Source organism: Plantactinospora solaniradicis, assembly GCF_042658085.1.
GTDB classification, from domain to species: Bacteria; Actinomycetota; Actinomycetes; order Mycobacteriales; family Micromonosporaceae; genus Plantactinospora; species Plantactinospora solaniradicis.
The window spans coordinates 18,367-75,460 of the sequence record NZ_JBHSPR010000007.1 but is presented as its reverse complement, the minus strand read 5'-3'; the positions used below and the strand labels follow the sequence as shown (position 1 = coordinate 75,460).

Below are 57,094 nucleotides of genomic sequence, written 5' to 3'. Positions count from 1 at the left end.
CCCGTACCGGGGGAGCAGCCGTGGATAGCTGACGCCGACCCGTCGCGGGGTGCCGGTGTACGACGACCAGATCCCGGTCCGGTCCGCCCCGGCCGGGTTCGCCGCGCTCATCGCGCGGCCCTTGACGTCGGCCGGAGGACATCGCCCCGCCACAGCGCTGCCGATACCCCGGTGGTGGTGACCAGCGGCATTCCCGCCCGCCCTCTGCTCGGCCTCGCCGACCCGGTGTCGGCGGCGACCCTCAGCATGATCCACGTCGGCAAGCGGAAGATGGCCGCCAGGTGGACGGACTCCGTGGGACCGTAGGTCGCGGCCACCCGCGCACCGGACAGCAACGACGGCGGGAACTCAGACGAGCAGGCCGCCCGTCGCGCGGATGTTCTGGCCCGTGATCCATTGCGCGTCCGGTCCGGCGAGGAAGGCTACGACGGCGGCGATGTCGTCCGGCTGGCCGAGCCGGCGCAGGGCGGTGACGGCGGCGGTCTGGGTCAGGGCCTCGGCCGGGTTGACCGCCCGGAGCAGGTCGGTGTCGGTGGCGCCGGGCGAGACCGTGTTGACGGTGATGCCGCGACCGCCGAATTCCCGGGCGGCTACGGCGGTGAACTGTTCCAGCGCGGCCTTGCTGGCGGCGTACAGGGCGTGCCCGGCCGCCGGTAGCACGGTGCTGAGGGTGGAGAGGTTGATGATGCGGCCGCCGTCGCGCAGCACCGCGGCCGCCTCGCGCATCGCCAACAGCGGAAACTTGGTGTTGACGGTCATCACCCGGTCGAACTCTTCGGCGGTGATCTCGGTGATCGGCGTGCGCGGGTTGATGGCGGCGTTGTTGACGAGGATGTCGAGACCTCCGCGTACCGGCGCGAACATCGCCGTGAGGGTGGTCAGGTCCGCCTGGTCGGCGCGGACGGCGACCGTGCCGTCGAGCCGGCCGACGAGGTCGTCGGCCGCCGCCTGATTGCTGTGGTAGGTGAACACGACCCGGGCACCGGCCTCGGCGAACCGTTGCACGATGGCCCGGCCGATCCCCCGGGAACCGCCGGTCACGAGTGCCGTCCTGCCGGTGAGCGCCATGTGCCGGGACGCTACCCGGGGGCGGACCGGAGGTATTGAAGAAATGCGCACAGTTCGGTTGGCGTGACCCCGGCCATCGCCCGCACCTCGCGGTTGAAGTGCGGCTGGTCGGCGTACCCGCTCTCGACCGCCGTCCGCGGTAGGCCCGAGCCGTGCCCGAGCAGGTGCACGGCGCGCTGGAAGCGGGCGATGCGGGCGACGGTTGCCGGTGACAGCCCGATCTGGCGGCGGAATCCGAGTTCGAGGTAGCGGCGGCTGACGCCGAGTTCCTCGGCGAGGGCACCGATCCGGAGCCGGCGCCCGGGGTGCTGGAGTCGCCACCAGGCCGCGCCGACCGGCCCGTCCTGCCGCCGGTCCGTGGCGGACCAGGCGGCCAGTCGGTCGTCCAGCACCGCGAACCGACCGGCCCAGTCCGGTGCGTCGCCGAGCCGCTCGGTCAGTTCGGCGTCGCGGCGGCCGAGGAAGTCCGCCAACCGGCCGCTTCCCTCGGCCAGCTCCGGCATCGGTACGCCCAGCAGCGCGAGCACTCCGGCGGGGGTGAGACCGATGGAGACACCGTGTCCCCACCAGGTCCGCCCCGACACCGTCGACGTGCTGCGTGGCCCGCTCACCACACCGCCGGGACCGGCGAAGTCGACGATCAGGGTGGTGACGTTCAACGGCAGGACCCGATGCCGGACGGGCGCGCCCGTGGCCGAGCGGAAGCCGGCGTACCCGAGCACGTAGGGCCGGAGCCGTGGATGTGGCAGCCCGCTGATCGTTTCGCACGGCCCGGACTGTGACCGGACCGGTACCGAGTGGACCTGTGTCAGGCGCGCCATCATCCACCATCATCGGTGCGCCGGGCGTCGCCGGCAACGACAACGGGCCGGCACGGTCGGGGACAGTGATCGTGCCGCCTCCGGAGCGCCGGTCGGCGGCCTGCGGCGGTCAGCCCCGAAGGTTTCCCACCGAGTCGGCGTAGTAGACCGACCCGCCGAGGTGGAACGCGATCTGCCGGGGCGACCAGGCGTCGCCGTCGCGTCGGTCCAACTCTTCGTCGGTCAACACCCGCAGGCGTAGGTCGAAGATCTGGGCGAGGCGGGTCAGCCGACTACGTGCCTCGTCCAGATCCTCCGGGGTGAACGGGGCGAGGTCGGCAGGTGTGGTGGTCGCCGAGGCGTGCCAGTGGTCCGGGATCGGCGGTATCCCGGCGACCCGGGCCTCGATCTCGGCGAGATGGTCCACGAGGTGGTCCGCGAGGCGTCGGATCGCCTTGTGTGGTGTAGATCCGGTCGTCGGCCGGGATGGGCTTGCCGTCCCATTCGGTCCACGTCTCGGCCAGTTCGAGGGTGTGGTCGACCAGTCCGGTCACCACCTCGGCCGGATGGCGGTGGTCGGTCTGCGGTACGTCGGACATGTTTCCGTCTCCTGGGCTGTTGCTCCGGACGCGACGCGGTCGCGGCGTCCGGCGGAACGGTAGCCGGCACCCCCGACAGATCCTGCTACCCCGACGGTGGCCCGTACGCTGCGGGTTTGCGGCGGCGTGTTACCCGCGTCGGCCCTGGCGCGAGGGCGGGGTATCCGCCGCTGCCGGTTCGGTCCGCCGCCAGCGCCACGCCATCTCGCCGCCGGTCGGTGCCGGGCCCGGCAGTTCAGTGCCGCTGGTGTCGCGTAACCCGTCCACCAGCAGCGCCAGGTAGCGGCGGCGCAGCTCGTCGGTGCGGGTCGGGTCCGGGAGCCGGATGGCCGCGCACGCCTCGAGGATGAAGGCGACGTCGGCGACGACGACGTCGCGGCGCAGGCGTCCGCTCGCATGTGCCCGGTCCACCAGCGCGGTGGCACATTCGTTGGCCAGTACGGCGTCGGCGCTCATCTCCGCCGTCGGCGTGAACGTGCCGGCCAGCCGGACGGTCAGGGAATGGACGTCCGCCGCGACGACCTCGTCGAGGAAGGCGACCAGCGCCTGCCAGCCGTCGGGTTCTTCGGCCGCCTGCCGGGCCGCCGCCACGTAGCGGCGCAGGCCGTCGTGGCAGAGCTGGCGCAGCAGGTCCTCCTTGCCGGGGTACCGCCGGTAGAGGGCACTGATGCCGACCCCGGCCCGCTCCGCGACGGCGCCGATCGGGGCCTTCGGATCGGCGAGGAAGACCGCGCGGGCGGCCTCCAGGATGACCTGGTCGTTGCGGGCCGCCTGGGCCCGGCGCCCGGAGAGGGAGGGGCCGGACGGCTCGGTGGCGGGGGTGCTGCTTCCGGTGGACATGTGACGAGGATACCACCGGAACAGATCGTTCCGCTCTGCTATAGTAGAGCGGAACGAAGCGTTCCGATCCAAAGGAGTCGACATGTCGAACACCGAGATCCGCCCGTACCGGATCGACGTCCCGCAGGTGGAATTGGACGATCTGGCCGCCCGGCTCCGCCGGACCCTCTGGCCCGACGAACTGCCCGGCACCGACGGGGCGTACGGGATGAGCAACGCGCGCGTCCGCGCCCTCGCCGACTACTGGCTGGAGGAGTTCGACTGGCGGGCATTCGAGGCCCGGCTCAACGCATACCCGCAGTTCGTCACCGAGATCGACGGCGAGACGATCCACTTCCTGCACGTCCGTTCGGCGCGCGAGGACGCGGTCCCGCTGCTCCTCACCCACGGCTGGCCCGGCTCCGTCGTCGAGTTCCTCGACCTGATCGAGCCGCTCACCGCGCCCGGGGACACCGACGCTCCCGCCTTCCACCTGGTGGTGCCGTCACTTCCCGGGTACGGCTTCTCGGGGCCGACCCGGAGCGCGGGCTGGAACCGGAACCGCATCGCGGGGGCCTGGGTGGAGTTGATGCACCGACTCGGCTACCGGCGGTACGGCACGGCCGGCAACGACGCGGGATCGATGATCGCGCCCGAGATGGGCCGGCTCGACCCCGACGGCGTGATCGGCGTGCACGTCACGCAACTCTTCTCGTTCCCGTCCGGCGACCCCGCCGAGTTCGAGGGCTTCACCCCGACCGACTACGCGGCGCTGGAGCACCTGCAGTGGTTCTACGACAACATGTTCTCCTTCAACGCCCTGCACAGTCAGCAGCCGCAGACGCTGGCCTTCGCGCTCGCGGACTCCCCGGTCGGGCTGCTGGCCTGGAACGCCCAGCTCATGGGTGAGAGCCTCGATCCGGAGTTCGTCGTCGCCAACGTGGCGATCTACTGGCTGACCCGTACGGCCGGCTCGGCGATCCGGCTCTACTACGAGGACGCGCACACGGCACCGCAGGTGGCGCCGACGGGCCCCACGACCGCGCCGACCGCCCTGGCCATGTTCGCCGGCGACTTCCAGTCGATCCGGCCGCTCGCCGAGCGGGACCACGCCAACATCGTGAGTTGGCACGCCTACGATCCGCCGCGCCGGCAGGGCGGGTCGCGTGACGCGGGCGGTCACTACGCCGCACACGAGGCGCCGGATCTGCTCGTCGGCGACATGCGGCGGTTCTTCGCCAGCCTCCGTTGAGGCGGAGCGGGCCGAGGAGTCTCCGGGGGCCGTGACTGCCGGCCTCCCCGGCCGGCGGATTTCGAAAAGCGTTTCGGAGAGATCGGCGGACACAGCCCTAGCTCGTGTTACGGGACTAACTGGGTTGGTGACATCCCGGAAACCTTGCCGAAAAGGTTTTCGTAAGTCATCGTGACGGGGAGGCGGACGTCAACCGCGATCGATCGCTTCGGGTGCGGCGGTCCTCGCCGGGCCGGGAGCACCGCCGGGACAGTCTGGGCAACCCTGTTCCTCGTGTTCTCCGTGGATCGTTCCGTGGGGCGAGTCCAGCCGAGGATATTGATCTACATCGATCAATTCCCCAGGTGGCCGCCAACACTCCCGCCCGTGATGCCAGTTCCAACCGAGAGGAGTGGTTATGCGAGGACGATTGCTCGGCGCGGTCGTTGTCGCCGTCGTCGGGGCAGCGTCAGCCCTGGTGGCGGCGACGGGTCCGGCTTCGGCCGCGAACCCGATCATCACCAACATCTACACCGCCGACCCCGCACCGCTGGTCGTCGGCAACACGATGTACATCTACGCCGGCCGTGACGAGGCGGCGGTCGGGAACAACAACTTCCTCATGCGGGAATGGCGGGTGTTGTCGTCCACGAACGCCGCCAACTGGACCGACCAGGGCGCCAGAGCGAACATCGCGACCTTCCCGTGGGCCGGCGCCGACGCCTGGGCCAGCGAGGTCGAGCCCCGCAACGGCCGGTACTACTGGTACACCTCTGTCAACGGCAACGGCCCCGGCTGGATGAACATCGGCGTCGCCGTCGGCGACAGCCCGCTCGGCCCCTTCACCGACGCCAAGGGTGGCCCGCTGATCAGCGACAGCACCGCCAACTCGTCGGGCCTCAACATCGACCCCACGGTCTTCGTCGACGACGACGGTCAGGCGTACATGTACTGGGGCGGCTACTGGGGGGTTCGCGCCGTCCGGTTGGCCAGCAACATGATCGACACGGTCGGCGCGGTGGTGACCCCGCAGGGGTTGACCAACTACTGGGAGGCGCCGTTCATGTTCAAGCGCAACGGCCTCTACTACATGCTCTACGCGGCGAACGACACCCAGGGCTGCGTCACCTCGTCCAGCTACGCCTGCCAGCGGTACGCCACCGCCACCAACCCGATGGGCCCGTGGACCCACCGCGGCGTGGTCCTCGGTCAGGTCTCCTCCACGACCAACCACGCCGGCGCGGTGGAGTTCAACGGCCAGTGGTACATGGTCTACCACAACGCCAACGCGCCGAACGGCGGCAACTTCCGGCGCTCGGTGGCGGTGGACCGGATGTACTTCAACGCCGACGGCACGATCCAGCCGGTGGTGCAGACGACCACCGGTCCGCCGCCCAACCCCGGTGGCGGTGGCGGAGTCCAGCCGCCGGCCGGCACCAACCTCGCCCCCGCCGCCACCGGCTCGACGTCGTACGTCTCCCCGTGGGAGACGCTCACCGCGATCAACAACGGCGGGGTGCCGACCAGTTCGGCGGACCGGAGCAACCAGGCGTACGGCAACTGGCCCGAGCAGGGCACGCAGTGGATCGAGTACACCTGGCCGTCGGCCCGCAGCGTCAACCGGACCGCGGCCTACTGGTTCGACGACGACCAGGGCATCGACGTGCCCGCCTCCTGTCAGGTCCAGTACTGGAACGGCACGGCGTACGTGAACGTACCCGGCCAGTCGACGTGTGGCGTGGCGGCGAACACCTACAACGTGACGACGTTCAGCACGGTCAGCACGACCCGGCTGCGGCTGTCCATCACCGCCCGGCCCGGCCTCTCGACCGGTGTCCTCGAGTGGATGGCGTTCCAGCCGTGAGCGTCGCACCGACCCTGGTCGGTTCGTCCGCCTCCTGACGCCGGTCGTGGGGAGGGGCGACAACTCGCCCCTCCCCACGGGTCGTCGTCCGGGTCGGGGTGGACCGGTGACCCCACCCCCCGAGCATCGCCGGCCGTCCATCTTTACGTTTCGGTTCGGGGTCAGTAACGTTTCATCGACAAGCGGCGATCGGTCGGTGGCGGTGCCGCTCTCCGGATGTCGCGCCAGGTCCGGCGGCCCCGCGCGGGTCGGCGGGCCGTCGGCCGGCGGGGGCCCGACAGGAGGGACGCGCCATGCGCGGAAGACGGTCGCTGTTAGCCTTGGCCGCGGTGGGGATGCTTACGCTAGCGGTTGTCGTCGGCTCGTCCGGGCTCACGAACCTGAGGTACGGGGCCGACGGTTCCGCCCGGTCCGGCACGGTCCCGGTCGGATCGGGCGGGCGCTGGGTGGCGAGCTGGACGTCGATGCCGCAGTTGACCGAGCCGCACAACATGCCCCCGGCACCGTTCACCCAACAGAACCTGGTCCTGGCCGACAGCACGCTGCGGCAGACCGTCCGGGTCTCGGTGGGGGGCCAGCGGATCCGGCTGCGGCTGTCCAACGCCTTCGGCGGCGCGCCGCTGCCGGTCACCGCGGTCTCGGTGGCGCTGCCCGAGCAGGGCCGGGCCGGGGTCAGCGCGATCCGCCCCGGCACCTCCCGGCCGGTGACGTTCAGTGGCCGGTCCTCGGTGGCGATCCCGGTCGGGGCGCAGATGGTGTCCGACCCGATCACCTTTCCCGTGGCGGCGCGGTCCAACCTCACCGTGACCCTCTACCTGGCCCAAGGGCAGGCCTCGAACAACGTCACCTCGCATCCCGGCTCCCGGACCACCTCGCACCTGCTGGCCGGCAACCACCTCGCCGAGGCCACGTTGCCCGGTGCGACTCCGGTCGACCACTGGTACTTCCTCAGCGGCCTGGAGGTGTCGGCCAGCCACGCCGTCTCGGCGGTGGCCATGCTCGGTGACTCGCTGACCGACGGACGCGGTTCGACGACCAATGGCAACGACCGCTGGCCCGACCAGCTTCTCGACCGGTTGCAGACGCAGCGTCGCCCGAGCACCACCGTCGCGGTGCTCAACCAGGCTGCCGGGGGCAACCGGGTCCTCAACGACGGGTTGGGGCCGGGCGCGCTGGCCCGACTCGACCGGGACGTGCTGGCCCAGAGCGGGGTCCGCTGGCTGGTCGTGTTCGAGGGAGTCAACGACATCGGCACCGCCGAGGCCACCGAAGCCGGCCAGAAGGCCGTCACCGACGACCTGATCACCGCCTACGACCAGATCGTCACCCGCACGCACGCCCAGGGCATCAAGGTGTACGGCGCGACCCTGACCCCGTTCGGTGGCAACGGCTACGACGACCCGCAGGGCACCCGGGAGGCGAGCCGGCAGGCGGTCAACGAGTGGATCCGGACCAGTGGCCGGTTCGACGCCGTACTCGACTTCGACCGGGCCGTCCGGGATCCGGCGAACCCCCGCCAACTGCTGCCCGCCGCCGACACCGGCGATCACCTGCACCTCAACCCCGCCGGCTACCGACTGCTCGCCGACGCCGTTCCGGACCGCCTGTTCCGATCCTGACGCCGGTGGGCCGGAACTACGGTCCGAAGGTGGTCAGGAACCGGTCCCGGAAGGCGTCCATCGGCCAGACCGGGGTCTGCGGACCGGGTCGCAGGCCGTCCTGCCAGCCCCATCCGGAGATCCGGTCGAGCACCGCCCGATCGTGGGCGACGATCGTGATCGGCACGTCCCGGCTGGCGCCCTCGCCGGTGACGAGCGGGGTGGCCTGGTGGTCACCGAGGAAGACCAGCACCAGGTTGTCGTCGCCGTACGTCTCCACGTAGGACACCAGGGTGTTGAGGCTGTACTCGATGGAACGCCGGTACTCGGTGCGTACCCGGCCGGTGTCGCGCCACACGTCGTCCGGCGACTCGCCGGCGGCGGCGATGGGGCCGAAGACCGAACCGTCACCGACGTCCTTCCAGTCGACGAGCTGGGGGATGGGCGCCCAGGGCGCGTGGCTCGACACGAGGGGGATCGTCGCCATCACCGGGGGGCGGTTCGGCTTCGCGTGCTCGGCACGCTCGAACGCCGACAGGGTGTACTGGTCGGGCATGGGGGCGTAGCTGAACTTCGGGCCGCGGTACCCGAGTTCCGGGCCGGGGTAGATCTGGTCGTACCGGAAGAACGCCCCCTCCGGCCAGGCCTGGTTGATGGCCGGCATGACGCCGACGGTGCGCCATTGCGCGCGCTGGAAGGCGCCGTTGAGGGTCAGCCGGTCGCTCACGACGAGGTTGTTGTAGCGCTGCTGGTTGTCGATCCACAGCCCGGAGAGCAGCGTGGCGTGGGCCAGCCAACTGCCGCCGCCCGCCGTCGGTGAGGTGAGCCAACCACTCCGCGCGGTGTAGCCGGCCGCGTTCAGGCGGGCGTTACCGGCGTCGAGCACCGCACCCACCTGCGGTGCGAATTCCGGGTCCTCGACGGCGTCCCGCCCGTAGCTCTCGACGAAGGCGACGACGACGTCCTTGCCGCGCAGGGCGGTCAGCAGCTGGTCACCCGGGGTGTCGCGGAACGCGTCGACGTCGGCCTCCGTGGCGAACACCTTCTGGTCCTGGAAGCCGGCGCGGGCCTGGAGGACGCGGTCGTAGGCGAGGGTGCCGACCGGCACATCGGGGACGATCTGCACGCCGAACACGGCGCAGGCGATGCAGGCGGCCCCGAGGGCGGTGACGGTGTGTGCCGACGCGGACCGGTGCCGAAGCACGAGCCGGGTCAGGCGTAGGACCGACAGCGTCATGAGGATGGGTACGGCGATGGCGAGCAGGACGGCGCCGATCACGGCGGCGATCGCGCCGGCCCGGCCGACCGAGTCCGTGAGGAATCCCACGGCGGCCTCGATCGAGATCCAGTCGAGCACCGGGTTGAACGGTCGGGCGAGCGCCGCGTAGAAGCCCATGTCGACGATCTTCACGATGGTCAGCAGGCCGAGCAGCACGCCGACCGGCACCGCCACGATCCGGCGCGCCCGCTCTGGCAGGACGAGGACGAGAGCGACCCCGAGAAGTCCCTCCACCGGGATGCGCAGAAACTCTCCGGGCGTGAGCTGACCGATCCGGTTCGGCGCCAGCAGGGCGAACAGGACGAGCAGACAGGCCAGGGCGGTGGTCAGCCCCGCCGCGACGGCCCGTCCCCGTCGACGGCCGGTGACACCGTCGTCCGCTTCGCGGTCGCCCGCTTCGCCGTCGGCCGGTACCTCCTCGCCCGGCACGACCCCGTCCGGTGTCGGGCCCTCCTCCGCCGCTGCCCGTTCCTGGTCCGGCAACTGACGAGAGCGCGTGAAGAACGACAAACCAAAGGCCCTTCCGTACGAAGCCCGCCGGGGCTGGATCACCGCCGTGAACGCCGGCCGGTGCCGTCGTGCGGGATCGGCGGGGCCGAGCGTGTCCGGCCGACTACCAGCGGTTCGGCCTGGTGGACCGGGCTCAGTAAGTTAACGGGCCGACTCCCCATCTGACAAGCCGTGTTGCCGTGCATGCCCGACGTTTCCGACCTGGACGGGCGTGACGCAGCCGAAGTTCTCCATCGCGCCGGCCGGCAGGTCCGGTCGATGCTGGTAGGGACAGGGCCACCCTGCCGAGCGGACGGATGTGTACCGTTCGAACGGTGAGCGACAACGAGCTGGGTGTGTTCCTGCGTACCCGTCGTGAGGCCGTGACGCCCGCACAGGTCGGACTCCCCACCGGAGCCCGTCGCCGCACGTCCGGGCTGCGCCGGGCGGAGGTGGCGATGCTCGCCGGAGTCAGCGTGGAGTATCTGACCCGCCTGGAGCAGGGGCGGGACCGCCGGCCGTCCGCGCAGGTGCTCTCCGCCCTGGCCGACGCGCTGCGGATGACCGCGTCCGAACGGATCCACACGTACCGGCTCAGCAAGGGAGCCGAGGGCGGGTTCACCTGCGGCATCGGAGACACGACGCCCGGACGCGTCGTACGACCCACCGTGCGGGCACTGCTCGACGGTCTCGAGCCGGCCCCGGCCGTCCTGCTCAACCGGGTCAGCGACGTCGTCGCCCACACGGTCGGTTACGAGCGGTTGGCGGGGCCGATCGGGCTGCTGGACGGAACGCCGCCGAACCTCGCCTGGTTCGTCTTCACCGACAGTCGGGCGCGGATCGTCTACCCGGACTGGGACCAGGTCGCCGACGAGCAGGTGGCCGCGCTCAAGCAGGGGTCGTTCGGCACGGACCGGTATTCGGCGATGCTCGCGGACGAGTTGACCATCAGCGCCGGGAAGGCGTTCACGCGGCGGATCGAGACCCTGCCCGGACTGCCGAGGGCCAACGGGATCGTCCGGCTCGTCCACCCCGGGGCGGGCGAACTGCGGCTGGCGTACGAGACGCTCGACCTGCCCGCCGACGACGATCAACGTCTGGTCGTCTACCTTCCCGCCGACGGTGCGACGTCCGACGCGCTCGACGGCCTCGACCGTCGCCGGCAGCCCGTACTGCGGGTGGTGTCCGGCTGACCCGGCCGCCCGGCGAGGGCGGCCGGGGTCACACCGCCGGGCCGGAGATTTCCATGATCGGACGTACCTCCACGGCGCCGAACCGGGCGTCCGGGAACCGGGCCGCGATCTCGGTCGCTCGTTCCAGGCTCTCGCAGTCGAGGACGAAGAACCCGGCCAGCTGCTCCTTGGCCTCGACGTAAGGGCCGTCGGTCGTCGCCGGGACTCCGTTGCGTACCCGGACGGTCCTGGTGTTCACCGAATCGGCCAGGGCTGTGCCGCTCACCATCTCCCCGGACTCGGCGATCTCCTTGTACAGGTCATCGGCCTGTCTGACCAGTTCGGCGCGGTCGGCCGGCGACATCGCGAGGGCCTCCGAACTCCGCAGGAACATCGGGTGCTCCCAGTTCTCCGGGTTGCTGTAGATCAAGAGCAGGTACTTCACCTCGACCCCTCCCCACTCCGCGACGCGGTTGTCATCCGACCCGGCACCGTCGGCTAGGCGGGCGGCCCGGCGACGCCGACGAGGTTGCCCTCGGGGTCGGTGAAGTGCCCGACCGCGAGATCTCCACCGGATGTCGGCTCGGGGCCCATCCGACGCGTCCCGCCGAGGCTCTCGGCCTTCCGGAGTGCGGCTTCGACGTCCGGAACACCCACGTAGAACAGGACGCGGCGATCGTAGCCCGCGCCGCCGCCGATCCCACCGTTGATACCGGTACCGTCACCGGTCGGGCTTCCGGCCACGAATCCGTAGTTGCCCGGCTGGGAAACCGCCTCGGTCGCGGCGTCGCCGACCTGGAACTCCCAGCCGAACAGGTCTCCGTAGTAGCTACGGAGCCTCGCCGGATCGTTCCCGATGATCTCGAAGTGCACCACCGCTTGCTGTCCCATGACTGATCCTTCCCGCGCCGATCGATCGGCGTCGTGCCGTCGCGCGCCGAACTGGCGCCTCAGGACAGAGGTCGGAGCGGAGGCGGCGGTCTCGACATCCTTCCCGTGACAATCTGCCGCCGGACCGGAGCCGAGCATCCCCTGTGGAACACCTCGACCGGATCGGCGCGCGAATGTCTCACCGACCCTCTGCGGATCATCGGCGACCGATACCCCGCCTGCTGGACTCTCCCCGGGTGGGAGGGTTCAGGATGACTCCGTGACCAGGGATCTACTGCCGATCGGGACCTTCGCCCGGCTGTGCCGGCTCACCGTCAAGCAGCTTCGGCACTACGACGAGTCGGGACTGCTCCGTCCGGCCAGCGTCGACCCGGCCACCGGCTACCGGTACTACGCCCGGGACCAGGTGCGGGAAGCCACGGCGATCGCCCTGCTACGCCGGCTCGACGTACCGCTCGCGGCGATCGGACAGGTGCTCGGCGGCGACGACAGCGTTCGGACCGAGGTACTGCGGGCGGAGCAGGGCCGGTTGGAGGACCGGATCGCGGCACAGCGACGCAGTTGGCTGCTCCTGGACCGGCTGCTGACCGGTGGGCTGCTGGCCGACGGGCTGCTCCAGCAGGAGGTCAGCCTGAGCCGGGAGCCGGCCCGCCGGTTGCTGGTGCGCCGGACCACGTGCACGCCCGAGGAGATCGGCGTGGCCGTCACGCGCTGCGTCGGCGAGCTGATGGCCGCAGTGGCGGGGATCGGGTGGACGCCACCGCTGCGGGGACTGTTCCCGGTCGACCTCGGCGCGCAGGTACGGGTCGGGGTCGGCGTCGAGAGCGCCGAGCCGGCCTCGGGCGACGGGACGGTCCCGGGCACCGAGGTCGAGCAGCTGCCGGCGGGACCGGCCGCGGTGGCGGTGCACGTCGGCCCGTACGAGCACCTGGCACTGACGTACCAGGCGGTCTTCGCCTGGATCCACGAGCGCGGCCTACGACCGTGCGGAGGCGTGCTCGAGGCGTACCTGACCGACCCCGGTACGACCGACCCGACCCAGTTGGTGACCCGGATCGTCGTACCGGTCGATGACGAGGAGACGAGTTGACGAGCATCCCGAAGACCGACTTCAAGAAGGTCCTCAAGAACCTGTACGTGGCCAGCGCCGCGCCCGCACTGGTGGACGTACCCGAGTTGGCGTTTCTGGCCGTCGACGGTGTCGGCGATCCCGACGGACCCGGGTACCGGGAGGCGGTCGAGGCGCTCTTCGGCGTCTCGTACGGCGTGAAGTTCGGGCTGAAGAGGGCCGGCGTGCTGGACTACTCGGTGATGCCGCTGGAGGGACTGTGGTGGGGGGCGGGGGAGCGGCAGGACCTACCCGCCCTGGACCGGTCAACCTGGCACTGGACCATGCTCGTCATGCAGCCACCGCAGGTGGACGCCGACCTGGTCGCGGAGACCGTCGCGGCGAGGACCCGGAAGAAGCCGTCCGGATCGCTGGAGCGGATCGAACTGCGGAACGTCGTGGAGGGGCCGAGCGCGCAGGTGCTGCACGTCGGGCCGTACCGCGAGGAGCCGGCGACCCGCGACCGGCTGATGGCCTTCGTCGGCGAGTCCGGATACCAGATCTCGGGAAAACACCACGAGATCTACCTGTCGAGCCCGACACGTACGGCGCCCGAAAAGCTGAGGACGATTCTCCGGTATCCGGTCACCGCCGTTTCCGTCGCGGGTGGTGGCGGCTGAGCGGAGGCCAATTCCAGCGCCCGGACTGTGCCAGGTCATCGCGCCTGAGCGGGGTGTGTAAGGATCAATTTCCAGGGGATCGACCTGATCCGTCCGGACGATCGTGATGTAGAGCAGGGAACATGCGCCAGATCTCCACGCAGATAGACATCGACGCGACTCCCGTCGAGGTCTGGGCCGTCCTGGTCGACTTCTCGCGGTACCCGGACTGGAACCCGTTCATCCGGGAGGCGTCCGGGCGGGTCCAGGTCGGAGAGATACTGACGCTCCGGATGTTTCCCATCGACGGCCGTCCGATGACGTTCACCCCACAGGTGCTCGTCGCGGAGGCGGGCGTCGAACTGCGCTGGCTCGGTAAGTTCGCCATTCCGGGGGTCTTCAACGGCGAGCACCGCTTCGTGCTCACTCCGCACGAGGGAGGGACCCGGCTCGTCCACAGCGAGAAGTTCACCGGGCTGTTGGTGCCCTTCCTGGGCAAGATGATCGAGAGCACCGCCGAGAGCTTCCGGTTGCTCAACACCGCCCTGAAGAACCAGGTCGAGAGCGGGCGGTAGGGGTGCGGGGCGGGACGACCAGGAGCGCTCTGCTGCCGCCGAACCGTGCTGGCTGGTGCCACCGGTGCGGCTAACGTGCCTCGTGCAGCAGTCGGAGTTGACCGATCTCGGCGACGTTCTTCATCAGCTCGGCGTTGACCCAGCCGAGCAGGTGCGCGACGGTGTGTTCCGGATCGTTCTGCCACGGGAACGGCGCGATCGTGTCGAGGTCGGCGTCGGTCAGCCGGTCGAGCACCGCCAGCCACTCACTCCGCAGGTCACGTAACCAGGCGACCGTCGTACCGCCGTCGCCCGGCCACTCGATCTCGGTGCGTTCGCGCGGTGTCCGCCCGGCGAGGTGGTCGGTGGCCACGCTCCACCACCAGCCGACGTGCCAGGTGATCCAGCCGATGGTGGGGACCGGGATCGGGTCGGGCTCGGTGTCCGCCCAGTCCGGTACCCAGCTGCCGTCGTCGCCCGGCCGCATGGTCCAGCAGTGCGCGGCGGGCTCCCAGTGGAAGTGCTCCGGCGCCAGCCGTTCCAGGTGGTATTCGAACAGCGACCAGGTCAGGTCGAACTGCCAACGCAACAGCTGAGCACGGGACACCGTCATCGCGTGATCTTCGCATCGCCACGGGGACCGGGTCGAACAGGTTATCCGTCCTGACGCGCTGGCCAGGCACCTCCAAAATATATCAATCTTGTTTGATCGAACGATCCCATTTGATGTATCGTTCGGGAATGGGTCACACCATGTCCCCGGAGACACCGGTAACACCGCCCACTGTCCTGCGCCTGACCGGGCACCCCGTGCGGTGGCAGTTGCTGAGTGAGCTGGCGCGGAGCGACCGGCAGGTCCGCGAACTGGGAGAACTGATCGGCCAGCGGCAGAGCCTGACGTCCTACCATCTCGGCCAGTTGCGTGAAGGCGGACTGGTAACGATGCGGCGGAGTTCGGCCGACAAACGCGACACCTACTACAGCCTCGACCTGGCCGCGTTTCGCGGACAGCTTGCCGAGGCTGGCGCTGCCCTGCATCCGGGCCTGCGACTGGTCCCGGCGGCGCTGACGCCGTCGGCGGCAGGTCCCGGCCGGCGGTCGTCCCGGCCGCCCGTCCGGGTGCTGTTCCTGTGTACGGGCAACAGTTCCCGCTCGCAGATGGCCGAGTCCCTCTTGGTGCGGCTCGGCGGTGCACGGGTCGAAGCCGCCAGCGCCGGCAGTCAACCCAAACCCGTGCATCCGCACGCGGTGCGTGTCATGCGTGAAAGTGGCATCGACATCAGTGGTCGTCACCCCAAGCACGTGAGCGTGTTCGCCGAGCAACGGTTCGACCATGTGATCAGCCTCTGTGACCGGGTTCGGGAAGTGCGCCCCGAGTTCTCCGGGGCTCCCGCGATGGCGCACTGGAGCATGCCCGATCCGGCGGCCGAAGCCGAGGGCGGACCCGCCTACCCACGGTTCGTGCGTACCGCGAACGAACTGAAGACGCGTATCCATTTCCTGTTGGCGGCGATCGACAGTGCCGCGGCGGCCCCAGAGAGGATCTAGCGATGGCCGACGACCTCGCAGAGACGGTCAATGTTCGATACATGGTCGACGACGTCGACACTGCGGTCGAGTTCTACACCCGGCACCTCGGCTTCACCCTCAGGACGAGCGCGGCACCGGCGTTCGCCGACGTCCTGCGCGGCAGGCTTCGCCTCCTGCTGAGCGGGCCGACCAGTTCGGCGGGTCGGCCGATGCCGGACGGGACCAGGCCGTCGCCGGGTGGATGGAACCGCATCCATGTCGTCGTCAGCGACATTGCCGCCGAGGTGGAACGATTGCGGGCCGCGGGCCTCACGTTTCGCAACGACATCGTCAGTGGCCCCGGTGGCCAGCAGATCCTGCTGGAAGACCCGTCCGGCAACGTCGTCGAACTGTTCGAGCCCGCCCGCTGACAGCCGCCACTGCCGGATCAGCTCGTCCTCCGGATCGTCGACCGGAACCGCCTCCGCACAGCTCGCCTTCAGTCCGTCGCGAGCAGGTGGAACAGCACATGATCCTGCCAGCTGCCTGCGATCTTCAGATACGAAGGCGCCACACCGTACGGCCGGAACCCGTTGCGCAGCAGCACCCGCTGCGATGCCGTGTTGTGCAGCAGCGTCTCCGCCTGGAGCCGGTGCAGGTCGAGTTCGCCGAAGGCGATGGCGATGGCATCGGCAACGGCCGCCGTGCCGAGCCCCCGGCCCTGGTGCGACGGGCTGACCCAGTAGCCGATCGCCGCGGACTGCAGTGCGCCCCGGGTGATCCCGTTGATGTTCAGTCGGCCGACGACCTTGTCCCCGTCGAGAATGACGAGCGGAACCATCGTTCCCTGGGCATGAGCCTCCAGCGATGTCTCCAGGATCGTGCGCTGGTTGTCCAGCGTGAACCACGAGTCGTCGCGCATCGGTTCCCAGGGTGCAAAGGCTTCCCAGTTCGCGCGCAGCAGCGCGGTCACGGCGGGGGCATCGTCGACCGTGGCGACGCGGGTGACCGGCATGTCATGACTCCATCTTCACAGCGACCTGACCAGCGCAAACCATACAAGTAGGGGCTCGCGCACCAGATCGGTGCTCTGCACATTCGTGAAGGGCAAGCAACGCGGCGACACGCCGTAGTCGATCCGTCGCAGTCGGGCGTACTCCTCGCTCATTCCGGTCCGACGCGACGAGCGGTGACGATCCAGGCGCGAGAGTCGAACCAGACACCGTCGTCACCCAGGTGCTCGGCGAGCGCCTGGCGTAGACGCTCGTCCGCGCGGGTCGCGGCGGCGGGGTCCAGCCTCTTCAGGACCTCAAGGGTGCACGTGAAGCCGCGGACCCACTCGAGGGCGGCGGCCACGTCCGGACCGTAGTAGACCGGTTCGTGGACGTCGGCGAAGGCGATGTCGGTGAACCCCGCCGCCCGCAGGATCTCCCGCACGGTCGGCGGGTCGGCGAGCGAGAACGCATCCGGTCCCGCGGAAGCACCGGCCACCGGCCCCTCGGCTGCTTCGAGGGATCGGCGGACAGCAACGTCCCACTCGTTGCGCTCGTGGGCCTGCCAGACCATCATCACCAGGCGCCCGGCAGGGCGCAGCGCCCGCCCGATGTTGGCGAACGCCGCCACGGGGTCGTCGAAGAACATCGTGCCGAACCTGCTCATTGCCAGGTCGAAGCGCTCCGGTGGAAAGCGGTGGACCTGCGCGTCGGCGTGCTCGAAGGTGACGTTGCGGAGTCCTTCCGCCCTGGCCAGCTCGCGGGCGCGCGTGATCGCGGGCGCCGAGACGTCCACCCCGAACGCACTGCCCGCCCGGGCCGTACGCGCGGCCTGCCGGGTCGTCTGCCCGGTACCGCAGCCGATGTCGAGGACGTGGTCGTGCGACCGGACGCCGACCACCCGGCGCAGTACGCCGTCGTGCCTCCGTAGCTCGGCGTCGTAGCCGCTGGTGCCGGGCGGGTGCTCGCCCGCAGCGTGTCGCATCGCGGTCCCTTCACTGACGGCCCGGCGCCGCCTGTCGCCGGCCCTGCAGAGACATTCTGGACCGCTGGCTACGTCAACGTCATCGCCGGCAGTTTCTCCGTCGGGGAGGGGAGGGGAGGGGAGGGGACAGGTTAGGGGAGGGAGTTGAGGAACGGCCGGTGGGCGTTTCGGAACTCCCAGCCGTAGTAGCGGTCCCAGTTGATCGACCAGGTCATCAGGCCGCGGAAGTTCGGGTTGGTGCCGCTGCGCGGGGTGTAGCCGCCGCAGGAGGTGCTGCGTACCAGGCAGGTCACCGCCTGCTGGACGGCGGCCGGGGCCACGTATCCGTTGCCGGCGCTGGTGGCTGCCGGCGTACCGAATGCGACCTGGTCCTCGCGCAGCGGCGGGAAGACATTGGCGGCGTTTCCGGCGACGGGGAAGCCGGCCAGCAGCATGTCGGTCATGGCGATGTGGAAGTCCGCGCCGCCCATGGTGTGGTACTGGTTGTCCAGTCCCATGATCGGTCCGGAGTTGTAGTCCTGGACGTGCAGCACCGTGATGTCGTCGCGGAGCGCGTGGATCACCGGCAGGTACGACCCGGCGCGTGGATCCTGCCCGCCCCACGGGCCGGAGCCGTAGTACTGGTAGCCGAGCTGCACGAAGAAGGTCTCCGGTGCCATGGTGAGGACGAAACCGGCGCCGTAACGCTGCTTGAGGGCCCGGATGGCCGAGATCAGGTTCACGATCACCGGGGTGGTGGGATTCCGGAAGTCGGTGTCCCCGGTGTGCAGTGACAGGGAGTGGCCTTCGAAGTCGATGTCGAGCCCGTCGAGCCCGTACCGGTCGATGATGGCGCTGACCGAGCTGACGAACCGGTCCCGGGCGGCCGTGCTCGTCAACTGCACCTGGCCGTTCTGCCCGCCGATCGAGATGAGGACCTTCTTTCCCTGTTGCTGCTTGGCCCGGATCGCGGCGGTGAACGCCGCCTCGGTCTCCACGCCGGGGCATTCGCTGGCCGGGCAGAGCTGGAAGCGGATGTCGCCGGAGGTGACCGACGTCGGCTCCCCGAAGGCCAGGTTGATGATGTCCCAGTCGACGGGTACGTCCGCCATCCGCAGGTAGCCGGAGCCGTTGGCGAAGCTGGCGTGCAGGTATCCGATCAGTGCCCGCTTCGGCAGCCCTCCGGTGGGTGGCGGGGTGCTCGGTGGCGGGGAGGTGGGTGGCGCGGTGGTGGGTGGCGGGGTGCTCGGCGGTCGGGTCGTGGGTGGTGTGGTGGTGGGCGGCGTGCCGGTGCCCCCACAGGAGGCTCCGTTGAGGGTGCAGTTGGTCGGGGTGCCGGCGCCGGTCGCGACGAAGCCGAACGAGGCGGAGGCGCCCGGGGCGAGGGTGCCGTTCCAGGATCGGTTGGTGAAGGTGTACCGCTGGCCGGAGGAGGTCAGCAGGGCGTCCCAGTAGGTGCCGACGTTGGTTCCCGCCGGCAGGTCGAACGCGACGGACCATGAGGTCAGCGTGGTCGTGCCGTCATTGCTGACGGTGTACCTCCCCTCCCAGCCGGACCCCCAGTCAGCGGTCTTGACGAACGTGGCGGTGGGCCCGGCGGCGAACGCGGGCAGCGCGACGGCTACGGCGCCGCTGGTCGCCAGCACTGCGGCGACGGCGGTGAGCAGCAGTGATCTGGAACGTTTCATGGAGGTCCTCCGGAGGCGTTGCCGGGCATCCACGGCCATCGACAGGATGGTTAATTATTAAGTCTATTAACAATTCCTGTCCAGGCCCTGGACGACCCGACTGGCCCGGCCCACCACCGCGCGCCTTCCGGTCGTCAGCTCAGGTCTCCAGGTCGGTGGGTACGCCGATCCGGAGCCAGCGGACCCGGTCCCGTACGTCGTCCGGCGCCGCCGCGAACTCGCGTTCGATGACCGTCCGGGGCTCTTGAAAGTGCTTCCACCCCTCGTAGTGCACGGGTACGACCGTGCGTGGGCGCACGGCGCCGACCAGTTCGACGGCGTCCCGGGCGGTCATCGTGTAGCGCAGTGGGCCGGTGACCGGGAAGCGCACGCCGCCGAGGTGCAGCAGCGCGAGTCCGACCGGCAGTCGGCCCGCGACCTGCCGCACCCCGCCATAGAGGACGGTGTCGCCGGAAATCCACAAGGCACCGTGCTGCTGGCCGGTCCAGCGCAGGCCGAAGCCGACCACGTCGCCGACGATCGGCCGGGTCAGCGGCGGCCCGTGCCGGCACGGGGTGGCGGTGACCTCGACGGTCGGCCGCCCTTCGCCCTCCAGCGTGGTCGAGGCCCACGGTGCCAGGCCCCGCGCGCCGCCCCCGAGCCGAGCCGCCCCCGACACGGTGGTGACGACGGTGCCCGCCGACGGCAGCAGTTTCCGGCCGGCGTCGTCGAGGTTGTCGCCGTGGTGGTCGTGGGTCAGCAGCACCGCGTCGACGGCCCCGAGCGCGTCGGGGGAGATGGCCGGGTCGGCGAGCTTGCGGGACGAGGTGCCCCAGCCGAACGCGTACGTGCGTCCGGCCGGGTCGAACGTCGGATCGGTCAGCAGCCGCCAGCCCGCGAACTCGATGAGTGCCGTCGGCCCGCCGATGTGGGTGACGCGAACGATCGTCATGACTTGGCGTGCCGCAGTGCCCAGTCGAGGGCGTAGTCCGCGATCTCCTCCCAGCCCTTCTGCGCGGGGAGCAGGTGGGCGTACCCCTCGTACTCGCGGCGTTCGGTGATGGTGTTGGACTTGTAGTGCTTGGCGTTCGACTCCTGGATGGCCGGCGGCATGATGTGGTCCTCGCTGCCGGAGATGAACAGCAGCGGCGCCCGGTTGTCGTTGTGGTAGTCGACCCAGGTGTCCTGGTGGCCGGGTTGGAAGTTGGCCAGGACGCTGCCCCACAGGATGCCGCCGTTGGCCGGGATGTGGTAGCGCTCGTAGAGCGCGCGGGACTCCTCCGCGGTGAACGTGTTGGTGAACGCGTACGTCCACTCCTCCAGCGACAGGCCGACCGCCTTGTGCCGGTTGGCCGGGCTCTTGAGCACCGGAAACGTGGACTTCACCTGAGAGAGCGGCACGACCCGGACACCCTCGGTCGGCGCGGAGTTGAGCGCGACGCCGGCGGCGCCGAGGCCGTGGTCGAGCAGGATCTGCGTGAACGCGCCGCCGGCCGAGTGCCCCATGATGATGGGCGGGTGGTCGAGTTCCCGGATGATCCCTTCGATCTTCGCGATGATCGCGGGCACGGTGACGTCGACGATGATCTGCGGGTCGGCACGCAGGGCTTCGACCTCCACCTCGAAGCCCGGGTACCCGGGGGCGATCACCCGGTACCCCTTGGCCTCGTAGTGCGTGATCCAGTGCTCCCAGCTGCGCGGCGTCACCCAGAAGCCGTGGACGAGAACGATCGTGTCGGGCGTGGTCATGGCGGGGTCCCCCTAGAAGGTGCGAAGGAAGGCGAGTAGGTCCTCGGAGAGCTGCTGCTTGTGGGTGTCGGTGATGCCGTGTGGTGCGCCGGCGTACACGGTGAGGGTGGCGTTCTTTGATCCGTGCCGCCGACGCCTTGCCGCCCACCTCGAACGGGACGACCCGGTCGTCGTCGCCGTGGACGACGAGCGTGGGTATGTCGAACAGGTCCAGGTCGGCCCGGAAGTAGGTGGCCGAGAAGGCGGCGATCGACTCGTACGCGTTGCGGCGCCCGGCCCGGAGGCCCTGCCGCCAGAACGCGTCCCGCACGCCCTGGGACACGCTCGCCCCGGGGCGGCGTGCCATCGGCACTGGTGACGAACGGCCGCGTCGCGGATGTAGTCGAGGTCGCCGCCCGGCTCGGCGGCGGCCAGCAGCAGCCACAGCTGCGTCGGCTCGGGCATCTCGCGCACCTGCCGCAGGTAGTGCTCCTCCAGCCGGCTGCCGACCGGCATCGGTTCCGGCAGCGCGGCGAACACCAGGCCGACCCCGTCGGCGTGCAGCCGCCTGGCAACGAAGGCCAGCGCGCCGATCGACTCCTCGTCAACCCACTGGGCGTCGTCGACGCAGCAGAGCACCGGGCCCTGCACGGCGACCTCCGCCAGGAGCGTGAGCGCCGCCAGCCCGACGAGGAACCGGTCCGCCGGCGGCCCGTCGGCCAGCCCGCACGCGATGCGCAGCGCCCGATCCTGCGTCGGGGGCAGGGCGCAGCGCCTCTTCAGGTACGGGATCAGCAACCGGTGCAGCGTGGCGAACGGGAAGCCGGCCTCCGACTCGACTCCGGCGACCCGGATGACCCGCAGGTCGGCGGCCACACCGGCCGCGTAGTCGAGCAACGCCGTCTTGCCGATACCGGCGTCGCCCTGGAGCACGAGTACGCCACTCAGTCCGTCACGTACCGCCAGGACGAGCTCGTCCAGGCGTTCGCGTTCCTTGACCCGCCCCCTGAGCACGGCGCGCCCCCTCGCGTAACACTTCCGTGCCAACCTTATGAGCGGTGCGCGCCGCCGACGGGACTGTGCGTGCACCGTTGTCGGCTCACCGTGCACACCGGGCGGCGTACATGGGATTTGTTCTGGACACGGCGGACATACCGCGAGGCGATCGGATCGAGGCGGTCTATGCGGCGATGATGCAGGCGTCCGTCCCGTCCTACGTCATCCACGAGGACCCGGACGGCGAGGTCCGTACCCGCCTCGAAGTCTGGGACCTCGGCGACGTCAACGTCTTCACCGCCCGGTCCACCGGCCTCCAACTGGTCCGCACGGCCAGACAGGCCAGGCAGGACGCCGCGCCGGTCATCGCGCTCTCCGTCCAGTTGCTCGCCGACGGGCGCCACGAGCAGCTCGGACACCGCCAGATCGTCCGGCCCGGCTCGCTGATGATGGTCGACCTGTCCTCGGCGTACGACTTCTCCTGGTCCGGCGACGGCGCGGCCGGCTGCATCCAGATCCCGATCGACCAGGTCGGCCTCCCGATCGACGTCATCCGTCGCGCGGCGGCCAACCTCCGGACCAGCCCGCTGTACGACATGGTCACCAGCCACGTCGCCCACCTGGTGCGGGACGCCGGACGGCTCAACGCCGACCCGGCCGCGGCCACGCTGGGCCGCGCCAGCATCGAGCTGGCCCGTGCCCTCCTCGCCTCCGCCGCACACGTCGAGCCACACGCTCGTGCCGTGCTCGCCGAGACCCTGTTGACCCAGGTTCGCGCGTACGTCCGCCGGCACCTGGCCGACCCGGACCTGCGCCCGGCGACGATCGCGGCGGCGCACAACATCTCGCTGCGCCACCTGTACAAGATCTGCGCACAGGCCGACTTCAGTCTGGAGCAATGGATCATCGGCGAGCGGCTTCAGGGCGCGCGGGAGGAACTGCTGCGGCCGGAGAGCCGGCGACGGACGATCGCGGTGGTCGCCCGCCGCTGGGGCTTCAGCGACCCGACGCACTTCACCCGTCGCTTCCGCCGAATGTACGGCCTCAACCCGGGCGAATGGCGCCGCGCGTCAGCGCAGAACCGCACCGGGCCGGATGCGGAGCCGTAGATCTCCGGCCGGACACGGTACGGGCCCCGGTGCCGCAAGCCCGTACCGTCACGCGATTGTGCAGCTCACGACCGGCGCGGTGGCGGTGCCGTTCCCGGAGGCCAGGAAACCGAAGCTGGCCGAGCCGCCGACCGCCAGGCTGCCGTTCCAGCTCAGGTTCCGGGCGGTGACCGCCGATCCGCTCTGGGAGACGCTGGCGTTCCAGGCCTGTGAGATCTGCTGGCCGCCCGCGATGGTGAACGCTGCCGTCCACGCCGAGGACGTGGCGGTGGAACTGTTGGTCACGGTGACCTCACCCTGGAATCCGCCGCTCCACTGGGAAGCCACCCTGTAGGCCGCGGTGCACCGGCCGCCACCGGGCGCCGGGGACGCGGACGGCGTCGTCGAGGGGCTCGACGTCCGGGTCGGGCTCGCCGTCGGCAGCGGCGGGACGATCCCGTTGAGGACCTGGGCCAGCGCCGGGTACCAGCGGTCGGACATCTTCTGGAAGCCGGCGTTGTTCGGGTGCACCCCGTCGCCGGTGTCCGTGGCGGTGTTGAAGCCGCTCCACTGGTCCACGACGACGATCGGTGACCGGGTGGTGGTGAGGCCGGCGGCCCAGCCCGGTATCCGGTTGTTGAATGCCACGACGTCGGCCGGACAGGTGGCGCAGGCGTTCTGGCCCATCGGGATGATCTGCGCGGCGATGATCTTCACACTCGGATTGTTGGCCCGCATCTGGCCGACCAGTTTGGTGAGCGCGGACATCTTGGCGTCGGTGGGGAGGTGGCCGCCCCACATGTCGTTCGTGCCCAGGTGCATGAGCACGATGTCCGGGTTGGTGGCCGCGAGCCAGGGCGGGAGTTGGTTCTGGTCGGCGATGCCGGTCGCCGAGAAGCCGCCGTGCCCTTCGTGGTCGGTGTCGAGCGGCACCGAGCAGCCGCCGCCGCTCTGGGTGCCCACGAAGTCGATGTTGGTGTATCCGGTGCGTTGGAGCCGGTCCCAGAGCAGGGCGCGCCAGCAGCCGGGGCCGGCGGTGATGGAGTCGCCGAGCGGCATGATCCGCACCGGGGCGGCGGCCGAGAGCGCGGGTCCGGCCACGACGATCGCCAGCGCGGCCGTGAGCGTGGCGAGGAGGGCGTACCGGAGAGCCTTTCGGGGCATGGTCGCTTCCTTCCAGGTGGAGCGCGACAGCGCCCCACCTCGGCTCGGGTGTCAGGCGGTGCAGGGAGAGCCGTTCAGGGTCCACCCGGTGGGCGGCTGGTTGGTGCCGCCGTGGGTGCCCTGGAAGCCGAACGACGCGGTGCCGTTCGGGGCGATCGTGCTGTTGTGGCTTGCGTTCCGGGCGGTCACCGACGATCCGCTCTGCGTCACCGTGGCGTTCCAGCCGCTGGTCACCTGCTGGCCGTTCGTGAACGAGAAGGCCAGCGTCCAGCCGTTGACGGCGCTGGCGCCGGTGTTGGTCACGGTCACGTCGCCGGTGAACCCGGTGTTCCAGGAGTTGGCCGCGTACGCCACCCGGCAGGTGACGGTGCCGGCCGGCGGCGTCGTGGGTGGTGCCGTGGTGGGTGGGGCCGTGGTGGGTGGCGGCGTCGTCGGCGGCCCGGTGGTGGGCGGCGGTGTCGTGGGGCCGGTGCCGCCGGTGATGGCGAGCTCGTCGGAGGTGAACGTGCCGTGCGCCGGGTTGATGTCCGCCTCACCGCCGCCGCCGTCGCAGCTCCGGCTCGGGTTGAACATCAGGTACGTACCCGACGAGCAGCTTCCCCCGGTCGGCCCGGCCGGCGGCTCGGCGTCGCCGCCGATGATCGCGCTGCCGCCGATGGTGACCCCGCCGTGCACGATCGCGTTGCCCCTGACGACCGCGTTGCCGGTGACCGTACCGCCGTTGACCCAGGCGAGGTCCTCGATCCGGGCGTTGCCGCCGACCGTTCCACTGTAGACGGCGGCACGCGGCCCGACGTACGCCGTCGCGGCGACGTTCGCGTTACCGGCGACCCAGCCCCCGCCGTTGGCGTGCCAGCGTCCGCCGTTCGTGGCGGCCGGCTTCTGGTAACCGGGCTCGTGGCCGGACGGGATCGCACCGGAGATGCGGAACTCGTACGGGTAGCGGCGGTTCTTCGGCCAGCCGTCGAGGAAGGCGTACTTCGGCACCGAGCTGGCGGGTGTGCCGGTGACGACCAGGAACACGTCGCGTTCGCCGGGCTGGGTCTGGAAGCTGATCTGGCCGGAGGTGCCCTGGGTCAGTGGCCCGTACCGGGGTGTGCCGTTGCGTACCGCGACGAACCCGAAGGTCCAGCCGGTGGCACCGGTTTCCGCGTGCCCCTTCAGGTGCAGGCGAATCAGCGCACCGTCACTGTCCGGTACGAGCTGAACCTTGTTGTAGCCGTAGTCGGACGGTGCCATCGCGTCCGAGATGCGGTAGTGCCGGGCACCGGCGTTGACGGCTTCGACCGGCACACCCTTGTACGCGTTGAGGAAGCCGGCGCCGTACACGCTGTTGATGAACGGCATGAAGTCGGCGCGGTTCGTGTAGTCCCAGGTGACGTTGTGCTGGGCGTACTCGCCGATGCGCCGGTTGAGTTCGGCCTGGGTGATGCCGGTGATCCGCCGGTACACCTCCAGCGGATGTTCGGTGTTACGGGCCTCGTTCCAGATCCGGTTGAACATCGCGATGCCGTCGCGGTCCTTGATGTACTGCGGCAGCATCCAGGCGCCGTAGTGGTGCCGGGACGAGGAGTAGTACAGGTTCTCCGTGCGTAGCCAGCGGGTGAGGTCGCCGGCGGCCGTCCTGGGATAGACCTGCATCGCCATGAACTCGGCGCTGGCCTCCCAGAACGTGCCGGATGACGCGTGCGTGAAGCCCATCCCGGAGCGGCCGAGGAAGGTGTAGTTCTGGAAGACGTGCCCCAGTTCGTGCGCCAGACCCCAGGAACCGGGTTGTGCGGCGGCGGGTGCGATGTTGATGACGCCGACCCGACCGTCGGTCGAGCCGCCGGTCGCCCAGGCGTCGAGTGCGGTTCGGTTCCAGGTGCGCGTGACGATGACGATGATCTTGTGTTGAGCCAGCAGCCCGGTCTCCGTCGTGAACCTCATCGTGTTCACGTAGAAGGAGTACAGGGATTCGAGCTGACTGAGGATGTTGTCGGGGTCGAAGCGGAACTCGCTCGGCGCGCTCCTCGGGTCGGTACCCGACTTCTCGCCCCAGAGCAGGATGAAGTTGGCCGACTCCCTGGTGCGGTTCGTCGCCCAGGGCACCTCGCCGGTGCTCTGCCAGCGATCCGGAATCCAGACCGTCTTGGCGGCCGCTTCGGCGGGTGGGGTCAGTTGTGGTACGACCACCGGTGCCGTGCTGAGCACGACCAGCGCGAACACGGCCAGCCACCGGCGCCATCCGGATCGAGGTTTCATCGTCGCATCCCTACGTGTCTTCGGCAGGTACGGGGTATGGCCGCCGTGATCCCTGCCCGGATCAGGATGCGTAGTTGGGGCCAGCCACCACATTTTGAGCGGGGCGTACTGGCCTGTCAAGCGACGATTCTCGATGTAGCGGCCTGGCCTGCATCGATGAGACCGACCGGCCGCGCCGGCGGATCGTCGCCCGCCGTGTCGAAAGCCTTTCGAAAGCTTTCGGGGCCCAGTCCACATCATCTTCCATGGAACCCTTGACGCCACCGGAGTGGTACGCCTACATTCCGAAAAGGCTTTCGGCGGTCGTGGGCAAGCGACTGTCGTCGATGCCGAGGCTGCGGTGACACGCGCCCTACCTGGCAGTGGGGGCGGAAGGGCACCGCGCCCACCCACGGTCCCCGGCTGGTGGTTCCGACCTGCGCCCGGCTCGTCGGTCCACCAGCCGGTCCCTGGCCACGCGAGCCGACAGTGCAGCCGGTAAATAAGAATCATGCCTACCGGAATAGTAGGTGATGTGGTTCGGTTGGAGCAGGTGCGACGGTCGAGAGGAGACCTTCCCATGCCTGCCCACCGACCGGGGCGTGTGTTCCGGGCCGGGTTCGACGTGCCCGGATCCGATCGCCGCCTGACCACCATCGTCGGCGGGCCCGCGACGACCGAGGCACCTGCACGCATCCGCACCACCCGACGGCGATCCGCCTCGGAGCCGCGAGCCACAACCGGTCGGTGCACAGCGTTCCGCGACCACGTCAGAGCAGAAAGCTGAGCGGCGCCATGTCCGGTTCATCGCACCCGCTGCATCTCGCCGTCGCCCTGGACGGTGCGGGCTGGCATCCCGCGGCGTGGCGGGAACCGCGCGCCCGTCCGGCGGAACTGTTCACCGCCCGCTACTGATCCGAGCTGGTCGCCGAGGCGGAACGGGGCCTGCTGGACTTCGTCACGATCGACGACTCGCTCGGGCTGCAGTCGTCGCGCCACACGGAGCCGGACGGGCGTACCGACCAGGTGCGCGGGCGGCTCGACGCCGTACTGGTCGCCGCGCGGGTGGCCCCGCTGTCCCGGCACGTCGGCCTCGTACCCACGGCGGTGGTCACACACACCGAGCCGTTCCACATCTCCAAGGCCCCGCCCGCCGTGGGCGAGACCTCCGGGGTGAGCCGATGAGATTTCTGGTGCCGGCCGTCGGAGAAGGGTGACGCCATGACCGTTCCGCCACTTGCCGTACTCGACCTGGTCCCGATCTCCTCGGGGTCGACCGCCGCGGAGGCGTTACGCAACAGCATCGACCTCGCCCAGCAGACAGAACGCTTCGGTCCGGCGGCCGCCCCACCGGATCGAAGGCGGAACCGGCACTCGTCGGCGGCACGAGCGTGGTCGGCGGCCGGGCCCCGAACGGGTTGCTGATCCCGCCGAAGTTCTCCTTCGCCCACCTGCTCGCCTCGCCGCGCTTCGCCTTGCAGAGGGCCTTGCTGCAACTGCCCGGCGCCCAGTCGCGGAACTACACCGAACAGATCCGGGACATCCTCGACCTGCTCCAGGGCACGTACCGGTCGGCCGAGGGCGAGGAAGCCCACGTGGTGCCGGGCGAGGGGGCGCAGGTGCAGGTCTGGATCCTCGGCAGCAGCGGTGGCGAGAGCGCCAGTGTCGCCGGCGAGAACGGGCTTCGCTTCGCCGCCAACGACCACGTCAGTCCTGGCAGCGTCCTGGAAGCGGCCGAGGCGTACCGGGTGGCGTTCCGTCCGTCCGCGGAGCTGGACCGGCCCTACGTGAGCGTCTCGGCCGACGTGGTCGTCGCCGAGGACGCGGCGGTGGCCCGCGAGCTGGCGTCGGGCTACGGGCCGTGGGTACGCAGCATCCGGACCGCCGAGGGTGCCATTCCGTTTCCGACCCCGGCCGAGGCCCGGGCCCGTCACTGGAGCGACGCCGACCGCGAGTTGGTCGCCGACCGCGTCGACACCCAGTTCGTTGGTACGCCGGCCCGGGTCGCCGACCAGCTCGACCAACTGCGCGAGGCGACCGGCGCCGACGAGCTGATCATCACCACCGTCACCCATGACCACGCGGACCGGGTGAGGTCCTACCAGTTGCTCGCGCAGGAATGGCAGCGCCGGCACGGCTGACGAGCGGGCTCGCGGGCCCGACCCGGAGCGGACGCGAACGACGACCGGCAGGATGCTCGGCGTCCACCAGGAACAGGCGTGCCGGCAGTCCCGTCGACCAGTAGCAGCGACTCGTCGTGCTGGTCCAGGTTCCCCGGGATCTCGTACTCGCCGGTGGCCCGGTCCGCCGTCCCGCTGGTGGACGGCGGACCGGGCGGCGACCGGGAGCGAGGCGCCCGTCGTCGCCGGACAACCGCAGGGCACCGGGGTCGTTCAGGACAGGAAGGAGCCGTACCGACCGCTGAGGATCCGGTCCTTCTGCGCCTGGCTGAAGTGGGTGTTCGGGTAGTTGTAGAAGGATGCCGACATGGGCGTGCCGTCGGTGTAGGAAGAGTCCGGCAGGCCCAGGGCGTGGCCGAGTTCATGCACCATGCCGCCGTACCAGCGGTTCATGTTGCCGCCAAGGCCCGCCGCGCCATCGGCGTCGTGGCCGCTGAGGATGACCCAGCCGTTGCCGCCGCCACCCCCGGCGCCCTGGCCCTCCGCGCTGATCTCGCCGACGTTGATCCAGCGGCTGTCCGGCGCCCCCAACCCGAACTTGCGCCTGAGTTCGGCCTGCATGTTGCATACGGTCCACCAGTACTTGGCGCCGCAGGCCGGGGTGTTCTCGTACCATGCGCGTGCCTGGTCTCCGGTGACGACCTCGACGACCGGGTCGTTCAGCCGGAACGTCCTGCCGAGTTCCTGCCGGTAGTAGCGTTGCGCCTCACGCACCACGTTCGCGATGCCGTCCGGATACCGCTGGTCGTGCGGTACGTCGGCGGGCCTGAGCCAGAAGACCCGCACGGTCCCCGTCGGCGGAGCCGCGGACGCCGCTGGCGGAACGACGGTCGTTGCCGTGACGACGGTCGCCAGCACCACGCCCATCGCCATGCTGATGCGCCAGCCACGCCACCGTGCCCGGGATCGCTTCGGTTCGGTTGTTGTCATGCTCCTGTCCTCTCTGCTGCTGTGCCACGTCGGCCAAGCCGGAGCCAGCGGACGCGGAAGATGCGTCCTTTCGCGGTCCTGCGACATTCGGCGTCCCGGAGTCCGGCGACCGGCGCCGGCAGCGAGACGGGCCGACGGGGGCCACCCGACCGCATTGCTGGCCGGGAGACGAGAGCGCTGCCGGTACCCCGGCCGCAGGTCTCCGGTCTCATAACACACCATGATGGACGAAAACCTTTTCGGCAATACTTCGACAAAGATCGATGTCGAAAGCCTGATGGCGGCCGGGAAATACCATCCTGACAGCAACTGAATTCGTGTATATGGGCGTCGGGTTCCATCCGACGGACCTCTGCGGCGCGCCTCTACCTACCCTGATCTCGTCCGAAAGTTTTCGGTGACCGTACCCGGATGACGAAGCCACGGCTACCGGAACGCGGGCCCGATCCGGAAGTCGTCAGGCGGTCAGGCACGGTGCCTCGGCGGCGGCGGTTTGGCCGCAGGTGGCGAGGCTGCACCAGCGGCGCAGGCCCGCTTTGTCGAGGAACAGCCAGCCACACATCTCGTCGGGACAGACCCGGATGGTGAGGCGGCGCGGATCGGCCAGGAGTTCGGCGGCGCTCCACGCGGCCGCGTGGACGGGCAGTCGGATGCCGGCGGTGGGATTCGGCGACCATCGTCCGCAACCGTTGCTGTCGCGTCGAAACACCAAGGTCTTGGCGGCGGCCTCCGCGTGTCGCGCCACGGCGTCGAACGCCTGCTGGTCGTCCGGGCCGGTCAGGCAGGTGTACAGCCGGCTGCGCAGCGCGCGGGCCTCGTCGAGTACCGCCGTGGCCGTGTCCGGGTCGCACCGGGCGAGTTCGATGAGCAGGTCCACCGTGGCGTCCTCGACGAGTCCGACGTGGCCCGTCCACACGGCCAGGGTGCGGTACTCACGGAGCCACTCCGCGCCCGGCATCGGCGGTTCGTGCCCCCAACCGGCGAAGGTGTTGCAGAACTCCAGCGCCGGATGCCCGCCGACACTCCATGGCAGGCTTTCCGCGCGGACCCGCACCTCGTAGACGGGCCGGCTGGGGCGGTCGAGCGGGTGGTCGTCACGGAGGATCCGTTGGTGTACCTCGCGTAGCCGCATGCCCGGCTCGACCCCGAAATCTTCTCTCAGCGCCTGCCGGGTGCTCCGATAGAGTTGCAGCGCGTCGGCCTGCCGTCCGCCCCGGTACAGCCCGGTCATCAGGATGGCGACGAGCTGCTCCCGCGTGGGGTGCCGGGCGACCAGCGGAGGCAGCTCGTTGATCACCGAGGTGTGCCGCCCCAGAGCGAGCTGCGCCTCGGCCCGCAGTTCGATGCCGGTGAGCCGGAGTTCCTCGAGCGTGCCGTGCAACCGCTCCCGTAGTTCCCCGTCGGCGGTGTCGGCGAGGAACGGACCGCGCCAGAGGGCCAGCGCCTGGTCGACCAGGCGCACCCGCGCTGTCGGGTCGGTGGCGCGACTCGCCTGGTAGGCGAGCCGGCTGAACTCGTCGACGTCGACATGGTGCCCGTCTCGCTCCACCAGGTAGCCGTCGCCGCTGGTACGGATCCGTGCCCCGTACGGCGCCAGCGACGCGCGAAGCCGGCCGATGTAGGTGTGCACGGCGCTGCGCGCCGAGGTGGGTGGGCGACCGTTCCAGAGCAGCTCGATAAGGCGGCCGGTGCTGACCAGGCGACCCATGTCGAGCAGAAGGACAGCCAGGATGCACCGCTCTTGCCGTCGGCTGCCGAGCTCGACGAGCTGGCCGTGGTGGCGGGCCTCGAAGGGACCGAGTAGTCGAAATTCCACGTCAGGTGTAACTCCTCGGCGCCCGCCGTTGGTTGTCGGGGCTGGTGATGCACTGGTGAGCCCTGCGGGCCGGGATGTGGCCGCAGCCGCCCGTCGGACGACCCTGCCGGCCGCTCGACGGTGAGAACGTGGTCAGCGGCGTCGGTAATGCTCGTCGGGTTCGATGGTCTGACGATGCGGAGTAGGTATGAACTGGAAGAAGAAGGTTGGCGCCGTCCTGGCGGCGGTTGTTGCCGTCACGAGCCTGTCCGACGCGACCCCGGCCGCGGCCGACGGCAGAACGCACGGCGGTTGGATCCCCGCGCCCCAGGAGGCGTTCGAACAGCCAGCCGGGGCGCGGTGCGACTTTCCTGTCCGCGTCCAACCGGTCGTGGACGAGGTCCGTAAGCTGGTGCTGGCGGAGTACCCGGACGGTTCGCCCCGGCGCGAGCTGTACACCGGTGCCCTCGTCGACGAGGTGACGAACCTCGACACCGGTGCTGTCACGAGGGTCGACGCGAGCGGCACCTCGCTGGTGGAGTACGCCGCCGATGGTTCGATGACCTGGTACGCGACCGGACCCGTGCTGCTCGGCTTTCGGGAGAACGCCGGCTCGCTGCCGCGTGGCATCTGGATCGTCGACGGGGTGTACGTCGTCGAGTTCGATCCCACCTACGTCCACAAGACCATCACCATGGTCCGCGGCACGACGCACAACGTGTGCACCGACGTCAGCTAGGCGTTCTGTGGGGCGAGTCTGTCGGACGGGGTCGGTAATCTCCGGTCCGTGACCGCACCTGGAGACGTCCCACCCATGGTCCTCGACCAGCTCCGACGGGTCTGCCTCGGGTTTCCGGAAACCTACGAGGAGCCCGCGTGGGTGGGCGTCCGTTGGCGGGTCCGCAACCGGACCTTCGCCCACGTGCTCACCGTCGATCCCGACCACCAGATGGCGTACGCCCGGGCCGTCCGGACCGACGATCCGGTCTGCGTGATGACGTTCCGGTCGCCGGGCGACGAGATAGAGGGGCTCGTCAAGAGTGGCCACCCGTTCTACAAGCCCGGCTGGGGCGCCGACGTCGTGGGCATGGTGCTCGACGATGGCGTCGACTGGGAAGAGGTCGCCGAGTTGCTCACCGAGAGCTATTGCGTACTGGCGCCGAAGAAGCTGGCCGCCCGGATCGACCGGCCATCCGGCCCGGTCGAACGCGGGTAGCGGGGTCCGTGATGTGGCGTCTATCCGCTCGGCGAAGCCCGCAGTAACATCCGTTGTACTCGATGTGCGGTGGGGGTGGGCCGGTGCGTCGCCTTAGCGCGTTCCTGATTCTGTCCGTGTTGGCCTCGGTGCTCGTGCTACCTGGTAGCGCGGCGGCAGCCGGGTACATAGGCGCCCTCACCATCGCCCCGAACTGGGTGTGGGACGGTGCGACCACGGAGGGGACGGTGACACTCCAGTACCCCGACACCGTGGACAACACCGTGGTGATCTTCAGCGGTGACACCTCGGTCGCGACCGTACCGGGGACCACGGTCATCCCCGCCGGTGCCACCAGCGTGACCTTTCCGATCGCCACGAACGCCTCGGCCCCGGAGACGATCGTGCAGATCACCGCGGCGGTCAGTGGAATTCCACGATCGGCGTACCTGACGGTGAACGCCGCGACCCCGAGTGGGCCGTCCCTGTCCGGGCTGTCCATCACCCCGACCTCCATCGTCGCCGGACAGAACGCGACCGCCACGGCGACCTTCACCGGTGCGCTGCGGGATGGAACGGTGGTGCGGTTCACCAGCAGCGACCCGACCGTGGCTCAGGTCCCGACCCAGGCCAGCCTGAGCGCCAACCGGTCCAGTACGACGTTCAACCTGGCCACCAGTGCGGTCACCGCGCCCACGACCGTCACGATCACCGCCTCCTGGTACGTGATAACACGTACCGCGACCATCACCGTCGCCCCCGGCACCCCACCGCCGGCCGACATCGTGCGGATCACCAAGGCCCAGTACAACAAGTCCAGGATCCTCACCATCGAGGCGACCGGCAGCGATCCGAACGCGATCCTGAGCGTCTACAGCGCCGGCGGCGGTTTCCTGTTCTCGTTGACCAACAATGGCAACGGCCGGCACTCCGACCAGCGCGGCTGGCGGACCAGCGCACCGGAACAGATCACCGTCCGCAGCAACTTCGGCGGCACGGCCGAATCAGTGGTGGCGCGGGTCTGACGGCGCGGGCCCTCGCCTAGTGCCACGTCAGGCAACGTTTGCCCTGTCCGCTACCGGCACCTCGGGGCGATGTCCCCTGTCGATATGTCCGCGCGTTCGGGGGCACGGCCAGCGCGGGGCGACGCGACCCCGAGCCGTCGTTCCGTCGCGAGGCAGCGACCAACGTGCCAGGACAAATCACGTCAAGCCGGAGCTCGCGTGGCTCGGTATCGCAGGGCGATCGCCCCCGACCGGAACGCATGGCGGTCCACGAGCTCGAGCTGGATGCGCTCGCGCAGACCGGCGAGCAACGTCGGCCCGTGTCCGGCAAGGACCGGCTGCACAAGGAACTCGTACTCGTCGATCAGTCCCAGATCTGCCAACGCCAGGGGGAGCGTCACGCCGCCCACCCACAGGCCCTCGCCTGGCTCCTGCTTGAGCCGCTGAACCGCTTGCCCCAAGTCGCCTCGCACCAGCTCGGCATTCCAATCGACCCCGCTCAGCGTGCTCGACACGACGTACTTCTTCGCCCGGTCGATGGTCTCGGCGAACGGGATCTGCCACTCATTCATCCAGTCAGGCCACGTGCCCGTGGCCGGCTTCCGCCACGCCGACTCCATCATCTCGTAGGTCACCCGGCCGAACAGCAGGGCATCGGCTCGTTCCATCTCAGCGGTCCAGTGGCGCATCGACTCCTCGTCCGGCGGGAGCCCTGCCTCGTGATGGCAGCAGCCGTCGAGCGTGACGTTGATCGAGTATCGAAGTGGTCTCATCTCGTTGCTCTCCCTTGATGCGCGCCCCGCGTTCACCGGTCCATATTTAGACGACTGCCGGCGCCATTTCTCATCGGCGCCCCGATCGCACCTACTCAACACCGTCGTGATGCGAACCAGACCGCAGACCGAGCGCGCGACCGATTCGGCGCTCGGGGCGTTCAGGTTCGCAACCGGACGGCGCCCATAACGCTCGACTTCGATGCACGGTGCCACGCCGCCCTACCGCCGGCTCAGGGTCAACGACGAACGTCGCAAACGTTGCCTGACGCGGCACTGGGTCCAGGCCGAGCGGGAATCGACGGCCGGAGCGACGGTGGCCGGATGGCCGAGGTCTCTCCGGCCGTCGGAGTTTCCGAGGCGGGCGGCGGTTGCCGAGGTGAGCGGCGGTCCTACGCGTTCAGGGCGGCGTCCTCCTCCGGCGTGAGCATCCGGGACCGGATCAGGAAGCGCACGCCCTCGGGCGCCTCCAACGAGAACCCGCCGCCCCGCCCCGGCACCACGTCGACGGTGAGGTGAGTGTGGCGCCAGGTCTCGAACTGCGCCCTCGACATCCAGAACGTGACCGGTGCCGCCACCCCGTCGACCCGCAGGGCGGCGAGTTGGATGTCGGACGCGCCGGTCCGGAACTCGCCCTGTACGTAGCACATTGGCGAACTGCCGTCGCAGCAGCCGCCGGACTGGTGGAACATCAACGGGCCGTGTACGCCGGACAGGGTGCGGAGCAGTTCCGCCGCCGCGTCGGTGACGGCCACCCGGGAGATGTCGGTGGTCGGCATGGCCTAGAAGAGTCCCAGCTTCTTGGCCGAGTAGCTGACCAGGAGGTTCTTGGTCTGCTGATAGTGGTCGAGCATCATCTTGTGGTTCTCCCGCCCGATGCCGGAGCCCTTGTATCCACCGAAGGCCGCGTGTGCGGGATAGGCGTGGTAGCAGTTCGTCCAGACCCGACCGGCCTGGATCGCCCGCCCGGCCCGGTACGCGGTGTTGCCGTCGCGGGTCCAGACGCCCGCGCCGAGCCCGTACAGGGTGTCGTTGGCGATCTTGATCGCGTCGTCGAAGTCGGCGAACGGCGCCACCGACACCACGGGGCCGAAGATCTCCTCCTGGAAGACGCGCATCGAGTTGTTGCCCTGGAAGATCGTCGGCTGGACGTAGTATCCGCCGGAGAGCTCACCGGCCATGTCGGCCCGCGCGCCACCGGTGAGGACCTTCGCGCCCTCCTTCGTGCCGATGTCCAGGTAGGACAGGATCTTCTCCAATTGGTCGTTCGACGCCTGCGCGCCGATCATCGTGCTCAGGTCGAGCGGATGACCACTCACGATCTGTTCGGTGCGGGCCACCGCGGCGTCTAGGAAGTCCTGGTAGTGGCCCTGCTGGATCAGCGCCCGTGACGGACAGGTGCAGACCTCACCCTGGTTGAGGGCGAACATCGTGAAGCCCTCGAGGGCCTTGTCGTAGAAGTCGTCGTGGACCGAGCTGACGTCGGCGAAGAAGATGTTCGGGCTCTTGCCGCCGAGTTCGAGGGTGACGGGTTTGATGTTCTCGCTGGCGTACTGCATGATCAGTCGCCCGGTGGTGGTCTCACCGGTGAAGGCGACCTTCGCCACCCGTGGGCTGGCGGCCAGGGGCTTGCCGGCCTCGATGCCGAACCCGTTGACGATGTTGACCACGCCCGGCGGCAGCAGGTCCGCGACCAGGCTCATCCAGTAGTGGATTGACGCCGGGGTCTGCTCGGCGGGCTTGAGAACCACGGCGTTGCCGGCGGCCAGCGCCGGGGCGAGCTTCCAGGTGGCCATCAGGATCGGGAAGTTCCACGGGATGATCTGGGCCACCACCCCGAGCGGCTCGTGGAAGTGGTACGCGACGGTGTCGTCGTCGAGTTCGGCCAGCGAGCCCTCCTGGGCGCGGATCGCGCCGGCGAAGTACCGGAAGTGGTCGATCGCCAGGGGGATGTCGGCGGCCAGGCACTCCCGGATCGGCTTGCCGTTCTCCCACGTCTCGGCCACGGCGAGGGCCTCGAGGTTGGCCTCCATCCGGTCGGCGATCCGGTTCAGGATGTTCGCGCGTTCCCCGGCGGAGGTACGGCCCCAACCGGGTGCGGCGCCGTGTGCCGCGTCGAGGGCCCGTTCGACGTCCTCGGCGGTACCGCGCGCGATCTCGCAGAAGGGCTGCCCGGTGACCGGAGTCGGGTTCTCGAAGTACCGGCCGAGCGCGGGCGCGACGTATTCTCCGCCGATCCAGTGGTCGTAGCGGGACTGATAGTTCAGCTTGGCGCCGGGTGTGCCGGGCGCCGTAAAGTCGGTCATGGGGGTGACCTCCGTCGGCTGGTGCCGTCCCGGTCGGACGGTCAGGCATGGATGGCGGTCACGTTAGTTTCGGTGACGTTGCATGAATGTTGCGTCGGTGGGGGAGGCCGTACTCCGTGCGGAGCTGGCGGCACCGCTCCTCGGCAATCGTGCGGTGCGTCGACGGGTACGCCGCAATCCGCTCCAGCCACTCCCACACCCGCAGGTCGTCGAAGCCGTGCCGGTCGGCCCAGCCGCGTACCAGGTCCGGGTCGGTGCAGGCGAGTACGGCGGCGCACAGCCGGGTGTGGAGCCAGTTCCGCTGCTCGACCACACCCGGTGCCTCCGAGTTCGGCAGCAGCGGACCGTGGTAGCCGCCGAGCGCGCGGCGCAGATCGTCGGCGCGCAACGCCGAGACGACGTCGAGGAAGTCGGCGCCACCCGCGCCCACCAGCCGGTACGGGCGGGAGGCGAGCCGGTCGCCGATGAGGCGGCGTAGCCGGGTCAACTCCACCCGTAGTGTCGTGGAGTTGGCCGGTCCGTCGTACAGGGCCGAGGCGAGCTGGTCGCCGGTCATCCCGTCCGGACTCAGCATCAGCAGGACCATGATTTCGGTGTGCCGGCGGTGCAGCCGGACGTCACGACCGTCCAGCCGCAGCAGCCCTTCGTCCCGGCCCAGTGCCGAGAGTCGGGGCGGGCCGGCGCCCGGCAGCCACAGACCCGACGGCCGCCGGGCCAACTCGGACTCGGCGGCACGGGCCGCGGCGCGGACGAGCGCGAGGCTCAGTGGGTTCGCCACCCCGTCATCGCCGGTGATGTCGACGACCCCGAGCGGTCGGCCGGTTGCCGGATCATGGATCGGCGCCGCCGAGCAGGTCCACGCCTGGACCGCGGGCCGGAAGTGCTCGGTGGCGAAGATCTGGACCTCGTGGTCGAGTGCCAACGCCGTACCGGGCGCGTTGGTGCCGGCGTGCTCCTCGTCCCAGAGCGCGCCTTCGACGAAGTTCATCCGCTCGGCCCGGGCCCGGGCGACCGGATGACCTTCCACCCACATCAGTCGGCCGTCGGCGTCCGAGACCGCCATCAGGTGCTCGCCCTCCTCGGCCACGGTGCCGACGAGTTGGCGGAGCAGCCCGATCACCGACGCCAGCGGGTGCCGGGACCGGTAGCCGGACAGGTCCTCGTCGACGAGCGTGACCGGGGCGTCGCCCGCCTGCTCGACCCGGGCGTCCGCCGACCGCAGCCACGACTGGGCAACCACCGGCCGTACGGCGTCGACGCCGCTCAACGCGTGCGTGGAGACGAAGGCCGAATGTGCCCGTCCGATCTCGCGGGCCCGCGTCAGCGGGTCCGTTCCGACCTCGGCGAGCCATGCGTTGCCCATGCCCTCCCGCCATCGACAGGTATCCCCTTGATACTCACCCCGTCGTCACCCCGGCGCAACGCCGGGCGGCCGCACCGGTGAGCTGGGGGTCACCGGGGCCACCCGATGGTGAGCAGGGCCACCTCGTCGTCCCGGAGCCCGAGGTTGCGGACCGGCCACATAATGATCTTCGTGCGCCCCTCCGCTCTCCTCCGGGTCTGCCTCGCCGGGGCGGCCCTGGCCGGCGTCCTGGCCACCGTGGCGGGACTGCTGATTACCTGGGATCGCACCTGGCCGCGCCTGGACGTCCTCGGACCGTTCGGCCTCACGATCGTGGCGAGCGTCGGGTGGTGGCTGTTGGCGGTCCGGGCCGGTCCCGCCGACGGCGCACCCCAGGGGATCGGCTGGTGGCCCGCCCGGCGCCGGATCGTCGCCGACACGGTGCTGGTCCTCGGCGGGGTCTGCGCGCTGTCGCTGCCCTGGGCAGCCAGCGCCACACCGTCGGAACTGGTCACGCTCCGGCAGGCCGATCCGGACATCTACGAGGCGGAGGTCGCCGCGCTGGGTCCGGTCGTCTCGCACCACGCGAGAGGTCCGGACTGGTACGAGGCCCAGGTGACCGTACGGCTGACCGATTCGATCCGGCCGACCCGGTCGATCACGGAGCGGGTGGCGTTCGACCGGTATCCCCAGCAGGGGCAGATCGTCTACGTGCTGTACTCCGCGACGGAGCCGACCGCCGGTGCCGTCATCGACGAGGACGCGGACGAATTGGCCGAGCTGCTGGTCGGGGGCGTACCCGACTGGTTCCTCGGCCTGCTGTCGTGCGGGATCGCGATGATCCTGGTCCTCGCGTACCGGTCCGGGCCACCGGGAGGTTGGCGGGCCCAGGCGAGACTGCGCCGCGTGCTTCTCCACGGGAGCGAGCCGGCGATCGTGCTCACCGGCCGGCTCGAAGAAGCCTCGGTCCGGACCGACGAGTCCGGCACCCTGCCGGCCGAGTTCAACGGGCCCGAGGCGAGAGGCACCATCCACTTCGACGGTTCGTTCGACCTCGCCCGGCTTCGCCAGGAGTTTCCCGGCGCGGTGACGTTGTGCTGGTTGCCCGGGACGGCGCGGGCGCGGTGGCGCCGGCTGCACGCGGCGGTACTGGTCAGCGACACCGGCCGGTACGCCCCGGTGGGTATCCGGAACCTGCCGCCGGTCCGGGACACCCGGCCGGGACCGGTGCTCGGGCCACCCGTCGGGCCCTTCCAGTGGGCCGCCGGACGGGTCGGATCGGTACTCGTGCTGGTCGGGATTCTGACGGCCGGCGTTCTCTGCTCCGGCGTATTCACTCCGACGTCCCGTGACCCGGGCGTCGGTTCGACAACGCGGCGTCGCTGGAGCGGCTCCAGCTTCCCAATCTCCAGTGCTGCCTGCTGCTCGTACCGCTGATCGGGCTGGTCTACTGTCTGGGCGGGGCGCGGTCCGGCGACCGGCCGGTGCCCGATCCGGCGCTGTCCGGCCGGCCGCTGCCCACCCTGCCGCTGCCCAGCCTGCCGCTGCCCGTACCGCCGCAGCCGGGTCCACCGTCCGCGCCGCCAGCCGGTCCCGCGCCGCCTGGTCCGCCGCCGCCGGTCGGTCCCGGCTGACGGACGGGTGGGCGAACCGGTGGTGGATCCGCCGCCGCTGGTCAGCCGGTGGCGGTGCCGTGCAGCACCAGGGCCCAGAGCAGGCAGCCGAAGGCGGCGGTGGAGGCCACCGCCCGAACGAGGTTGTACGCCACCCACCGGGCCTCGAAGCGGTCACGGACGGTCGCGAGGTCGGTGTGCTGATCGGGGTCACCCGCAGCCTCGAGCTGGTTGTTGAGGGGGACGTTGAGACCCATGGTGATGCCGAACATCACCAGGTACAGCAGCAACCCGGCGGCGATCCACGGCAGGGCCCGGCGCAGGTCACCGCTCAAGTGGGTGGCCAGGGCCACGATCGCCAGCGCCGGGGCGCCCAGGAAACCGCTCAGGAACCAGCCGTTGATGATCGCCCTGTTGATCTGCTGCATCGTGACGACCAACGTCCGGTCGTCGGCACGCCGGAGAGCGGGCATCACGGCGTACGCGAAGCTGGTGAAGAGTCCGGCCATCAGACCCGTGGTCAGTGTGGCGGCGATCAGCGACAGGGCTCCGACCAGTTCCACGTCCCGCTCCCGTTCCAGATCCGTTGCTGGTTCCGGCCTGCGCCGGGGGCCCTGTCCCACGGACCGGTCCGGCTCAGAGTCTCCCAGGTGGGCGACCCGGACCGCCGACCCGTCCGGCGGAGCCCGACGAAGGGGGCGGCGAGTTGGGCTGAGGCGAGTTCGGGTATCCATCAGATTCTATGCGTGGCCTTGACGGCCATCGTTGTTAGCGCTAACACTGGCACCGAACCGCCCGGCCCCGGTGTCGGCGGAAGCCCAGGGAACCCTGGCGTCCAGCAACCGAAGGTGGCGGAGATGGCGCGCTCCCGGACCCGATCCCGATGGACTCCGCTGGTCGCGGCGGCACTGCTGCTGACCATCGGCGCCGCCGTACCGGCGGCCCCGGTCCAGGCCGCGGCGCCGCCGCCCGGACAGGTCACCCGATACACCATGACGGCATTCACCAACAGCAGCGAGTCCAACATGTACGTCTACGAGTCGCCGGACGCGACCGGCTTCCGGCTGCTGCGCGGCCCGGCGTACACCCCGCCGTCCGGACTGATCCGGGACCCGAGCATCATTCGGCACACCGACGGCCGGTACTACATCGTCTACACGACGAACTGGACCGGGAACACGATCGGATTCGCCACCAGCACCGACCGGGTGAACTGGACCTTCCTCCGCAACCACACCATCCCCCTGACGGTGCAGAACACCTGGGCGCCGGAGTGGTTCGTGGACACCGACGGGAGCGTCAACGTCATCGTGTCGCTCTCCACCAACGGGGCCGACTTCAAGCCGTACCGCCTGCGGGCGACCAACGCGGCGCTCACCGCGTTCAGCGCGCCCGCCGTACTCGCCGGAATCGGCCCGAACTACATAGACACCTTCGTGGTCAAGGTCGGCGGCACGTACCACGCGTTCACCAAGCAGGAGACCACCAAGTTCATCGAGTACGCCACGGCGACGAGCCTGACCGGGCCGTACACGATGCGCCGGACCGGGAACTGGGCCGGCTGGGGAGGTCCCCGGGAGGGTCAGGCGCTGGTGCCGCTGGACAACGGGGGCTGGCGGATCTTCTTCGACGGCTACACCGTCGGGCAGTACCTGTTCAGCGACAGCTACGACGGCTTCGCCACCTGGACCGCACCGAGCCAGCTCCCCGGGCTGTCCGGCTTCGCCCGACACTTCACGGTGCTCAGGGAGACCGTTCCCGGCGGGGTCACCCTGCCGCTGAACAGCGCCCGCTCGTTCCAGTCGGTGAACTTCCCGGACCGCTACGTCCGGCACCGGGACTACCTGGGGTACGTCGAACCGGTCTCCGCGGCCAGTCCCGCGCAGACCCGGCAGGACGCCACCTTCACGGTGGTGGCCGGGCTGGCCGATCCGAACTGCTACTCGTTCACCGACACGGGCGGCCGGTACCTGCGCCACTACGACTTCCGGCTCCGGCTGGACCCGAGCGACGGCACCGCGATCTTCCGGGGTGACGCCACCTTCTGCGCCCGGCCGGGCTCGGTCTCCGGCTCGGTGGCGCTGGAGTCGTACAACAATCCGGGTCGGTACCTGCGGCACTACAACTACGAACTGCGGGTGGACTGGTACGCCGACAACGCCACCTTCCGGGCGGACAGCTCGTTCCGGCCCACGACCCCCTGGGCCTGAGCCCCGGGCCGCCCGGCTCAGCCGCTGGCGGGTGCGGCGGTGCTCTGCCGGACCACGAGGGTGGGCTCGATCGGCGTCGTGGTCGCCATGACGGCGGTCGGCAGTACTGCGGTCAGCCGGGCGCCGTGCTCGGTCGAGCCGAGCAGCCGCAGCAGCGTGGCCATCCCGCGCCGGCCCACCTCGTCGAAGTCCTGACGCACCGTGGTCAGCGGGGGCAACATGAACTCCGCCTCCGGGATGTCGTCGAACGCCACCACGCTGATGTCCGCCGGCACCCGTACGCCCCGTTCGTGCAGGGCACGCAGCAGGCCCAGCGCCATCTGGTCGTTGGCGACGAAGACGGCGGTCACGTCCGGGTTTCCGGCCAGTGCGGTTCCGGCGGCGTACCCGGAACGGGCGCTCCAGTCCCCGGCGATGATCGGCGGCACCGCGGCACCGACCTCCTCCAGGCTCTGCCGCCAGCCGGTGATCCGGTCCCGCGCCTCCAGCCAGTCACTGGGGCCGGAGACGTGCCACACCGTCCGGTGACCGAGTTCGAGCAGGTGCCGAACGGCCAGCCGCGCGCCGGTGACCTGGTCGACCGACACGGACGGCAGGCCGCTGTCCTGGCCCGCCTCCACCGCCACCGCCACCATTCCCTGGGGCAGGCTGTGCAGCGCGGCGGCGGCCGCCATCTGCGGTGCGATGATGATGACTCCGTCGACACCCTGGCCGTCGAGCGCCTCCACGGCGCTGAGCACGCCCCGGCGGTCGACCTTCTCCAGGGTGACGATGCTGACGCCGTAGCCGGCGGCCCGCGCGGCGCGCTCGATGCCGAGCAGGGTGGACGCCGGGCCGAACAGGATGGTGTCGAAGCTGACCACGCCGAGCACCCGGGACCGACGGCTGGCCAGGCCCCGGGCCATCGCGTTCGGTCGGTAGCTGAGTTCCGCCATCGCCCGGACCACCCGGTCCCGGGTCTCCGGACGTACCCGTGGATGGCCGTTGATCACCCGTGAGACCGTCTGGTGCGACACTCCGGCGAGCCGGGCCACGTCGGTCATCACCGCCGGGCGTCCCGCCCGCGACGGCGTCGTCATCGGATCATCCTCCGCCAGCACAAACGTCTACCGCCTTCCGCCCCCGCCGGCGACGCCGGACACCCGTCCCAGGTTAGCCCCACCATGCTGATTGGCGATCGCGACGGTCCGTGTTCCGGCCAGGTTGCGTTCCGGTTCCGGCACCGGGCCGGATCGGTCGTCCGACCGGGGGGATCGGTCGTCCACCCCGGGGATCGGTCGCCCACGGCGCCGAGGCGGTGCTGCCGCCCGAGCGCGCGCGGTTGCGGGCCGCGTCGCCGAGAGTGGACGGTGCCGGGTTCCGAGCGTCGGTGCGCGGCCGTAGGCTCTCCGGGATCGTCGGGGCCGCCCCCCGCAGGTTGAGCTGATTGGTTACCTTGAAGCCGGTCATCAAGATCTGACCGCTGGCGTACGCCCGGGGCGCGCCGTTCCGGTTGCTCGAATGGGGAGGTTACGGGTGGGTTCGCACGGGTCGGCGGTCGCTGTCCCGCGAGGCCAGTTGGCCGTCGCGCCGCAACCCCGCCCACCGGCCGTGCTGCGCCGGATCACCGCGCCGATGCGGCAGACCCCCGGCCGGCTCACCGCCATGCTGGCCGCCGTGGTCGTCCTGGGGCTGATCGCCGGGGTGGTCGCGCTGGTCGGTGTCCGGCAGCGCGCGGACCTGGTCCGCGGAGTCACCGCGCGCAGCGGCGAACTGGCGGTCGCGGCGCAGAGTCTGTACCGGGCGCTGTCCGACGCCGACGCGACCGCCGCGAGCGCGTTCCTGTCCAACGGTCTCGAACCGCCGGCCCTGCGGGACCGGTACCAGCGGGATCTCGCCGACGCCGCCGCGGCGCTGACCATCGTCTCGGCGGCCGCCGCCGACGACGGACGGGGCGCCACGGCGATCGCCAGGATCACCACCCGGTTGCCGGTCTACAGCGGCCTGGTGGAGACCGCCCGGACGTACAACCGGCAGGGCCTGCCCCTGGGCGTGGCCTACCTGCAGGAAGCCTCGGGCCTGATGCGTACCGAGCTGTTGCCCGCGGCCCAGGAGTTGTACGCGGTGGCCTCCGGTGAACTTGACGACGCCCGGGACCGGGCGGCAGGCTTCCCCTGGGTCGCGGTGCTGCTGGGCGTGTTCACCCTGGCCGGCCTGGTACTGGTGCAGATCCATCTCACCCGGCGCACCAACCGGCTGCTCAACGTGGGGCTGCTCGTCGCGACGGGGGCGACGGTGCTGCTGGTGGGTTGGCTGACCGTCTCGGCGGTGGTGGTGGCCGGATCCCTGGGTGCGAGTCGCGATGACGGTTCCGCCCAGGTGAACCTCCTCGCCGAGGCCCGCATCGCCGGACTACAGGCCCGGGCCGACGAGGCATTGACCCTCGTCGCCCGGGGTAATGGCGCCGCGTTCGAGGAGAACTACGGCGTCGTCATGGAACGGCTCGCCGGGACGGACGGCTCCGGCGGGTTGCTGGCGCAGGCCCGCGCGGCGGCGTCCGACGAGACCACCCGGCAGGCGGTGGACACCGCCATCGCGCGCAGCAAGGAGTGGGCCGCCGCGCATCGCAACGTGCGGATCCTCGACGACAGCGGCGAGTACGCGAAGGCGGTGGCCGCGACCGTGGGCACCGGCGACCAGACGACGGCGGCGATCTTCAACCAGCTGGACGAGGCGCTCGCCAAGGCCATCACCCACAACGGTGGCCGGTTCGAGCGCGAGGCGGAGAGCGCCGGCCGGGCGCTGACCGGAACCGATATCGGTATCGTCGGACTGACCCTCCTGCTGGTGATCGGAGCCGCGGTCGGCATGCAGCGGCGGATAGTGGAGTATCGATGAGAAACCGGCACCGTGCCGGCCGGTTGCTCGCCGGCACCATAGCGATGATGCTCGCGGTGAGCCTCGCCGGATGTGGCACCGACGATCCGGTACTGCCCGAGAACGCCGCCCAGGCCGATCCACCCCGCCCGGTCGGCATGCAGGATCCGGCGGTCATCCCGACCGGGCCCGCGGCGGCCTCCGGTTCCTGCAACCCACGGGCCAGCCTGCGGCCCTCCGGCGCGCTACCACCACCCCGCCAGATGCCGTCCGGTACGGCGATGGCCCGGATCGCCCAGCGCGGACGGCTGGTGGTCGGAGTCGACCAGAACAGCTACAACTTCGGCTTCCGTGATCCGTTGACCGGGCAGCTCACCGGCTTCGACATCGACATCGCCCGGGAGGTCGCCCGGGGCATCTTCGGGGACCCCGGCCGGATCCAGTTCCGGGCGATCAGCTCCGCGGACCGGATCAAGGTGATCCAGGACGGCACCGTCGACCTGGTGGTCCGGACCATGACGATGAACTGCGAGCGGTGGGAGCAGGTCTCCTTCTCCACCGAGTACTTCACCGCGGGCCAGCGGATCCTGGTCACCCGGGGTTCGGCGGCGAAGACGATCCAGGACCTGCGTGGAAAGAAGGTGTGCGCGGCGGCCGGCAGCACCTCGATTCGCAAGATCGCCGAGGAGGGCACCGCACCGGTCTCGGTGGTCAACTGGACCGACTGCCTGGTGCTGTTGCAGCAGAACCAGGTGGTCGCGGTGTCGACCGACGACAGCATCCTTGCCGGACTCGCCGCGCAGGACCCGAACACGGAGGTGGTCGGTCCCCGGTTCAGCGACGAACCGTACGGGGTGGCCATCTCGAAGGAGTCGCCGGAACTGGTCCGGTTCGTCAACGGGGTGCTCGCCAAGATCCGATCGGACGGCACCTGGGGCAGGCTCTACAGCCGCTGGTTGACGTCGCTGGGCCCGGCGCCCTCCCCACCGGTCGCCCGTTATCGGGACTAGCGTGTCTCGTGGAACTCGGTGCGAGGCGGCGACGTACCGGTGGAGATCACCGGGACATCGGATAGGTGTGCCGATGAACGTGTCGCCGTCGCCGTCGCCGATGAACCGCACCGAGGCCGACCGGCTGATCCGCGACCTCGGTGCGGCGTACGACCGGATCTCGGCCGCGATGTACGCCCTGGACACCCATCCCGACCTGGCCGTCCTACGTGGTACGCAGCCGGGCGGCGACACCGCGCGGGTCGCCGCCGGACGGCCGGCCCGGATCGACGTGCTCTGGTCGCAGTTCACCGCGTTCTCCGACCTCCTGCACCGGGCCCGGGAGGTCCGGGCCCGGCGCTCCCGACCGGGTGACGCCGAGTTGCGGGAACTCGCCGGCCTGCTCCGGGCCCCGGTGGTGCGGCTCGGCGCCGACGGGATGGTGCTGGACGATGCCGTCGCCGACCCGTCGGCCCATTCGTCGGGGCTGGTCGACCTGGCCCGGCGGATCGAGACGGAAGCGGCCGGACTGGCCGGGGCGTTGTCCGAGGTGGTGGCGGCACGGAGCCGGCTCGCCGAGGGGTTCGGGCAGCTCACCGCCACCGTTGCGCGACTTCGGACGGAGGTCGGGGCCCTCGGCGACGCCCCGACGGTCGCGGGCGACCTCGACAGGCTCGGCCGCCAGATCGACGAGGCGTACGGAGATGCGCTCGGGGACCCGCTCGCCGCGACCCGGAACGGGCCGGTCGCGTCCCGGATCCGGGACCGGCTGCGGGAGTTGACCGTGGAGGTCACCGGCCTGGCCGGGCGACTCGCCGAGCTGACCGAACTGCGGGACGGCTATCCCGGTCGGGTTGCCCGGTTGAGGGCCGAACTGGATGAACTGGTCGCCGCGACGACGGAGACCAATCGGGTCTACGCGGTCGCGCTGGCGAAGATCGCGAATCCGGGCCTACCCGACCTGCCCGCCGCGAACCCGGCGCTGCGGATCCACCTTCACCAACTCGACCAACTGCACCGCGAGCGTCGATGGCACCGGCTCGGCACGGAACTGGACGCGGTCGAGCGGGCCGTCGCGACCGCCCGGCGCCGGATGGTCGAGCTGCACGAGGCGGCCGACGGGCTGCTGCGGCGCCGGGACGAGCTGCGGGGCCGACTCGACGCGTACCGTGCGAAGGCGGGCCGGCTCGGCCTCATCGAACACGTCGACCTCTCCGCCCGGTACCGTCTGGCTCGCGATCTGCTCTACACCAGCCCGTGTGATCTGGCGGCGGCAACCCGGGCCGTGGTCGCGTACCAGCGTCAACTCAACGATCTCGCCGAGCGCCCGACGCCCGGTGCGAAGGGAGCCGTTCCATGAGCACCCGATGCCTGCGGCCCGGTTGCCCAGGCTCCTATCTTCCCGACGGATACTGCGACGACTGTGGACGTCGGGCACCGGGCGCCGGGTCGGGCCCGGATGCCACCGGCCAGAGCGGTGCCAAGGGCATCGGCGCCGCGACTGCGACCGGTACGGGCGCGGTGCCGACGGGTACCGGCCGGGCCGCGGCGCCGACCGGTAGGGGCCGGGCGTCGGTGCCGACCGGGACCGGGCGGGCGTCGGTACCGGGTGCCGGCGCGGGCCAGGCGACGGGACTCGGGACGGGGCCGGCGTCGTCCGGTCACGGTCCCGGCCCGGCACCGGCCGCTACGGGCCCGGCATCGACGGGCACCGGCCGGGGCTCGGGGCCGACCGGCGTCGGCACCATGCCCAGCCGGGGCACGGCGAACTCCGGCTCGCGGGGATCGACGCGGTCCCGGAGTGCCTCCCGGGGCGGGCTCGGTGCCGGCCTGGTGGACATCGCCCGGGTGCCGCTGCGCGATCCGGCAACGGCGGTGATGTCCGAGCCGAAGGTCGCCGAGTCGCGGCGGTTCTGCGTCAGCTGCGAGAAGCCGGTGGGCCGGGGCCGCGACGGCAAGCCCGGTCGGGCCGAAGGCTTCTGTCCGCACTGCGGCAGCCAGTTCTCCTTCCTGCCCAGGTTGGGTGCGGGCGACGTCATCAACGCGCGGTACGAGATCCTCGGCGCCCTCGCGTACGGCGGCCTGGGCTGGATCTACCTGGCCCGGGACCGGAACGTCAGCGACACGGTCAGCGACCGCTGGGTGGTCCTCAAGGGACTGATCAACACCTCGGACGCCGACGCGATGGCCTCGGCGGTGGCCGAGCGTCGGTTCCTGGTCGAGCTGGACCACCCGAACATCGTCAAGATCCACGATTTCGTGGAGCATCCCGACCCACGCACCGGCACCCCGGTCGGCTACATCGTGATGGAGTACGTCGGCGGCCAGTCCCTGCGGGACATGCTGCTCGCCCGGCGCCGGGACAGCGGCCAGCGGGCCCTGCCGCTGCCCGAGGTGATCGCGTACGGGGTGGAGATCCTGCCGGCGCTGGACTACCTGCACGACCGGAACCTGCTGTTCTGCGACTTCAAGCCGGACAACGTGATCCACGCCGAGGAGCAGCTCAAACTCATCGACCTGGGCGCGGTACGACACGTCGACGACAGTGCCAGCGCCATCTTCGGAACCCCCGGCTACCAGGCGCCGGAGGTCGGCACCCTCGGTCCGTCGGTCGCGTCCGACATCTACACGGTGGGCCGGGCCCTGGCCGTGCTCAGCCTCGACTTCCGTGGCTTCACGACCAGCTTTGCCAACCGGCTGCCGGAACCGGCCGACGCGCCGCTGTTCGCGGCCGAGATGTCGTACCACCGGCTGCTCCGGCGAGCGACGCACCCCGACCCCGATCGACGCTTCCAGAGCGCCGGTGAGATGAGCGAGCAACTGCTCGGCGTACTGCGGGAGGTGCTCTCGGCCGCGGACGGTGTGCCCCGACCGGCGGTGTCCCGGCAGTTCACGCCGGAGCGACGCGCGTTCGGAACGGACGCGGGCGAGGTCAACCGGGCCGTCGCCGGTCGGGCCTGGGGAGCCGGCGGCGGTGTTCCGCCCGGCTCGATAGCGCCGGCTCCGGCGACGGTTGCCGCCGCGTTGCCGCTGCCGCAGGTCGACGTGCTCGACCCGGGGGCCGGATTCCTCGCCTCGCTCGGCGCGACCGATCCGGCGGAGCTGGTCCGGCAGTTGACCGCGGCACCGATGCGGAGCGTGGAGGTCGCGCTCCGGCTGGCCGGCGCCCGGATCGAACAGGGTGACCTGGCCGGTGCGGCCGCCGACCTGGATCGACTGGCCGCGGCCGACCCGTTCGACTGGCGGGTGGACTGGTACCGGGGGATCGCGGCGCTGACGGCGAACCGGCCCGCCGAGGCTCGGGTGGCGTTCGACGCCGTGTACGACGTGTTGCCGGGCGAGCCGGCGGCCCGGCTGGCGTTGGCCGTGAGTGCGGAGTGCACCGGAGATCGGGAACTGGCCGCCAGACTCTACGACCGGGTGTGGCGGGCCGATCGCGGCTACCTGAGCGCGGCGTTCGGGCTGGCCCGGATCCGGTTCCTGGTGGGGGACCGGGCAGGGGCGCTCGCCGTGCTCGACCAGGTGCCGGACAGTTCGAGTCAGCACGTCGCCGCACAGGTGGCGGCGATCCGGGCCAGCCTGCCCGGGTTGAGTGGCGGCGGGACCGGACCTGACGAGCTGTTGCGGGCCTCCGCCCGGTTGGAACGGCTCGGGCTGGACGTCGAACGGCAGACCCGACTCACCATCGAGGTTCTGGAGGTCGCCCTGGCCTGGGTCAGGAGCCGTACGGCGTCGACGTCCGAGGCCAGGATCCTGGGGCACGATCTCACCGAGCGGGGTCTCCGGTTCGGGCTGGAACGGTCGTACCGGACGCTGGCCCAACTCTCCCGCGATCCGGAGCTTCGTATCGCGCTGGTCGACCACGCGAACGCGGTCCGGCCGAGGACGCTGGTATGACGGCCACGGGTGGTACCGGCCCCGCCGGCAGCATGGCCGCACCCTGCCCCGAGCATGGCCCGCCGGACGCGCCGGACCACCGGTACTGCGAGGTGTGCGGTCGGGAACTGGAACGCGTCGCGGCGGCGGAACCGACCGGGTCGCCGGGCTGGGCAGCGGCGGCGGGGTCGGCCGGGTCGCAACCGTCGTCGGCACCCGAACCAGCCGAGCCGTCCGGCGCGACCGAGTTGTCGAGGCTGGCCGCGTTGGCAGGGTCCACCGAGTCGTCGTCTCGGACCGAACTCTCCCGGCTCGCGGCGCTGGCCGGCCCCACCGAGGCGTTCCGGCCGACCGGGCCGACCGGATCTCCGGAACCATTCCGGCGTCCGGGGCCGGTCGGGCATCCGGGCGTAACCTCGCCTCCCGGTCCGTTCGCGCCGTCGGGGCCGGTGGCGCCTCCAGGGCAGTACGCGCCCACCGGGCCGCCCCCAGGGCCTTCCGGACCGGGCGGAGTTCCGGGAACGGCTGGTCCGATCGGTCCGGCCGCGCCCACGGGGCGGGGTGGGTCGGCGGAACCGGCCGGCTCGTCCGCGACCGGGGTCTGGAGTGTGTCGTCCGGTCCGATCGCCGTGCCCCGGCCGGCTGCCTGGAGCGCACCCGTGGCACCGCCCGCGCCGGCATCACCACCCGCACCGCCCGGGTGGGGCGGGCCGGCATCACCGCCGACGTCCTCCGGGTGGAGCGCGCCGGCCGCGCCGGCCGGCTGGGGTGTACCAGCGCAGCCGGCTCCCGCCGTGGCCGCTCCGCAGGGGCAGCTTGGTACCGGCGCACCGACCGGTCCCTGGCTCTCGTCCCGAGCGGTTGGTCAGCCCTGTCCGGGATGCGGCACACCGCCGTCCGGCAACCCGGGCCACTGTGACCACTGTGGACGTCGATGGCTCGTCGGCCGGGACCGCGCGGACCTGGACCTCGGCCCGGTCGCGGCGGTCACCGACAAGGCCCGGCGGCGGCGCAACGAGGATGCCGTGGCGATCGGCAGGCTCGGCCAGACGATCGCGGCCGTCGTGTGTGACGGGGTGTCCACCTCGTTGCGTGCCGACGTGGCCGCGCACGCGGCGACGGAAGCGGGCCTGACGGCAATGCTCTCCGCGCTGTCGGCCGGTGCCGGCGCCCCCGACGCGATCATGGCCAGCGGGCGTGCCGCCGCGGCCGCGGCCCGGGCGACCGCCGCGAGCGACGACGGACAGGTGCCGCCGAGCTGTACGTTCGTCTGCGCGGTGGTCACCATCGGCTCGGTGACGGTCGGCTGGATCGGCGACAGTCGGGCGTACTGGCTCGGCCCCGACGGCGCGGTGGACGAGGCCGTCTGCCTGACCATCGACGACTCGGTGGTCGGGCAGATCCGGGCCGGTCGGCCGGTGCCGCCCGGTGCCGAACTGGATCCCACCTCGAAGGCTCTGATCCGCTGGCTCGGCGCCGACTCCAGTGACGCGGAGCCACAGGTGGTGACCTTCCAGCCGAACCGGCCGGGACGGCTGGTGCTCTGCTCCGACGGGTTGTCGCACTACCTGCCCAATCCGGCCGCCCTGGCCGCCCGGGTGCCGGGACCCGGCGGTGCCGCCCCGATCGCGATCGCCCGGGACCTGACCCGGTTCGCGGTGGAGGCCGGCGGGCACGACAACGTCGCCGTCGCGGTGCTGCCGTTCCCGCCGGTCGTCGGACCGGGAGGGCCCGTTGCCGGACCGGGAGGGCCGGTCGTCGGACCAGGAGGGCCGGTCGTCGGACCGGGAGGGCCCGTCGTCAGACCGGGAGGGCCCAGCGCGTGAGCGGTCCGCCGCAGTTCCTCGTCGAGGTCGACCACAACGAGTATCTGCCCGCCGGCGGCCAGGTGGTGGACGCGATTCTCACCGTGACCGCGTCCGGGCCGGACCTGCGCGATCCCGCGAACGTACCGACTGCGGCGCAAGCGATCATGATTGACACCTCGGGGTCCATGGCGATGCCCGCGACGAAGCTCGCCGAGGCGAAGCGGGCCACCGCGGTCGCGATCGACACCCTGCGCGAGGGAGTCGGCTTCGCGGTGGTGTCCGGAACGGCGATCGCCCGGATGGTGTACCCACCGCAGCCGGGAATGGTGCCGGCGACGGCACAGACCAGGGCCCAGGCGAAAGCGGCGGTGGCCGGACTGCGCGCGGACGGCGGCACCGCCATCGGGCGGTGGCTGGACCTGGCGAACTGGCTGTTCGCCGGCTACCCGGCCGAGGTCAAACACGCCATCCTGCTCACCGACGGACGCAACGAACACGAACGGCCCGAGGACCTGCAACGGATGCTCGCCGCGTGCGAGGGCCGGTTCGTCTGTGACAGCAGGGGCATCGGTACCGGCTGGGTCGCGGGCGAGCTACGCGCCATCGCGTCCACCCTGCTCGGTACCGCCGACGGGCTGGAGAACCCCGAACAGCTCCCGGCGGCCTTCCAGGCGATGACGGCAGCGGCGATGGGCAAGTGGGTCGCCGACGTGTCGCTGCGGATCTGGAGTCCGGCCGGCTCGACCATCCGTACGGTCAAGCAGGTCTTCCCACACGTCCAGGACCTCACCGGGCGCCGGGCCGCCGTCAGCGCCCGGATCGGTGACTATCCGACCGGTGCGTGGGGAGCGGAGACCCGCGAGTACCACGTCTCGGTGGCGCTCGAACCCGACTCGGTCGGCGAGGAGGTGTTGGCCGCGAGGGTCAGCCTGGTCAGCGCCGGCCAGATGCTCACGGAACGACTGATCCTGGCCCGGTGGACCGACGACACCGCGCTGTCCACCCGGATCAGCCCACAGGTGGCGCACTACACCGGACAGGCCGAACTCGCGGCCGCGATCCAGGAGGGACTTCGCGCCCGGGAGGTCGGCGACGTCGAGACGGCGACGGCGAGGCTCGGCCGGGCCGTACAACTGGCCGCCGAGTCGGGGCACGACGAGACGGCGCAGCTCCTCGGCCGAGTCGTCGATGTCGTCGACGCGCCGACCGGCACGGTGCGGCTGAAGCAGCAGGTGAGCGCGGGAGACGCCGAGTTGACCGACGTGCGGTCGATCAAGACGGTGCGGGTGAGGAAAGACCCGGGGTGACGGCGGTGACGACGTCCACGTGTCCCAGGGGACACGAATCGGCGACGATGGACTACTGCGACGTCTGCGGGGCGCCGATGGCGGGCCGCGGCCCCGGCCCGGACCAGGCGAACAGCGGGCCAGAGCCGGTCGGTGCGCCCGGTGTCCCGGAGGGAGCCGTCGAGCCGAGGCAGTCCGGCGGCGGGTCCGTCGCCGCGCAGGAGCCCTCGCCGGCCAAGCGGTGCCCGCTGTGCGGGACCCCGCAGGTCGACCGCTTCTGCGAGGAGGACGGCTACGACTTCCTGCTCTCCCCGCCGGTCCCGGCCGCCCCGGACGGCGCCGCCGAAGCCAGCTCCGGCGAGGCGGCCGGCGTTCCCGACGAGGGCGGTCAGGGCCCGGAGCACCCCGGCACGCCCGCCTCCCGGGCGGCGGGAACGGATGGTAGCCCGCAGGGACACGTCGCCGCCTGGCAGATCGTGGTCGGCGCGGACCGGGACTACTTCGAGATCATCAGAGCCCTCGGCGGGGCCGACGCCGCGGCGCTGAACTTCCCCCGCTTCGTCCCCGAACGACTGTTCGTGCTGGACCGCCGGCAACTGCTGATCGGCCGGCGGAGCCGGTCCCGGGGCGTACGTCCCGACATCGACCTGATCGGTCCGCCCGAGGACCCCGGCGTGTCCCACCTGCACGCGCTGCTGGTGCCGCAGTCCGACGGCTGGGCACTGGTGGACCTCGAATCCGCCAACGGCACCTATCTCAACGACCCCGCGACGGCGTCGATCGCCCCGAACACGCCCGTACCGCTGGGCAGCGGCGACCGGATCTATCTCGGCGCCTGGACGGTACTGACGATCCGCCTCGACGGCTGAGCGGAGCGGTCCGGCGCGCCGGCACCTGTCGCTGCGAGATGCCGGCGCGGCGACCGGAGCCGGTCGGCGGTCGAGGCGGCCCGCTCCGGTCGACGGAACGATCAGTTCGTTGCCGGGTCCTGGTTGCGGCGCAGCGTCCTGACCCAACTCTGTGCGGTGTGCCGGGGCACGCCGTAGTGGTCCGCGACGGCGGTGGCGGTGCCGGCCTGTCCGAGTACCGCGGCGAGATCCTCCGGAGCCCGTCGGTACGACCGGCCGGCGGCGGGTGCCGGTGCGTTGCTCCGGGCCGTCCGCCTGCCGCCCGCCGCCCCGCTGCTCCTGCCCGCAGTGCTCTTGCTCGCGGTGGCGCTCTTGCTCGCGGTGGCGCTCTTGCTCGCGGTGGCGCTCTTGCTCGCGGTGGCGCTCTTGCTCGCGGGGGTGCTCTTCCGCGTTGTCGACGTACCGCTGCCGGAGCTGAGGCTCTTCTTCGGGGCGGTGCCGCCGCCGGTCCCGACGGTCTTCCTGGCCGGGGCGCTCTGCTTCGCCGTGGCCTCCTTCGCCGCGACCTTCTTGGCCGTGGCGCGCTTCTTGGCCGGGGTCGCCGGATCACTCTGCCCGGTACCGGTCGCGGTCTGCTTCGTGGCAGCCTTTCCGACCTTGGACCGGGTGGTGGTGGTCGGCGTCGTGCTGCCGCGCTTCGCGGTGCTCCGGGTCGGAGCCGTCTTCTTCACCGTGGACTTCGTCGCCGGAGACCGCCCGCTCGACACGGCGGCGTTGGCCTTCCTGGCAGCTGACTTCCGGGGCGCCGTCGACGTCGGCGGTTCGTCCGGCGTCTCCGCTCCGCTCGACGCGGCGGTGCCGATCTCCTCCGCCGTACCGGTGACCTTCTCCTCGCCGTCCGGCGTGAACTCGGACGTCGCTTCCGGCTGTGGCGGGACCAGCCCGGTCGCCACACTCGCGTCCACAGTGGTCGGCGAGGTCTCCGTCGACGTCGCCACCGGCTCCGGGATCGCCTCGGGGGTCTCCGCCTCGGGCGCCGGCGGAACGTCGGCCTGCGGGGTGTCGACCGTCGGATCGGTGGCACGGACGCCGGAGGACGCCGGGGCCGGGGTCGACGCCGATGCCGCTACCGCCGGTGTGGTGGAGCCCGGCATCACGGCGCGCAGCAACTGGTCCAGATCGACCGCTGGCAGTTGTCCCGGGGTAAGTCCTTCGCCCTCGCCGGCACGTACCAGGAGTTCGGTGATCCGGGTGGCGTTGTCGGTAACCTCGACCCGCAACGTCGTCGTCGCGCGGGTCTGATCGTCCGGGGCGATCGTAATTGTGTAGGAACTCACCGGGATGCAACCTCCAAAGCTGAGACCTTCGACCGAAGCGCGCCGGCCCCGTCCAGGCACGCGCCGGTCCGACCTCCAATGATGTCGGCGGCCAAGCTACCTTCAGGTAAGGCAGTTGGCCAATCCAGGGACCGCCTCCGTGCTGCCGTGACCCGCCCTGTGTACGTCACACCAATCGACGTACCTGGGCGGTGTATCTAGGATAGGCGGTCAATGTGTCCACGTTCACCAATGCCTTTCCGGAACCCCTGTCGACCATCTGCGTACCGGCCCGGCTTCGGCCATTCTGGGGACCCCGGAATTCACCGTGGGCGTCCGGTACGGACAATGCATCAACCTGATGCCCACGCCAGGCGCCCCGGTGGACCAGTACCGTCGGCGCCACCGCCTCACCCATGAGGACCGTCCGAGAGGAGCACGTCCATGCGCTTACCAGGTTCCGCGAGGATCCTCGGCGCGTACGCCGTCGCGCTGGCACTGGTCGCGTCGCCCGTGCCGGCGCGAGCCGGAGCGGGCAGTCCACCACCGGACATCGTCGTGCAGGACGGCATGACCCAGCCGGTGTTCTCGTTCGCCGACGCGATCGAGGAACGGGTGTGGGTGGAGACCCCGCTCGACACCGACTCCGACGGCCGGCGTGACCGGGTGGTGGTCGACATCTCCCGGCCCCGCGAGACCGAGACCCGGGGTATGCGGGTTCCGGTGATCCTGGAGCACTCGCCGTACCGGAAGGACACCTGGGACGACGTTCCGTACCCGAGCGTGCTCGTCGACGACCTGCCGCAGAACGCGTCCGGCCGTTCGTCGGCGGCCCGCGTCGGGGACCTGGGCGTCTTCCGGGCGAAGGCGAACCTGCCCGGCCAGCTCGACGACTACTACGTTCCGCGCGGCTACGCGGTGATGTCCGGGACGAGCATCGGCACCGGTGACTCCGACGGCTGCCCGACCACCGGCGACCAGGCGGAGACACTGAGCACCAAGGCGATCATCGACTGGCTGAACGGTCGGGCCAGGGCCTTCGACGCCAGCGGCGCACCGGTCCGGGCCGGTTGGACCACCGGGGCGGTCGGGATGACCGGGGTGTCCTACAACGGAACCCTGCCGAACATGGTGGCGACGACCGGCGTCAAGGGACTGAAGACCATCATCCCGGTCTCCGCGATCAGCAACTGGTACGACTACTACCGGGCGAACGGCCTCGTCGTGGCGCCGGGCACGTACCAGGGTGAGGACGCGGACATCCTCACCATGTACACCGCCGGCCAGGCCCGGTCCGAGGGGCCCTGCGCCGACGAGATCGCCGAGATCGCCGAGGAGCAGGACCGGATCACCGGCGACTACACCGAGTTCTGGCAGGAGCGGGACTACCTGCCGGAGGTACGTCGGGTTCGGGCCAGCGTGATGGTCGTGCACGGGCTCAACGACTGGAACGTGAAGACCGGGCAGTTCGCCGACTGGTGGGAGCAGCTCGCCCGGTTCGGCGTACCGCGCAAGCTCTGGCTGCACCAGGGCGGCCACGGTGGGCCCGGCAGCGCCGCCACCGTCACCCTGCCGGACGGGCGGTCGTGGACCTACCGGCAGACCGAGAACCGCTGGCTCGACTACTGGCTCTGGGGCGTCGACAACGACATCATGGCCGAGCCGAGGGTGGTGCTGCAGCGGGAGGACCGGGCCTACACCACGTACCCGGACTGGCCGGACCGGGCGGCCCGGGACGTCTCGGTGGAACTCTCCGCGACCAGCCCCACCGCACCGGGCACGTTGCAGACCCACGGTCCCCGGGGACGTGCCGAGCAGAGTTTCGTCGATTCCGGACGGACGATCGCGCCGACCGAGCTGGTGGCCTCACCGGAGACCGCGAACCCGAACCGGCTCGTCTACACGTCCCCGGCGCTGGCGCAGGACGTCCGGATCTCCGGGCGGCCGGAGCTGCGGGCCCGGTTGTCCATCGACAACCGCACCGCCGCGAACCTGACCGGCTACCTGGTCGACTACGGCCCGGCGGGCTCGACCGACGCGCCGTTCGTGGTGACCCGGGGCTGGCTCGATCCGCAGAACCGCACCAGCGAGTCGCACTCCCGCCCGGTCCGACAGGGCCAGATGTACGACTACCGCTGGAATCTGGAGCCGAAGGACTACGTCTTCCCGGCCGGTCACCGGCTCGGGGTCGTGATCTTCTCAAGCGACCAGGAGTACACCCTGCTGCCGCTGCCGGGCACCCGGTTGACGGTGGCACCGAAGTTCAGCGCGTTGACCATCCCGGTGGTCGGTGGCCGGGCCGCGCTCGGCTTCTGAGCACCACGCCGGCCCGGTACGTGTCACGGCCCCGGACGTCGTCGACGTC

The 57,094-nt window shown here is 70.7% G+C and carries 53 protein-coding genes (1 of these 53 cut by a window edge); 27 read left to right on the top strand and 26 right to left on the bottom strand.

The window, feature by feature from the left end:
• Positions 1-111 carry the beginning of a hypothetical protein gene (locus tag ACFP2T_RS06455; protein ID WP_377418445.1) on the bottom strand. The gene continues 924 nt to the left of window position 1, outside the view, so the window shows 111 of its 1,035 coding nt (coding positions 1-111); its start codon is at positions 109-111; the stop codon falls past the left edge of the window.
• Between the two features lie 66 nt (positions 112-177).
• Here ACFP2T_RS06455 and ACFP2T_RS06450 point away from each other — a divergent pair, with 66 nt between their 5' ends.
• A complete protein-coding gene (locus ACFP2T_RS06450) occupies positions 178-306 on the top strand; it encodes a hypothetical protein (RefSeq protein WP_377418442.1) in 129 nt (42 codons plus the stop codon).
• Positions 307-348: 42 nt separating this feature from the next.
• Here ACFP2T_RS06450 and ACFP2T_RS06445 read toward each other — a convergent pair whose 3' ends face one another.
• The 4 genes from ACFP2T_RS06445 to ACFP2T_RS06430 form a co-directional block, all read right to left on the bottom strand.
• Positions 349-1,068, bottom strand: coding sequence for an SDR family oxidoreductase (locus ACFP2T_RS06445; RefSeq protein ID WP_377418439.1), 720 nt, complete (start codon positions 1,066-1,068; stop codon positions 349-351).
• Between the two features lie 11 nt (positions 1,069-1,079).
• Entirely contained in the window at positions 1,080-1,889 is an 810-nt protein-coding gene (locus ACFP2T_RS06440; protein ID WP_377418436.1) for an AraC family transcriptional regulator, read from the bottom strand.
• A 109-nt stretch (positions 1,890-1,998) separates the two neighbouring features.
• Positions 1,999-2,295 (bottom strand): hypothetical protein, encoded by a 297-nt coding sequence (locus tag ACFP2T_RS06435; RefSeq protein WP_377418433.1) that lies wholly within the window; start codon positions 2,293-2,295, stop codon positions 1,999-2,001.
• A gap of 301 nt (positions 2,296-2,596) precedes the next feature.
• Positions 2,597-3,307 (bottom strand): TetR/AcrR family transcriptional regulator, encoded by a 711-nt coding sequence (locus ACFP2T_RS06430; protein WP_377418431.1) that lies wholly within the window; start codon positions 3,305-3,307, stop codon positions 2,597-2,599.
• Between the two features lie 82 nt (positions 3,308-3,389).
• Here ACFP2T_RS06430 and ACFP2T_RS06425 point away from each other — a divergent pair, with 82 nt between their 5' ends.
• From ACFP2T_RS06425 to ACFP2T_RS06415, 3 genes are all read left to right on the top strand, one after another.
• Positions 3,390-4,538: an epoxide hydrolase family protein gene (locus tag ACFP2T_RS06425; RefSeq protein ID WP_377418428.1), complete on the top strand. Its 1,149-nt coding sequence runs from the start codon at positions 3,390-3,392 to the stop codon at positions 4,536-4,538.
• Positions 4,539-4,935: 397 nt separating this feature from the next.
• Positions 4,936-6,381: a family 43 glycosylhydrolase gene (locus tag ACFP2T_RS06420; RefSeq protein WP_377418425.1), complete on the top strand. Its 1,446-nt coding sequence runs from the start codon at positions 4,936-4,938 to the stop codon at positions 6,379-6,381.
• 335 nt (positions 6,382-6,716) lie between these two features.
• Positions 6,717-8,000: an SGNH/GDSL hydrolase family protein gene (locus tag ACFP2T_RS06415; RefSeq protein WP_377419911.1), complete on the top strand. Its 1,284-nt coding sequence runs from the start codon at positions 6,717-6,719 to the stop codon at positions 7,998-8,000.
• Between the two features lie 16 nt (positions 8,001-8,016).
• Here the strand turns inward: ACFP2T_RS06415 and ACFP2T_RS06410 are convergent, their stop codons facing one another.
• Positions 8,017-9,768 (bottom strand): LTA synthase family protein, encoded by a 1,752-nt coding sequence (locus tag ACFP2T_RS06410; RefSeq protein ID WP_377418422.1) that lies wholly within the window; start codon positions 9,766-9,768, stop codon positions 8,017-8,019.
• 314 nt (positions 9,769-10,082) lie between these two features.
• Between ACFP2T_RS06410 and ACFP2T_RS06405 the strand changes: the two genes are divergently transcribed.
• Positions 10,083-10,940: a helix-turn-helix domain-containing protein gene (locus tag ACFP2T_RS06405; RefSeq protein WP_377418419.1), complete on the top strand. Its 858-nt coding sequence runs from the start codon at positions 10,083-10,085 to the stop codon at positions 10,938-10,940.
• Positions 10,941-10,968: 28 nt separating this feature from the next.
• Here ACFP2T_RS06405 and ACFP2T_RS06400 read toward each other — a convergent pair whose 3' ends face one another.
• A complete protein-coding gene (locus ACFP2T_RS06400) occupies positions 10,969-11,364 on the bottom strand; it encodes a YciI family protein (protein WP_377418416.1) in 396 nt (131 codons plus the stop codon).
• 53 nt (positions 11,365-11,417) lie between these two features.
• Positions 11,418-11,810 carry a VOC family protein gene (locus ACFP2T_RS06395; protein ID WP_377418413.1) on the bottom strand — a complete coding sequence of 131 codons (393 nt, stop codon included), beginning with the start codon at positions 11,808-11,810 and terminating at the stop codon, positions 11,418-11,420.
• 259 nt (positions 11,811-12,069) lie between these two features.
• Between ACFP2T_RS06395 and ACFP2T_RS06390 the strand changes: the two genes are divergently transcribed.
• From ACFP2T_RS06390 to ACFP2T_RS06380, 3 genes are all read left to right on the top strand, one after another.
• A complete protein-coding gene (locus ACFP2T_RS06390; protein WP_377418411.1) occupies positions 12,070-12,900 on the top strand; it encodes a MerR family transcriptional regulator in 831 nt (276 codons plus the stop codon).
• On the top strand, positions 12,897-13,538 hold the full coding sequence (locus tag ACFP2T_RS06385; protein ID WP_377418408.1) for a GyrI-like domain-containing protein: 642 nt from the start codon (positions 12,897-12,899) through the stop codon (positions 13,536-13,538). The genes ACFP2T_RS06390 and ACFP2T_RS06385 overlap by 4 nt, the downstream gene beginning before the upstream one ends.
• A gap of 122 nt (positions 13,539-13,660) precedes the next feature.
• On the top strand, positions 13,661-14,092 hold the full coding sequence (locus tag ACFP2T_RS06380; RefSeq protein WP_377418405.1) for an SRPBCC family protein: 432 nt from the start codon (positions 13,661-13,663) through the stop codon (positions 14,090-14,092).
• A 70-nt stretch (positions 14,093-14,162) separates the two neighbouring features.
• Here ACFP2T_RS06380 and ACFP2T_RS06375 read toward each other — a convergent pair whose 3' ends face one another.
• A complete protein-coding gene (locus ACFP2T_RS06375) occupies positions 14,163-14,684 on the bottom strand; it encodes a DinB family protein (protein ID WP_377418402.1) in 522 nt (173 codons plus the stop codon).
• Positions 14,685-14,812: 128 nt separating this feature from the next.
• On the opposite strand from ACFP2T_RS06375, the gene ACFP2T_RS06370 reads away from it, so the two are divergent.
• Entirely contained in the window at positions 14,813-15,619 is an 807-nt protein-coding gene (locus tag ACFP2T_RS06370; RefSeq protein ID WP_377418399.1) for an arsenate reductase/protein-tyrosine-phosphatase family protein, read from the top strand.
• 2 nt (positions 15,620-15,621) lie between these two features.
• The gene (locus tag ACFP2T_RS06365) at positions 15,622-16,011 is read left to right on the top strand and encodes a VOC family protein (protein WP_377418396.1); all 390 of its coding nucleotides are present in this window, start codon (positions 15,622-15,624) and stop codon (positions 16,009-16,011) included.
• Positions 16,012-16,079: 68 nt separating this feature from the next.
• On the opposite strand, the gene ACFP2T_RS06360 is transcribed toward ACFP2T_RS06365, so the two are convergent.
• The 6 genes from ACFP2T_RS06360 to ACFP2T_RS06335 all read right to left on the bottom strand — a co-directional run bounded on the left by ACFP2T_RS06360 (position 16,080) and on the right by ACFP2T_RS06335 (position 21,945).
• Positions 16,080-16,595: a GNAT family N-acetyltransferase gene (locus ACFP2T_RS06360; protein ID WP_377418393.1), complete on the bottom strand. Its 516-nt coding sequence runs from the start codon at positions 16,593-16,595 to the stop codon at positions 16,080-16,082.
• A 149-nt stretch (positions 16,596-16,744) separates the two neighbouring features.
• On the bottom strand, positions 16,745-17,557 hold the full coding sequence (locus tag ACFP2T_RS06355; protein ID WP_377418390.1) for a class I SAM-dependent methyltransferase: 813 nt from the start codon (positions 17,555-17,557) through the stop codon (positions 16,745-16,747).
• Between the two features lie 131 nt (positions 17,558-17,688).
• Positions 17,689-19,206 (bottom strand): chitinase, encoded by a 1,518-nt coding sequence (locus tag ACFP2T_RS06350; protein ID WP_377419909.1) that lies wholly within the window; start codon positions 19,204-19,206, stop codon positions 17,689-17,691.
• Positions 19,207-19,363: 157 nt separating this feature from the next.
• Positions 19,364-20,155, bottom strand: coding sequence for an MBL fold metallo-hydrolase (locus ACFP2T_RS06345; protein ID WP_377418387.1), 792 nt, complete (start codon positions 20,153-20,155; stop codon positions 19,364-19,366).
• On the bottom strand, positions 20,152-20,952 hold the full coding sequence (locus ACFP2T_RS06340; protein ID WP_377418385.1) for an alpha/beta hydrolase: 801 nt from the start codon (positions 20,950-20,952) through the stop codon (positions 20,152-20,154). Before ACFP2T_RS06340 ends, ACFP2T_RS06345 begins: the two co-directional genes overlap by 4 nt.
• 12 nt (positions 20,953-20,964) lie before the next feature.
• Complete coding sequence (locus ACFP2T_RS06335) at positions 20,965-21,945, bottom strand: AAA family ATPase (protein WP_377418382.1); 981 nt, start codon at positions 21,943-21,945, stop codon at positions 20,965-20,967.
• Positions 21,946-22,055: 110 nt separating this feature from the next.
• Here ACFP2T_RS06335 and ACFP2T_RS06330 point away from each other — a divergent pair, with 110 nt between their 5' ends.
• Positions 22,056-23,036: a helix-turn-helix domain-containing protein gene (locus ACFP2T_RS06330; protein ID WP_377418378.1), complete on the top strand. Its 981-nt coding sequence runs from the start codon at positions 22,056-22,058 to the stop codon at positions 23,034-23,036.
• A 48-nt stretch (positions 23,037-23,084) separates the two neighbouring features.
• Here ACFP2T_RS06330 and ACFP2T_RS06325 read toward each other — a convergent pair whose 3' ends face one another.
• Together ACFP2T_RS06325 and ACFP2T_RS06320 are read right to left on the bottom strand one after the other, a co-directional pair.
• Positions 23,085-24,179, bottom strand: a complete 1,095-nt coding sequence (locus ACFP2T_RS06325) for a cellulose binding domain-containing protein (protein WP_377418375.1) — start codon at positions 24,177-24,179, stop codon at positions 23,085-23,087.
• Between the two features lie 51 nt (positions 24,180-24,230).
• On the bottom strand, positions 24,231-26,423 hold the full coding sequence (locus ACFP2T_RS06320) for a DUF6055 domain-containing protein (protein WP_377418371.1): 2,193 nt from the start codon (positions 26,421-26,423) through the stop codon (positions 24,231-24,233).
• 1,005 nt (positions 26,424-27,428) lie between these two features.
• Here ACFP2T_RS06320 and ACFP2T_RS06315 point away from each other — a divergent pair.
• The 3 genes from ACFP2T_RS06315 to ACFP2T_RS06305 are packed head-to-tail and all read left to right on the top strand — an operon-like array spanning position 27,429 to position 28,543.
• Positions 27,429-27,587 carry a hypothetical protein gene (locus ACFP2T_RS06315; protein WP_377418368.1) on the top strand — a complete coding sequence of 53 codons (159 nt, stop codon included), beginning with the start codon at positions 27,429-27,431 and terminating at the stop codon, positions 27,585-27,587.
• Between the two features lie 36 nt (positions 27,588-27,623).
• Positions 27,624-27,827, top strand: a complete 204-nt coding sequence (locus ACFP2T_RS06310) for a hypothetical protein (RefSeq protein ID WP_377418365.1) — start codon at positions 27,624-27,626, stop codon at positions 27,825-27,827.
• Positions 27,794-28,543, top strand: a complete 750-nt coding sequence (locus ACFP2T_RS06305) for an LLM class flavin-dependent oxidoreductase (protein WP_377418362.1) — start codon at positions 27,794-27,796, stop codon at positions 28,541-28,543. The genes ACFP2T_RS06310 and ACFP2T_RS06305 overlap by 34 nt, the downstream gene beginning before the upstream one ends.
• 252 nt (positions 28,544-28,795) lie before the next feature.
• Here the strand turns inward: ACFP2T_RS06305 and ACFP2T_RS06300 are convergent, their stop codons facing one another.
• Both ACFP2T_RS06300 and ACFP2T_RS06295 read right to left on the bottom strand, forming a co-directional pair.
• Positions 28,796-29,512 carry a zinc metalloprotease gene (locus ACFP2T_RS06300; protein WP_377418359.1) on the bottom strand — a complete coding sequence of 239 codons (717 nt, stop codon included), beginning with the start codon at positions 29,510-29,512 and terminating at the stop codon, positions 28,796-28,798.
• Positions 29,513-29,969: 457 nt separating this feature from the next.
• A complete protein-coding gene (locus tag ACFP2T_RS06295; protein ID WP_377418356.1) occupies positions 29,970-31,328 on the bottom strand; it encodes a BTAD domain-containing putative transcriptional regulator in 1,359 nt (452 codons plus the stop codon).
• A gap of 187 nt (positions 31,329-31,515) precedes the next feature.
• On the opposite strand from ACFP2T_RS06295, the gene ACFP2T_RS06290 reads away from it, so the two are divergent.
• The 3 genes from ACFP2T_RS06290 to ACFP2T_RS06280 all read left to right on the top strand — a co-directional run bounded on the left by ACFP2T_RS06290 (position 31,516) and on the right by ACFP2T_RS06280 (position 33,527).
• A complete protein-coding gene (locus tag ACFP2T_RS06290; RefSeq protein WP_377418353.1) occupies positions 31,516-32,046 on the top strand; it encodes a hypothetical protein in 531 nt (176 codons plus the stop codon).
• A 48-nt stretch (positions 32,047-32,094) separates the two neighbouring features.
• On the top strand, positions 32,095-32,523 hold the full coding sequence (locus tag ACFP2T_RS06285) for an MmcQ/YjbR family DNA-binding protein (protein ID WP_377418350.1): 429 nt from the start codon (positions 32,095-32,097) through the stop codon (positions 32,521-32,523).
• Positions 32,524-32,606: 83 nt separating this feature from the next.
• Positions 32,607-33,527 carry a hypothetical protein gene (locus ACFP2T_RS06280; RefSeq protein ID WP_377418347.1) on the top strand — a complete coding sequence of 307 codons (921 nt, stop codon included), beginning with the start codon at positions 32,607-32,609 and terminating at the stop codon, positions 33,525-33,527.
• 182 nt (positions 33,528-33,709) lie between these two features.
• Here ACFP2T_RS06280 and ACFP2T_RS06275 read toward each other — a convergent pair whose 3' ends face one another.
• The 4 genes from ACFP2T_RS06275 to ACFP2T_RS06260 form a co-directional block, all read right to left on the bottom strand.
• Positions 33,710-34,495: a dihydrofolate reductase family protein gene (locus tag ACFP2T_RS06275; protein ID WP_377418345.1), complete on the bottom strand. Its 786-nt coding sequence runs from the start codon at positions 34,493-34,495 to the stop codon at positions 33,710-33,712.
• Positions 34,496-34,671: 176 nt separating this feature from the next.
• Positions 34,672-35,058, bottom strand: coding sequence for a DUF779 domain-containing protein (locus ACFP2T_RS06270; protein WP_377418342.1), 387 nt, complete (start codon positions 35,056-35,058; stop codon positions 34,672-34,674).
• Positions 35,059-35,061: 3 nt separating this feature from the next.
• Positions 35,062-36,585 (bottom strand): acetaldehyde dehydrogenase ExaC, encoded by a 1,524-nt coding sequence (gene exaC, locus ACFP2T_RS06265; protein ID WP_377418339.1) that lies wholly within the window; start codon positions 36,583-36,585, stop codon positions 35,062-35,064.
• Between the two features lie 58 nt (positions 36,586-36,643).
• A complete protein-coding gene (locus ACFP2T_RS06260) occupies positions 36,644-37,948 on the bottom strand; it encodes a GAF domain-containing protein (RefSeq protein ID WP_377418336.1) in 1,305 nt (434 codons plus the stop codon).
• 171 nt (positions 37,949-38,119) lie between these two features.
• Here ACFP2T_RS06260 and ACFP2T_RS06255 point away from each other — a divergent pair, with 171 nt between their 5' ends.
• Positions 38,120-39,364 (top strand): hypothetical protein, encoded by a 1,245-nt coding sequence (locus tag ACFP2T_RS06255; protein ID WP_377418334.1) that lies wholly within the window; start codon positions 38,120-38,122, stop codon positions 39,362-39,364.
• Positions 39,365-39,602: 238 nt separating this feature from the next.
• On the opposite strand, the gene ACFP2T_RS06250 is transcribed toward ACFP2T_RS06255, so the two are convergent.
• Positions 39,603-40,103, bottom strand: coding sequence for an anthrone oxygenase family protein (locus ACFP2T_RS06250; RefSeq protein ID WP_377418331.1), 501 nt, complete (start codon positions 40,101-40,103; stop codon positions 39,603-39,605).
• A gap of 294 nt (positions 40,104-40,397) precedes the next feature.
• Here ACFP2T_RS06250 and ACFP2T_RS06245 point away from each other — a divergent pair, with 294 nt between their 5' ends.
• Positions 40,398-41,750: a glycoside hydrolase family 43 protein gene (locus ACFP2T_RS06245; protein ID WP_377418329.1), complete on the top strand. Its 1,353-nt coding sequence runs from the start codon at positions 40,398-40,400 to the stop codon at positions 41,748-41,750.
• Positions 41,751-41,767: 17 nt separating this feature from the next.
• Here ACFP2T_RS06245 and ACFP2T_RS06240 read toward each other — a convergent pair whose 3' ends face one another.
• Positions 41,768-42,829: a LacI family DNA-binding transcriptional regulator gene (locus ACFP2T_RS06240; protein WP_377418326.1), complete on the bottom strand. Its 1,062-nt coding sequence runs from the start codon at positions 42,827-42,829 to the stop codon at positions 41,768-41,770.
• Positions 42,830-43,265: 436 nt separating this feature from the next.
• Between ACFP2T_RS06240 and ACFP2T_RS06235 the strand changes: the two genes are divergently transcribed.
• The 7 genes from ACFP2T_RS06235 to ACFP2T_RS06205 all read left to right on the top strand — a co-directional run bounded on the left by ACFP2T_RS06235 (position 43,266) and on the right by ACFP2T_RS06205 (position 53,434).
• On the top strand, positions 43,266-44,627 hold the full coding sequence (locus ACFP2T_RS06235; RefSeq protein ID WP_377418323.1) for a hypothetical protein: 1,362 nt from the start codon (positions 43,266-43,268) through the stop codon (positions 44,625-44,627).
• Entirely contained in the window at positions 44,624-45,616 is a 993-nt protein-coding gene (locus ACFP2T_RS06230; protein ID WP_377418320.1) for a glutamate ABC transporter substrate-binding protein, read from the top strand. Before ACFP2T_RS06235 ends, ACFP2T_RS06230 begins: the two co-directional genes overlap by 4 nt.
• Positions 45,617-45,689: 73 nt before the next feature.
• Positions 45,690-46,955: a hypothetical protein gene (locus ACFP2T_RS06225; RefSeq protein ID WP_377418317.1), complete on the top strand. Its 1,266-nt coding sequence runs from the start codon at positions 45,690-45,692 to the stop codon at positions 46,953-46,955.
• A complete protein-coding gene (locus ACFP2T_RS06220; protein ID WP_377418314.1) occupies positions 46,952-49,492 on the top strand; it encodes a serine/threonine-protein kinase in 2,541 nt (846 codons plus the stop codon). Before ACFP2T_RS06225 ends, ACFP2T_RS06220 begins: the two co-directional genes overlap by 4 nt.
• A 773-nt stretch (positions 49,493-50,265) precedes the next feature.
• Positions 50,266-51,297, top strand: coding sequence for a PP2C family protein-serine/threonine phosphatase (locus ACFP2T_RS06215; RefSeq protein WP_377418311.1), 1,032 nt, complete (start codon positions 50,266-50,268; stop codon positions 51,295-51,297).
• On the top strand, positions 51,294-52,586 hold the full coding sequence (locus ACFP2T_RS06210; RefSeq protein ID WP_377418308.1) for a VWA domain-containing protein: 1,293 nt from the start codon (positions 51,294-51,296) through the stop codon (positions 52,584-52,586). Before ACFP2T_RS06215 ends, ACFP2T_RS06210 begins: the two co-directional genes overlap by 4 nt.
• Before the next feature lie 5 nt (positions 52,587-52,591).
• Positions 52,592-53,434: an FHA domain-containing protein gene (locus ACFP2T_RS06205; RefSeq protein ID WP_377418305.1), complete on the top strand. Its 843-nt coding sequence runs from the start codon at positions 52,592-52,594 to the stop codon at positions 53,432-53,434.
• 101 nt (positions 53,435-53,535) lie between these two features.
• Here ACFP2T_RS06205 and ACFP2T_RS06200 read toward each other — a convergent pair whose 3' ends face one another.
• The gene (locus ACFP2T_RS06200) at positions 53,536-54,750 is read right to left on the bottom strand and encodes a hypothetical protein (RefSeq protein WP_377418302.1); all 1,215 of its coding nucleotides are present in this window, start codon (positions 54,748-54,750) and stop codon (positions 53,536-53,538) included.
• 423 nt (positions 54,751-55,173) lie between these two features.
• Here ACFP2T_RS06200 and ACFP2T_RS06195 point away from each other — a divergent pair, with 423 nt between their 5' ends.
• Positions 55,174-57,045, top strand: a complete 1,872-nt coding sequence (locus ACFP2T_RS06195) for a Xaa-Pro dipeptidyl-peptidase (RefSeq protein ID WP_377418299.1) — start codon at positions 55,174-55,176, stop codon at positions 57,043-57,045.
• Positions 57,046-57,094 lie beyond the last annotated feature (49 nt).

Coding starts and splice junctions, on each gene's coding strand:
- ACFP2T_RS06445 (WP_377418439.1), bottom strand. CDS start 1,068: ATGGCGCTCACCGGCAGGACGGCACTCGTGACCGGCGGTTCCCGGGGG.
- ACFP2T_RS06440 (WP_377418436.1), bottom strand. CDS start 1,889: ATGGCGCGCCTGACACAGGTCCACTCGGTACCGGTCCGGTCACAGTCC.
- ACFP2T_RS06430 (WP_377418431.1), bottom strand. CDS start 3,307: ATGTCCACCGGAAGCAGCACCCCCGCCACCGAGCCGTCCGGCCCCTCC.
- ACFP2T_RS06425 (WP_377418428.1), top strand. CDS start 3,390: ATGTCGAACACCGAGATCCGCCCGTACCGGATCGACGTCCCGCAGGTG.
- ACFP2T_RS06420 (WP_377418425.1), top strand. CDS start 4,936: ATGCGAGGACGATTGCTCGGCGCGGTCGTTGTCGCCGTCGTCGGGGCA.
- ACFP2T_RS06415 (WP_377419911.1), top strand. CDS start 6,717: ATGCTTACGCTAGCGGTTGTCGTCGGCTCGTCCGGGCTCACGAACCTG.
- ACFP2T_RS06395 (WP_377418413.1), bottom strand. CDS start 11,810: ATGGGACAGCAAGCGGTGGTGCACTTCGAGATCATCGGGAACGATCCG.
- ACFP2T_RS06380 (WP_377418405.1), top strand. CDS start 13,661: ATGCGCCAGATCTCCACGCAGATAGACATCGACGCGACTCCCGTCGAG.
- ACFP2T_RS06375 (WP_377418402.1), bottom strand. CDS start 14,684: ATGACGGTGTCCCGTGCTCAGCTGTTGCGTTGGCAGTTCGACCTGACC.
- ACFP2T_RS06370 (WP_377418399.1), top strand. CDS start 14,813: ATGGGTCACACCATGTCCCCGGAGACACCGGTAACACCGCCCACTGTC.
- ACFP2T_RS06365 (WP_377418396.1), top strand. CDS start 15,622: ATGGCCGACGACCTCGCAGAGACGGTCAATGTTCGATACATGGTCGAC.
- ACFP2T_RS06360 (WP_377418393.1), bottom strand. CDS start 16,595: ATGCCGGTCACCCGCGTCGCCACGGTCGACGATGCCCCCGCCGTGACC.
- ACFP2T_RS06355 (WP_377418390.1), bottom strand. CDS start 17,557: ATGCGACACGCTGCGGGCGAGCACCCGCCCGGCACCAGCGGCTACGAC.
- ACFP2T_RS06345 (WP_377418387.1), bottom strand. CDS start 20,155: ATGACGATCGTTCGCGTCACCCACATCGGCGGGCCGACGGCACTCATC.
- ACFP2T_RS06340 (WP_377418385.1), bottom strand. CDS start 20,952: ATGACCACGCCCGACACGATCGTTCTCGTCCACGGCTTCTGGGTGACG.
- ACFP2T_RS06330 (WP_377418378.1), top strand. CDS start 22,056: ATGGGATTTGTTCTGGACACGGCGGACATACCGCGAGGCGATCGGATC.
- ACFP2T_RS06325 (WP_377418375.1), bottom strand. CDS start 24,179: ATGCCCCGAAAGGCTCTCCGGTACGCCCTCCTCGCCACGCTCACGGCC.
- ACFP2T_RS06320 (WP_377418371.1), bottom strand. CDS start 26,423: ATGAAACCTCGATCCGGATGGCGCCGGTGGCTGGCCGTGTTCGCGCTG.
- ACFP2T_RS06310 (WP_377418365.1), top strand. CDS start 27,624: ATGACCGTTCCGCCACTTGCCGTACTCGACCTGGTCCCGATCTCCTCG.
- ACFP2T_RS06300 (WP_377418359.1), bottom strand. CDS start 29,512: ATGACAACAACCGAACCGAAGCGATCCCGGGCACGGTGGCGTGGCTGG.
- ACFP2T_RS06290 (WP_377418353.1), top strand. CDS start 31,516: ATGAACTGGAAGAAGAAGGTTGGCGCCGTCCTGGCGGCGGTTGTTGCC.
- ACFP2T_RS06270 (WP_377418342.1), bottom strand. CDS start 35,058: ATGCCGACCACCGACATCTCCCGGGTGGCCGTCACCGACGCGGCGGCG.
- exaC (WP_377418339.1), bottom strand. CDS start 36,585: ATGACCGACTTTACGGCGCCCGGCACACCCGGCGCCAAGCTGAACTAT.
- ACFP2T_RS06260 (WP_377418336.1), bottom strand. CDS start 37,948: ATGGGCAACGCATGGCTCGCCGAGGTCGGAACGGACCCGCTGACGCGG.
- ACFP2T_RS06245 (WP_377418329.1), top strand. CDS start 40,398: ATGGCGCGCTCCCGGACCCGATCCCGATGGACTCCGCTGGTCGCGGCG.
- ACFP2T_RS06240 (WP_377418326.1), bottom strand. CDS start 42,829: ATGACGACGCCGTCGCGGGCGGGACGCCCGGCGGTGATGACCGACGTG.
- ACFP2T_RS06230 (WP_377418320.1), top strand. CDS start 44,624: ATGAGAAACCGGCACCGTGCCGGCCGGTTGCTCGCCGGCACCATAGCG.
- ACFP2T_RS06225 (WP_377418317.1), top strand. CDS start 45,690: ATGAACGTGTCGCCGTCGCCGTCGCCGATGAACCGCACCGAGGCCGAC.
- ACFP2T_RS06220 (WP_377418314.1), top strand. CDS start 46,952: ATGAGCACCCGATGCCTGCGGCCCGGTTGCCCAGGCTCCTATCTTCCC.
- ACFP2T_RS06195 (WP_377418299.1), top strand. CDS start 55,174: ATGCGCTTACCAGGTTCCGCGAGGATCCTCGGCGCGTACGCCGTCGCG.